Source organism: Acinetobacter legionensis (genome assembly GCF_048552295.1).
Taxonomy (GTDB): Bacteria; Pseudomonadota; Gammaproteobacteria; order Pseudomonadales; family Moraxellaceae; genus Acinetobacter.
The window spans coordinates 57,672-98,279 of sequence record NZ_JBIMCW010000016.1 but is presented as its reverse complement, the minus strand read 5'-3'; the positions used below and the strand labels follow the sequence as shown (position 1 = coordinate 98,279).

The following is a 40,608-nucleotide window of genomic DNA, read 5'->3' as shown; positions in this document are numbered from 1 at the left end:
TGCCATAAAATACTCCATATATTGATGTTTATAACATCATTTGGGGAGCAAAATATCACTTATAAGTGTTGTTCAAATTTCCTGATCCACCTCTGAATAAAGAGGCTCACTACAAATAGTGACAGTATACGTGTTGCATCAAAAAGATATTTTTAGAGTTTTTTCATTTAATTCAACTTTAAAAAACCTCATAAGCGGGTTTTTTAATTAATTTATTGATACTTTTAACACACCTAAAGGAATGTATCAGAATGAATAAATTACTATTAATTGGTACTTTGGGGTTATTGCCAGCATTAGGTAATGCAGAGTTGGCCACAAACTCTAAAGGTGAAAAAGTAGAACAAAAGGACAATCAAACTTCGGCTATAGTAAGGCTCACAGATGATGATTATGTTTTAGATGGAAAATATTATGATGTAACACTTAAAGATGGTATTAAAAAAGACGTTATAGTGAATGTATCAACATTTGTAGACCAAAAAGATGGGAAAAAATTAACTAGAGATCAAGCTTTGTTTGGGATCAAAATGACAGAGATTCCAATTCTAGATGGTCTTAAAAATCGACACTCTTATGTTCCAATAAATGTTTATATTTATCAGGTTGGTAATTCAGTAAACATTACTATCGAGTATTTTGCAAAAATTTATGGTGCAAAAAAAATAGGAGCAAATTCTAAAGAATTTACTATAGATCAAAATGGTGAAATTCATATTGTGCAGTAAAGAAATTAAATATCTGGATCAGTTGTTAAAACCTCCCTCGGGAGGTTTTTTTAATGATTTACCTCTATTATATTTGATAATGATTATAATTTTCAGGTAAGAATCATTATTATATACTCGTGTTGATAATGTGCAAGATTCAAGTAATGAATTGGTGTATTTTTTTATCAATTGTTTGAAAACTCAGTAGAATGACTTTGATAAGCACATTGAATAATTAACATAAGAGGGTCGGATTTTGAAAAAAAATATATTTTTAGTCTTAGGTGTTCTTGCTCTGTCAATTAGTGCCCATGCCAATAAAGGTGTAAATGATCTTAACGTATATCCTCCTGTTAAAAAGGATCAAAATAGGAATGTGATTGTCTTAGAGCCAAAAGAAAATGAAGATGATTATAGAGTTTTGATTACAGCTTCTATAGAGGGAATGCAAGATTGCAACACTAAAAGCCGATCAGCTAAGTATACGGAAAAAGTAGTTGAAGGAATGCAATATCCATATTATGAAGTTGGTAAAATTGGTGATGTTGTAACAACTCTGATGGGCTGTTCTGAAATGCCCCAAATGGGTGAAATTCCAATTAATCTGAGCGGTAACACAATTTTACGTTACAACAGTAAACTTCCAATTGTTGTGTATGCTTCGAATGGGATTAAAATAAACTCCAAGATTTTTAAACTCGAAGAGATCAAGAAATCCAAAGTATTAAATGATTAGATATTGAATTTATCATAACCTCCCATCGGAAGGTTTTTTTAATTTAATTCAACCAGTTCGAAAGTACATAGCTCACAATTTCGATTAAAACTAGGCCTATAAAGATCGAAACATATATAGGCATTATGAGATTTTCTGTAGCTTTCTCTGACCTTTCTTGAGTGTGCTCTTCGCTTTTATTAATTAGCATATAAACCTCTAAAAATTTATGAAGTTAGTACTTATATCATGTGCTTATATTTGCGCTACATTGTGAATATATGTAGTGCAATGGTTGTAGGATGAAAGTGTAGAGCGCTCAAATATGCCAGTTGCATTGAGAAGAATTAGGTAAATATTTTAGAGAGTTAATCATTTAATAAACAAAACCTCCCTTGGGATGTTTTTTAATTTAATTCATCCAGCTTGAAAGCATGTAAATCACGATTGCGAGTAAGAATAATCCTATTAAGATCAAAATATATATAGGTATTCTGCGATTTTCTGTAGCTTTCTCTGACCTTTCTTGAGCGCGCTCTTTGCTTTTATTAATTAGCATATTAACCTCTAAAAATTTATGAAGTTGCTACTTATATCGTGTGCTTATATTTGCGCTACATTGTGAATATATGTAGTGCAATGGTTAGTGGATGAAAGATTAGATGGCTCAAATATTGCTTCAATCCAGTCAAGGTTTGAGAGGTTAAGAAGAGTAATAATTTGCGCACTTAGAATATTTCTTTTAAAGTGCTTGTCCAATAGTTTTATGGTTAATTGAATATTTATGAAAATATTAAAAATTTCTGATTTTCCGGACTATTTAGAAATAGCTGCTATTTGGTTTTCACATAAGTGGGATATCCCAGTAGAGATTTATAAAGAAAGCATACAAATATCTATTGATAATAAAGAAACTATTCCTCAATGGTATATAACTTTAGATGACAATCAGAACATTATTGGTGGGTTCGGAGTCATTGATAACGATTTCCATGATAGAAAAGATTTGACGCCAAATTTATGTGCTTTATATGTTGAAGAAGAATATAGAAATCTTAATGTTGCAAGAAAACTATTAGATTTCGCTAAAAGAGATATAGGAGCAATGCATTTTAAGAAGTTATATCTTATTACAGATCATATGACGTTTTATGAAAAATGCGGGTGGGAATTTCTAACTATGGTTAAAGATGAAGACGGTGAATTAGTAAGAATGTATGTTACTGATCTTTTTAGTATGAATTAAAAATTAATATGATAATTTTTTTTCAACGCCAATATCCTAGTCAAAGCTATTTCAGAGTTCAGCGTACCTGAGTGGCTTTGCTGCATTTCATAGACAGTTATAATAAATTTCTTCGAAAGAAATTCAAAAATTACAATTCTGTAATCTTCATCCAAGATAAAGTAATAATTATGTGCTAAAAGTAAGATATTTTTAAAATTTGAGCTTGGACATGGAGCGAAATATTTGTAATTCAACAGCGCACTATGAATCGGATAGCGAAAAAAGCAAAAGCAACTTATTTCCAATATCTGTATTTATACTAGCAATGATTATGTATGCATTCATAGCAACAAAATTCTTGATTGTCGAAACTCCGCATGCTGATAAAGAGCCGACAGTATCTGGTAATACCATGAGTGTTACGTCAAAAAGATATTTCTAAATCCTTCTCATGTACTTCAACTTAAAACCCACTCACCTGAGTGGGTTTGAACATTCCAGATCATCAATAATTTCTAACCTTTAGATAGTTTTTCAACAATAAGTCAAATAAACTATATGAAAATAAGGGGAAATAAATGAAAAAATTATTATTGGGATTGGCAATTGGGTTGCTATCTTTTAGTTCATATTCCAGTGAGCTAAAGTGTTCAGAATCTTACGATATATTTCAGGGAATTATTAGGGGGGCTGTAGAGGTTAGAAGAAGTGGTGATTTAAAACAAATCAAAGCACATAATGAACGCTATGATTACCCAGCTTTATTTAATAAGAATCACCCAGGGCAATTTTATTTGTTTGGCTGGATGGATGAGAGTGAATACGATGAAACACTTAATTCTATCTCTTTTAAGATTAAGAGCGGTAAATCTAAAGGTCATAAAGCAAAACTTCTCAAGCCTAAGGCAGATTTCATTTCTAGTGTTGGTGAGGTATGTATCATTCCCATGTACTACTTCGTAAATATTGATGGGAAACAAGGTATAAGCCTAACTGATGTTTTTTTTGTAAGAGATATTCATAGTAATGAATGGAGGGCGCTAATCTACACTGGAGATGAGCCTGAAGAAGATATTAATGAATTTTTTCCTGATCTCCCTAAGAAAATAAAGGTAAAACTTTCAAAAGCGAAATTATATGATTAAATTTTGATTAGCTCACTTCGGTAGGTTTTTATTGAACCCAGTTTATGAGCAATAAAAAATTTACTTTCCAATGGGATCTATAGAAGGAAACTCAACGCTGACAGCATGTCAATGCCGCTCAAAGCAGCAAGCAGTCGCATGTCCAGTGCTTCCAAAGAAACCATATGATGGACACGCAGCTGATGCAGAAAGATTGATGGAGGGAGTGGCCCTATGAGTGAGGGCTCATTTACTTAATGACCATTATGTTAAATAGTCTTTAATTTAAGCGCGCCACCTCCATCCTCAGGGGACAGCACACCCTTCAAAAACGATCTTGCAGTCGTGACCACAGTCCTCAAGTGCCTGCTGCCGAGCGACCCGCTGGCTCTTCGTAGAAATATAATACCTGCGATTGTTTGGGCCGGCTGCAACTGCAGCGCAGGCATTGACGAACGTCTTCACCATTTGGCAATTTTGCGAACCGCGTGCGGTGCAGTCGGTCACCGCGAGTTGACCCGCTTCCTCTTCTGTTCTGCCTGAGAAAGTCCAGCCCAGTTTCCTATCATCTCCTCTCGCCCAAGCCCCCCACCGGTTGACTGAAGTTCGTGCTGTATCACCCACTCCATGCGCCGGCAGATAAACGCTGTTGTACTGTGGCGTGCCGGGCTGTTGCGCCAATGCAGGCACTGGTAACAACAGGGTAATGACGACCAAGGTTCGATATAGCGCAATCATGTATTACCTCCGTGATTATTGCTCTGTAACTACGGCTTATCCGAAGTTAGTGTTTATATCAATAAATCTTTAGAAGCCATTTCTTAATTTTTCTAAAATAACATAATACAGCTTATGTAAAAACTTAGATAAGTTCTCATATCAAAATGCTATCTTGCCCTAAACTCTTAAAACTTGAGTCAGGGCAGGGCAAAGAAATCACACTTTGGATCATTGATATTGTCACTAAATACAACGAGTGCATTGCTTTGAATGATGAAAAGAATAAGGCCCTTAAATAGGGATTTATCTTTAGGAATAAATTTGGAGTAAAAACCACCAACAAAAATAGACAGTATTAGTCAATACTTTAATGTAATAAAAAATAGTAGTTCACCACTACTTTTGTTTTAAAATAAAGTCGCTATTGATGTTTTGCTATCTATTACATTGAATAACGCTAAATAGCTTTCTTTAAATGATTTTTTCTAAATCAATTTATCTATATAATCAAAGCTGATTAAAGATGGGATAAAAACAAATGAAAAAAATAATCTGTATTCTGGTTCTCAGTTGTAGCGTACTTTCAAGTTTCAGCCATGCCTGTGAATCGACTTCATTAGACTGGGAGAAATTTTATAAAATCTATGATTCAAATAAAAATGGTACTTTTGAACTTAATGAATTTTTAAAGGTTAAAGATTTTGAACCATATTCATGGCCAGATGATAGACGGTTTCAAGGCAAAGATAAAAACATTAAATTATTTAAATATCTAGATGAAAATCAAGATGGAAAACTTGTAGAAGATGAATTTGTCAAAATTTACGGTTTATTCCCTGACCCTTGTGCTAATTGGCCTCATAAAGCTTGGTGGAAATTTTGGTAAGTGATTCAAAATATATATCTTAAGGTGAGTCAGAGTACGACGTTTTGTTTTTATAATGTTTTGCTTTAATAGTGAGGAAATGATGGTAAAATTAAGAAAGAGGATTGAGTTCAATTCGGAAATCGGAAACCTAACTCAGAATAAGTTTTAAACTGTCACAAAAAATCATTAACTATCAAAGTAGTGTGTTACACATAAGTTACACAATACATATCCTAGACAATAAATATTTAATATATATAATGAGTTAAGGCTTTAATTAAACTCCCGCCATCTCCACCAAATTCTTGTTATAAAAAAGCCACTTATATTAAGTGGATTTTTTATTTTCACATTTTTGCTATACATACCATTTTTTGCACCACATTTTTATAAATATGAAAAGGCACTTATTAAGTGAGTGTATTTAGTTTTGCCATCTCTTTCCTGTTTTTTTATCACCATGAATCCATTTTGCATATCGTTTGATTCGCATTTGTAAGCTGCTGTGCAAGGTATTGCAAATGGTTTGCAGTCAGTAGCAGAGTTTGTTATTTTTAATTTTATGCATGTCATTTTAACAGGAAAAGTTGGTCAAAATAGTTTTGTTAGTAGCTTGAGATAAAGCGTTGGTACTACCTTAAGTTATTATTTTGTCACTAATTGAACTAATATTTTATTGAATAATAAGCAATCAAAAATCTGCGTAAATACTGCAAAACTCAATTGGAAATCAGCTTTAGTAATTACTTTGCCTGGTATCTAAATTGCTATATTAATTTTATTTTCAATTGATTAGACTTAAGTAATCCTTAATTTAATATCAAGGTTTACTTTATAAATAGATATGAATATTTTGAATTAGGGAGGCTATTGGTTGTATGAAATATTTATTTTTCTTAGCAATAATAGCATCACTACTCATAATTCTATATAAACCTAGTATTCCTTCAGAAAATAAAAAGAGTAAAGAATTTCCTAGACTAGGGACAGTACTAACGGAATGTCAGGGCATAGACCCACCCAAAGAGCTGGATAAGAAAAAGTATTACGATTACTGTAGTTGCGTTAAGAACTCGGTTGATACACGAAATAAGGAAGAAAAAGAGAAAAGTTGTATTGAAGATTTAAGAAGCGCGAATTAATTGGGCTTATTTAATTGTTCAGCGTAAAGTTTGACAGCTTCAGTGATAATTTTTGCTTGAGACTCTCCAGTAGATCATGAAAGTACTTTGATTTGCTCAACCGTACTTTCATGAAGCTTATAACTTTTGCTCAGAATACCGCGACGCTCATTACTTCTTTGATTAATTTCTGATCTTGATTTGGTCATAAGTATGTCCTAATACGGCTTTGTTGCACAAAGGTGTTGGTAAGGTCTGATTCAGTAATATAATTTCCGAATGAATAAGTCTGCACCTAAAACCTATCGTACAACGAATTGGTCTTCTTACAACCAAGCTTTGGTGAATCGAGGGAATCTCTCGATCTGGTTTGATCCTACTACCCAATGGTATACGCCATTAAAAGGCACACAAGGACGAAATCAAACCTACTCCGATACAGCAATTCAATGCTGTTTGATGATCAAATCTCTATTTCGTTTAACTTTACGAATGACCTCGGGATTTATTTAAAGCCTCATTCAAATTTGTGGTTTAGATTGGGCAGCACCAGATTACTCAACTCTTTGCAGAAGACAAAAGCATATTGATATTGCGATTTGCTATCAAAAAAGCAGTAATGGATTACATCTACTTGTGGATTCTGCTGGTTTAAAGTTTTTAGATGAAGGTTGATGGAAAAGAAAGAAACACCAACCCGAGTATCGTCGCCAATGGCGTCAATTACACATAGAGATAGATGCCAAAACCCTGCAAATACATGCAGTTCAGCTCACAACAAACAATCTCAATGATTCACAGGTACTTGGTGATTTACTTCATCAAATTCCACAAGAAGAACAAATAGACTCAATCTATGCCGATGGTGCTTATGACACTGAGATTTGCTGTCAATTGATTGCATCTAGAAAAGCTCATGTCGTTATTCCACCAAGAAAGAATGCGAAGCTGTGGAAAGATATAAAAACTCATTCACTAGAAAGAAATGAACGATTAAGAACGATTAAGCATTTGGGCAGGACGATATGGAAAAATTGGATAGGCTATCATCGAAGAAGTTTAGTGGAAACTAAGATGCACTGTATCAAACTATTAGGAGATAAACTGACTGCTGGGAACTTCCAAAGCCAAGTGAATGAGATTCACGCACGCGTAGCAGTGCTCAATAAATTTACTAAATTAGGTCGTCCATATACTAGAGTTGTGACTTAAATTTATGTCACTTAGGAAAACTCTAACTTTCAAGACTTTGTGCAACAAGCCGATTAAAACTCAAAAACCCACTCACCCGAGTGGGTTTTCATTGCGACACACATTTAATTCAATAAAAGACATGATAAACCAAACCATCCTAAGGTGGTTTTTAGCTAAGAATTATTTTAAGATTTAGATCAAATAAATATTTCACCTATTAAATTACAAACACGGATGAAACAATTATGACTAAATACAATAGACCGCAGAGCATTCAATATTTTATATCATTAATTTGTGTGGCTCTATTTTCAATTATTATTTCTGGTGCTGCACATGCTGAGGGGAATTGTCCTCCGGGGTATTATCCTGTCGGTGGTCAAGGTGTACAAGGCTGTGCGCCTATTCCCGGTGGTGGTAATGGGGGGTATTCAGGTTCAAGCTCACGTACACCAAGTACAGAAGGCTACGTAGCTTCGAGTACAAATGGCGTTATTGGTTTTGCTACTGCGAAGATTTTCCGTGGAAAGTTGGAAGAAAAAGCATTGCAAGATTGTGAAAAAAAAGGTGGGACTGATTGTAGAATTTGGTTCACTTATGATGACAATCATTGTGCGACTGTAGGGCAAGCGGTTGGGACAAATAAATTATATAAAGCTAGAACAACAGCAGGAGAAGTAAGTGATGTTGTTCCTATGTTGGTTCCTGGTAGTAGAAAAGCTTTGGGGCGGAAAAAAGTTTTAGAGGCATGTAGTTATGATGGCTTTCCTGAGAGTCAATGCAAAATTATTTATGAAGATTGCCGTAGACTCAATCTTCCATAAGATTTTTTTTTGTGATTAAAATATGAAATGCAAAGCTTGGGAATAAGGATTCGGAATCGAGCTAATATGATTTTTTAGGATAACAAAAACTACTTTCGGGTAGTTTTTGTTTAATGGATGATTCTAGCTTGGTACTGAAAATACCTGCTATTTCGTATAGGAATCATTTTGTTAATGGAGGAAGTTTCGAGCTAGGGTGATCAAATTTTGTATTGTTTCTTTCTTATGCTTTAATATCAACGTAATGGGCAGAGGAGTAGTGCTACAAACATTAGAGCGGACTTTACCTGATTCTGTCTATGACCCATATAATTATGAATTAAGTAAAGATACAGATTTTAAAAAATTGAATCCTGAGCAACAGGCTAATATTGTAGCTGATTATTTTGGATTAATTGAAGGATATAATCAGATTAATTTCAGTTTAGCTTGGCGAAATCATAAAGCTGATAATTCACAATATATAAGACAGGTAATGCAACCGATTATAAGTAATCCTTCAGGATATACATTGGTTTCTAATTCTACTCCGACTCCACTAGTTCCTTTAATTTTTTTAATTTACTGAATTATCATCTCATGAAAAATATTAATATATTAAGTGTTTTTTTTATATCAATAATATTAATTGGTTGTAAAGAGAAACGTGTAGCTGATTTCCAATATGAAATATTAGAAGATAATAGCATTTGTTCATTAAAACCCCAAGAAGTTTATGATTCTAATGAATTTTCAATGTTTGACACATCATTTAAAAATGAAAGTGGAAGTTTCAATGATGAATTATCAAACAAAATATATGCACAAAGTTTAGAAAATTTATCTAATAAAGATAGTAAGTATATTTTTTGCTTTTCAAAAGATATGCTTATGTCAAATTATTTAGAGACTCAGATCCGTATTGAGTTAAAAAAAGGAAAATCCTTTAGACAATATGAATTTATAAATTACTTCTGTCTAAGTAAAAAAAATTCAATTATGAATTTCAATAGTCGGGATAAGAGTATACAAGAATGCCAATAATTCGGATTTCCGTAAAATTGCCATAATACAGGTGACTTGAAATCTTACTTTCAACATCTATATCTTAGCCAAAGCAGTTTTATAATTCACTATGCTGAAATAGTTTTACCGAATAAGTCGTAAGTTTTCAGAAATGGGCTTTGATTTGTTTATCTGCCGTTCTGCATCGTATTTTTTGCTGTTCTATAGGTAAACCAATGAGTTCATCATAAGCATTCATTACCTGTTCATCTGTAGGCTCAATCTGTTCACGGGAAACTTTACATTTCTTTTGATTTTTTAAAAACAAAGCACTTAAGCTTTTTCCGTAAGTTGAATTTTCATCTTTATCACAAAGACTACTAAGAGCAACTAAACGAGCAAATTTTAATTGTTGAGCTTGGATTTGACATAATGATTTGGATTTTGGCAACTCAGCCCAAGTTTCACCACTAATTAAGAGGAAGAGAAGTAGGAATTTTTTCATTTTTTGATCCTTTATTTTGTTTATTCAATGATAGATTTTTTATTGGAAAGAAAATTTCTAACTTTATCTTGTTTTTGAATTAACACATAAGGCGAGTTAATACCAAGATATAAAAGAGTCAAAATATAGTTTTAAAAAGTTTGAAGGCGAAAGTGGCTAAGGTTTAAGTGGATGTATTGCAATTGCTTTAAAAATAGCTGCCTTATTCAAATTGCATTATGCTGATGTCATCAACACATTTAATATCTTATGCCGATTTTTATAAGTTTTATCAACATATCTATATATACGTGTCGAATTTTTCATTAAATATCGACATGAGGCTTTACGGATTTTACCCTTTGACTTCGATATTGAAGTGGGATGTAAAAAGAGGGAAAGATTTATATGTATTAGCTCAAATTTGAGCTGGCAGTTCCCTTTTTAGGGAATATCTGTTTTATTTTGGGGGGAAGTATTCTGATCATAAGTGATGCTATGCTTGGTCTACGCTTTTTTCGCCCGAATTTTATCTGGTGATTGAATGCCGATTTTAGCAATATTGTGATTTATCTTAGAACAATAGCAAAAATCTCCGGTGACTCGGTCTCATTTTTCCTTTTAATCTTTCAATCCTTATGTAAATGGGGTGTTGTGATTTGTTTCGTATTATTTTTGAATTTGTAGGTTCTGTTATACTCAGCTCGCAAATCTTTCCTTAAAAGGGGAAGTAATGAAAGTGTATCACCAATTTGTTTACTAATTTTTTGGTCTGTGGCGATTAGCATAGTATGCATTTGACAGGTGTTGGTTGGAAGTTTCGACTCTAACGCGCTGTTCTGGTATATCGTTCTCTATCATTATTGTGCTGTATATGTTTGGCTCAGCCAATACACTTAAAGAGGACCAATTTAGTCCTATAGCAATGCAAGTGATAAAGACATTAACTCAGTCATCACATAACTGAAAAAATCTGAAACATTTTAATTGGGTAAATAACTTTTGTTTTTCATTTTCTATTCAAATATTTATTTTCATTGATTTAGCGATGGAAAGACGTAGATGAATAAGAGGTGGATCAGGAAATTTGAACAACACTTATAAGTGATATTTTGCTCCCCAAATGATGTTATAAACATCAATATATGGAGTATTTTATGGCACGTAGACCAAGAAGAAATCATTCAAATGATTTTAAAGCTAAGGTAGCACTTGCTGCGATTAAAGCAGAAAAAACACTTGCTGAATTGAGTGCTGAATTTGATGTTCATCAAAACCAAATTATCGACTGGAAAAATCAACTGATTTCAGCTTCCTCGCAAGCTTTCGATCAATCAAAAGCTCCAACAGAACCACCCTTAGTTGGTATTCATAAAATAAAAGAGCTGTTATTTATATAACAGCTTTTTTATTTAAATATTAAAAAATTAATAGAAGATAATTTATCAAATCCAGATATACATTATAGTGATTTGGGTAGTGCTGCTACAATTTATAAAAAAAGTATGATTTTTTAATAAGCACTAATATTAATGATTCAAAAATATCCCCAACTTCACAAAAGTCGAATACTAATGTAGTCATGATTAATCCTGATGCAGAAAAATCCACACAATTTCCTCTAGCCCCTAGATATGAGAGCAAGTAATTATGAATGATTTTAAATGTAAACTAGAGCAATATATTGATGATAATGTTTATCAAAGGAATGGTTTGTTTTTTTCAAATTCAGCAATAGTGAATATTGAGATTGATTATGAAAATATATTTAAGTATAAGGGGTTTGACGATGCATTAATTGTTTATAAAGAGTTATTTGAAAGTACAAAGAAAGATGGAAGATTTTTAATTTTTACTGCTTTAAATGGATATGCTGATGAAGGGTGCTGGGATGGTGTAGAAGTAAAACATCTAACGAATGATATTATCTGGGATTTAGAGATTGGAAGTATTAATTATAGATTTATTTTTAATAAGGAAAAATATTTTAATGGAATAAATGAAATTAGAAATGAGATTATGAATTTGGATTCTTCGATAGTTTTAGAGCCTAAAAATGTTATATATCCATTGGATTGGTCTGAAAGTTAATATTTTACTATATTAGAACTGTACTCAGATTATTCAAGAGCAGAAGGATTTACCGCAGAATGCTGAAATTATCGGAAAAATGACAGCCGCAGGTGTAACAAGCTTAGGTGTTGCGACGGCTTCTTTAGCAAGTGGGGATCAAAATATAGGGTAGGCATTTCAAACATTATGGAGGAGAGTTCAAAAAGCTAGGAGTTACGAATGAACAAAAGTATTTAAACTTAAGTAGAGAAATTATCAAAAGTGGTGAAAAAGTTGAGTACAATTATAATGGTCAAATTAGGACAGGATATGTAGCTTATATTGGTAATGATTCAAAAGGTAAAGCAAAATTTGCTTTGGTTGGTACAAATGCTCAAGGGCAGATAACAACTCTTCATACTCAAAGTGGTAAGGATTTTTGGAAAACAATTAATGGTAATGCTCAAGATAAAAGCATAAAGGTCGTAAATGAAATATCAGATAGAAATATTAAGTGTAGATGAATTTGTTGAAAATGTTTTGAAAATAAATTTGAGTGGAGTGGTACTCGAAGTATTAACACTGAATTTGCCATTTCCTTTAGATAAAACACATCATTATATGGTTGATTTAGAACCTAAAGTATTTGATGATTATCAAGTTATTGAAACCAATGAGGAAGTTGGATTTAAAAAAATTGGAAATACTTTAGGTTATAACATTGTAGGAGTATTAATTAATGGGGTTATACATGTTGATGATTTATTAATATTTGATGAAATTTTACTAAGTGATTATGGGTATTTAGAGAACAGAAAAGTGAAGTGGATGGTTGATAGAATAGATATTGATTTTGAATGAAATGAATTTTTATTCTCGAATTTTGGAAAAAAATATTATTGCTGAGATGGATTGTTTTTAATATATAAAAGCAAATGAGATTAGAGGATAAAACGGTGTTAAAGTAACTCTGAAAATTCTCATATATGAATTTTTGGAGTTGCTAATATTGATGTTGTGATTACCAATCAAAGTTACGTCGCAAAGCTCTATCTTACGAAGTGGCGGAGCAGTCTCCGCTCCGCTAAACACTTTTCTGATGGAACTTTAACAGATCATGGCAAACTGAATTATACAGGGACACTTGAGCTTAAAGATTTACAAGATCACAGTTCTGAAAGTAATCGAGGCTTCAATGTATCGACCAGTGTGGGTACATCGATCAAAGGAGAGAGTAAGGAGAGTTCTCTTCATCCAAGTGGTAGTACAACGGTTGGTTTACAAAGTACAGGGAATGAAAAAGAGCAGTTAACTAAAGCGACAATGGGTCAAGGCACAGTGAAAAATAGCACTGAGCTGACCAACCGTGATATTAACAATACTCAAGAAATCACCCGAGACCAAGTGACAGGTTTATTAAATGGTTCAGTGACTGTAGACAATCGTTTACTGACAGAGAATGGTCGTGCTCAGATTATTCAAGAGCAGAAGGATTTACCGCAGAACAGTAAAATTATTGCAGGTTCAACAGCGACAGGCGGGTTAATTTTAGGCTCTGGTATTGTTGGGTTGTTGGATGAAAAAGGTTCAGTACAAGATGCAACAACATTAACTAAAAATAATGCGAACGTAGCGTATGATGCTGAAATGGCTGCTAACTTACAGCTCATCCAAGATGGAAGATCCAATAATATTGTGGATAACCAAAAACTGATCAATGAATATAATGATCAGTTGACCAAAGGAACATCTATAAAAAATACAGATGTTAGTTTGGTCGAAAGTTTATTCAATGAAAATTATTTAAAAGCGGATGCAACGACCAATATCACCAATAAAACAGATATTTATCTTGATAAGGACGCTCAGAAAAATACTGTAAATCTGGTGACACATGAAGATGCGCATCAGGTTGGTTTTGGAGAGAAATCATCAGAAGCTTTAGGTTGGATGGGAGAAGCTGCATTTAATGTCAATAGTTGGGTAAATTCATCAAATATTGATACTGCTAAAACCCAAATTCAGAATATTCCAAAAGTTGAAGTTGCAGGTATTAATGATGCTCAAACACAACTGAATTTATTAAAAGCTAATACTGAAAAATACGAGTCGCAGATAGCAAATAATGATGAATTTGATGAGCATTTGACGAATAAAAGATTTGCAGATTTACAGAAGTATTTGGAAATTTGCAAATCATCGCCAAACGCAAATGGGTGTAGTCAAGCAGATAAAAATAAACTTGTTGCTAAGATAAAGCAAATACGTGCTGATAATTTATCAGTATATAAATCCTGCAAAGCATCTGGTCAATCTGCCTGTATGGAGAAAAATGTACAACAAATTTGGGCAGCTGAACAATTTGATGATAATAAGTTAAAACAATTATTAGGATCAACGAATGTTGGACTCGCCTCTAATTATGATGTTAAAGCAGCAGATCCTCAATTGTTTAAGCAATTAGAGTTTTTGCAGTATGCTCAAAAAAATTGCCAAGGTATGAGCTATGGTGACTGTGGTACAAAATATACAGTTAGTCATCGCAGTGCTGCGGAAAATATATTAATTCCTGCAAAATCTAAAGTATTGGATTATATCGTTGGAGAAAAACCAAGATCTGGAGCAAGTTACTATCTTGCAGGTATAGGCTATGTCGCTACAGAAATCCTATTTCCAGAAAGTGGGACAGATGTAGCACTAATGGCAATTGGAGGCGCTGCAGGTAAAGGTGGTAAATTAGCAGGTACTGAACTAAAGGCAGAAAGTGGTCTTGCAAATGCTGTAGAAGGTTCATATGTTAAATTAACAAATCAAGCACCTGAAGGCCTTGCAATTTGTTTAAATGGAGTTTGTTTCACAGCAGGAACATTGATTGAAACAGATCAAGGTTTTAAAGCAGTAGAAAACTTTGTTGGTGGTGAGCGAGTTTGGTCAAGAAATGATAGAACATTAGAGTATGGTTACCGTCCTGTTATTGCGACAAAAGAAACGACTGATCAAGTAATTTTCGAAGTTGTTATTCAGAATCAACAAGGTCAACAGGAAAAGCTTGAAACCACTGCTGAACATCCGTTTTGGATTAAGAACTATGGCTGGTTGAAAGCATCTTTGCTTCAGTCAGGTATGAAGTTGGTTGATCGCAATGATGAAGAGTTAACGATAGTTAGCCAAGTACTTGTTCCGAATAAGCTTGAAACTGTTTATAATATTGAAGTTGATGGATTCCATACATATCATGTAGGTGAACTAGGTACATGGGTTCATAATGCGAATTGTTGCGAAATCAAAGCACCTAATAGTCCAATTAAACCTCCTACACAAACACCATCTACGATTACAAAGATAGATGGCAAATATTTTGATTTGAAAGCTGGGCAAAAAGGTGCATGGAATAAACTTGCAAATAAACCTGAAGCGAATTCAATCTATAAGTTTGATAATGGTTATACTTATAAAACCGATGCAAATGGTCGTGTAAGTAATGTTGAAGCAAATTTGAAGTTAGAAACGAACGATCGAAATAAATATCAGCAGACAAATTCAGGTAAAAATAATGGGAGGCTTCCAGATGATCATGGTGGTCACTTAATTGCTTCTATGTTTAAAGGACCTGGTGAAGGAATAAATATCGTTCCGATGGACAAAAAGTTTAATGGTGGTGGTGGAGACTGGGGTAAGCTTGAAAAAACTTGGCAAGATGCATTAAAGGCCAATAAAGAGGTGAAAGTTTCGATTCAGCCAGTCTTCTCAGGAACTAGTAAACGACCCGATAGTTTCATTGTGATTCAAAAAATAGGTTCAGCTAAGGCTACTCAAGTAACATTAAAAAATACTGCTAGTGGAAAATAATTTATGAATGAGCAAGAAATACATCAAAAAATTGGTGAGCTTTTATGGTCAATAATGGCAAAAGAAGCAAAAACTATTTTTTGTGAAGGATATATTTATCCTGACACGAATTCATGTAGTTTTGAATGGTTAACTAAGAATGGTAAAAAAGATTCATTTAACTTTGATAAAGTTCCAGTTGAAATTGGTAATAAAATCATATTGTTAATGGAAGACCTAAGATCAATGGAAATGTTTACAGAAAAATGGACTCATTTTAAAATTTCTTTGACGGAAGAGGGAAAAATTGATTTTGCATTTGCATATATTCCAAAAGTTGACTATTGGCCTGGATTGTTTATGAAAGGCGTAAGTGAGTTAAACGAAGATGAGTTGGATACATATAACATTCCATTAGAAGACTGGGAAGAGTGTGTGAAGTTAAAAGAACAGAATAAGTAGGAAAATGTTTTTTATAAAAGCCTTGAGTTTTGTCTCAAGGCTTTTTTATTTACGCTGTCCCGTTCTGAAATTGTGGATAATCAAAAACTGATCAATGAATATAATGATCAGTTGACCAAAGGAACATCTATAAAAAATACAGATGTTAGTTTGGTAGAAGGTTTATTCAATGAAAATTATTTAAAAGCGGATGCAACGACCAATATCACCAATAAAACAGATATTTATCTTGATAAGGACGCTCAGAAAAATACTGTAAATCTGGTGACACATGAAGATGCGCATCAGGTTGGTTTTGGAGAGAAATCATCAGAAGCTTTAGGTTGGATGGGAGAAGCTGCATTTAATGTCAATAGTTGGGTAAACTCATCAAATATTGATACTGCTAAAACCCAGATTCAGAATATTCCAAAAGTTGAAGTTAAGGGTGTTAATGATGCTCAGGCACAACTGGATTTATTAAAAGCTAATACTGAAAAATACGAGTCACAGATAGCAAATAATGATGAATTTGATGAGCATTTGACGAATAAAAGATTTGCAGATTTGCAGAAGTATTTGGAATTTTGCAAATCATCGCCAAACGCAAATGGGTGTAGTCAAGTAGATAAAAATAAACTTGTTGCTAAGATAAAGCAAATAAGTGCTGATAATTTGTCAGTATATAAATCCTGCAAAGCATCTGGTGAATCTGCTTGTATGGAGAAAAATGTACAACAAATTTGGGCAGCTGAACAATTTGATGATAATAAGTTAAAACAATTATTAGGATCAACGAATGTTGGACTCGCCTCTAATTATGATGTTAAAGCAGCAGATCCTCAATTGTTTAAGCAATTAGAGTTTTTGCAGTATGCTCAAAAAAATTGCCAAGGTATGAGCTATGGTGACTGTGGTACAAAATATACAGTTAGTCATCGCAGTGCTGCGGAAAATATATTAATTCCTGCAAAATCTAAAGTATTGGATTATATCGTTGGAGAAAAACCAAAATCTGGAGCAAGTTACTATCTTGCAGGTATAGGCTATGTCGCTACAGAAATTCTATTTCCAGAAAGTGGGACAGATGTAGCACTAATGGCAATTGGAGGCGCTGCAGGTAAAGGTGGTAAATTAGCAGGTACTGAACTAAAGGCAGAAAGTGGTCTTGCAAATGCTGTAGAAGGTTCATATGTTAAATTAACAAATCAAGCACCTGAAGGCCTTGCAATTTGTTTAAATGGAGTTTGTTTCACAGCAGGAACATTGATTGAAACAGATCAAGGTTTTAAAGCAGTAGAAAACTTTGTTGGTGGTGAACGAGTTTGGTCAAGAAATGATAGAACATTAGAGTATGGTTACCGTCCTGTTATTGCGACAAAAGAAACGACTGATCAAGTAATTTTCGAAGTTGTTATTCAGAATCAACAAGGTCAACAGGAAAAGCTTGAAACCACTGCTGAACATCCGTTTTGGGTTAAGAATTTTGGTTGGTTAAAGTCTTCATTACTTCAATCGGGGATGACTTTACTAGATCGGAATAATGAAGAGTTAACAGTTGTTAACCAGGTACTGATCCCAAATAAAGTTGAAACTGTTTACAATATTGAAGTTGATGGATTCCATACCTATCATGTAGGTGAACTAGGTACATGGGTTCATAATGCGAATTGTTGTGATATTAAGTCAACTAATGCCTTTGTACCAGTAAAACCAAAGTTAAATTATGCTGTTGATATAGAAAATAAAGGTCATGGACTCCAAAACATTGATATTTCTACAAAACAACGTTTTGATGAAAAAGGTATTCCAGCAGATACCAGAACAACTAAGTCATTTTTGTATTCATCATTTGATTCAAAATCGGGGGAATTCTATATTCAAAAAATGGAAGCGTATCAGAAAGGTAATAATACTGGGAAGGAAATGCTTTCTCAAGCAATTGAAAAAATAGGATATTCTAAAATTAACTCTGCAAAAGCTGAATTAGCAGATACAAATAAATTAGCTTTTGAAAATGCTTATACGAAATCTGGAAATACAATTGAAGCAGTTAATAATACACCTCTAGGTAAAGCTATGAACGATCTTGGATTTAAAGTGGATTCAATTGATAGAAATTTAGGTGGTATGCCAAAAGTTAAATTTATTAGGAAATAATTTATGTTAAAAGAATTTGTAAATAAAATGATTGAATTAAAGCGATATGATGATCTTTTGGAACTAATGAGTGGAGATTCAAATTACTGCCTTGATAATCCAGTAAATCTACCCATTACAAAATCAGATATTGAGCTTCATTTGATGTCAATCCATCATGTTCGTTTTTTAAAAAAGTTTGGTCATACTGATCAAGTAGTATTTGATGAAGATGGGAAAGTATATCAATGGTATATCGATTATTTTGATAAATGGCTTGATAGTGGAGTTAAAGGACTTGAGGTAGTTGAAGTAGAAAATTATTTGAAAGACCATCCATTTCCGAGAGCTTGAAGGGCTTTGTTGCACAAACCTGTTCTTAAAGGCTTCTTTAGCAATATAATTTTCGAATGAAGAAGCCTATCCCGAAAATCTATCGTACTATCAATTGGTCCTCGTACAACCAAGCCATAATTAATCGTGGTGATCTCACCATTTGGTTTGATCCAAATACCCAGTGGTATGCTAAGGAAAATGGCAAACAAGGGCGTACTCCAACCTATTCAGATGCAGCGATACAATGTTGCTTAATGATTAAATCTCTGTTCAGACTCACGTTACGCATGGTCAAGGGTTTTATTTGAAGTTTAATTAAATTATCAGGATTAAACTGGACAGTGCCCGATTATTCTACGCTGTGCTGTCGCCAAAAACATGTTGATATCGCAATTCACTATCAGAAAAGTAATGATGGACTTCATCTATTAGTCGACTCCACTGGGCTAAAGTTTTTGGGTGAAGGTGAGTGGAAACGTAAGAAACATCAGCCTGGATATCATCGACAATGGCGTAAATTACATATTGGTATCGATGCTGAAACCCTGCAAATACGTGCAGTTCAGCTCACTACAAACAACGTCAGTGATTCTCAGGTACTCGGTGATTTACTTAATCAGATTCCACCAGATGAACCAATCGATTCCGTTTATACTGATGGAGCTTATGATACGAAACAATGTCGAGAAGTGATTTCCGATAGGCAAGCTCATGCAGTAATCCTACCCAGAAAAAATGCTAAACCTTGGAAAGATAAAAAAGTTCATTCGCAAGAGCGAAATGAATTACTTCAAACAGTTAAACTTTTAGGTAGGACACTATGGAAAAAATGGTCAGGCTATCATCAGCGGAGTTTGGTCGAAACCAAGATGCATTGCATCAAATGATTAGGCGATCGACTACATTCAAGAAACTTTCAAAGCCAAGTCAATGAGAATCATGCACGTGTGGCCGTACTTAATAGATTTACAGAGTTAGGTCGTCCTCATACCCGAGTTGTAACTTAAATTTGAGTGAGTTGGGGGATGCTTCAAATTATAAATCTTTGTGCAACAAAGCCAATCATAATTACAAAGATAAAGCTAATTTTGATTCTATTGCTATTAATTGCAAGAACAATGAATAGCAATTTAGACTGTTTACATCAATAAACTCTTCACACAATTTAACTCGATTTGCTCAAATTGACCAATGTTTCATGTAGATAAACCCAGTAACATTGACCTGATTCAACTTTGATACAAGCCGTCGATATGCGTAATGTATCAGGTTCATGGCTTTGTTGATGTTCTTGGTATTGAATCCAGCAGTGGTTGTCTGCTTCAAATAACGCGCGAGTATTTAAAATTTTAATTTTTAATGCAGGTTTATTCCCTATATTTTGACTAAACAAGGCATTTATTTCGGGTAAACCAATGACATTGCCTTGCGGCGTAATCATTTTAAAATTTGGGTCAAAACTGGCTAAGAGTTGATTTAGGCTTTCTTTTGCATTTTGACCTGTAAATACGTTTTCAATCAAAATATGTAAATCGATGACATGTTGTAATGCATTGTCCATAGGATTAGACATGGGTTTTCTCCTTAAAAATGGAAATTAATGATAAAAGGCACAGCACAGCTGCAATCAAAAAAGTATGCTGATAACGTATTAAGTCATTTGCAGCAGGCAACAGACTAAAGATTGAAATAAGGGCAACTGTACCTAAACTAAAAGCGACTTGTCGATTAATGTTCCACAGCACACTGCCTTGTAATAAGTCTTGGCCGTTAAAATCGATGAGGGCACTGATTTGGGCAGTATTGGCACTTAGACCACCACCCATTCCCATCAGTAGATAAGCAACAATTAAGGTACTTAAATCATTGGCATTTGAAACCCAGAACAGCAGTGAAATTCCTAAACTATGTAGTGTAATACCGATTATAAAAAGCTGCTTTTTACCGAGATGACGATAGAGAAGCCCACCACTGGTCATCGATACCAATGCACCCACTGCATAGAGCAGCATAAATAAGCCAGTCTGTTTTGCATTAAACTCAAGGTTACGTTGTAAATTAAAGATATTCAGTAAATTCACACCAGTAAAAATACCGGGTACTGCGTAATAAACGATAAATGCATTGCGTAAATTATAATTTTTTAACAATTGCAAATTAAGAATCGGATGAGCAGATCCTTTCGCGTATTTGAGATAAATCAGAAGCATTGTGACGGAAAGTAGAAAGCTACTGATCGCGAGTACAACACTATGGTAATCGTTAAATAATGAGAAAGAGAGTAACAAACACAACAGGCTGACATTGACCATAAATAGTCCTAAAAAGTCAGGTTTCCCAGACGTTTTAGCTTTATTTTCTTTGATCCATCGCCACGCTAAAAAAGCAGTGATCATGGTAAAGGGAATATTGGCAAAAAACACCCAACGCCAAGATAAAGCATCAATAATTATGCCGCCAATCGTTGGTGAAAAGGCTGGTGCAATTAATGCAATTGCCATGATCATTGTGGAGATACGTTGCCGTTCATGGTTTGGAAACAGTGCAAATACCAATGCTTGACCGACAGGGATTAATAATCCGCCAGCCACACCCTGAACAAATCTCCAAAAAATTAAACTATGGATTGATTCACTCATGCCAATCAACCAAACGCTGACGGAAAAGAGCAGCATTGAATAACACAGCAATTTCCGATCACCCAATACGCTTGCTAACCATAAGCTCATGGGCATGATTAAAACCAAACCTAAAATATAAGCATTGCTTACCCATGCAACCATCGATGGGCTGACTGAGAAAGCTGTTGCTATATCGGGTAAGGCAATTGCAGACATGAAAATATTGATGCAATCAATAAAGAACCCAAGTAAAAACACTGTTGCTATTTTATAGCGATATGACATAGCGACCTCCAAGATGCAGGAGGGTACGATTCAGTCCTTTTATTGTCGATGCATGCGAAGTAAAATCATTGTTTAATAATTTCAAACAATCAGTGTGATTATGCAAAAAAACCTAAAACAGATTATAAGTTTTCTGCAAGTGGTTGATTCAGGATCATTTACCAAGGCAGCAGAGATTTTGGGTTTAAGTCGATCGATGGTGAGTATTGATATCAAGCATTTAGAGCAGCATTTAAATGTGAGTTTGCTAATACGTAATACGCGTAATATCGCACTGACTGAAATAGGCAAAAGCTTTTATGAGGATTTCAAACACATTCAATTGCAAATCGAAGAAGCTTTTGAGCGCAGTCAAAACTTAGCCACAAGTATCACAGGGATATTACGTTTTTCATCGACCAATGAATTTGGGCGGAAATTCATCTTGCCTTTGCTGGGGGAGTTTTGCCACCAATATCCTCAATTACAACTACAATATTCTTTTAATTCCTCTTTAGATGATTTGGTCACTGAAAAATTAGATTTGGTCATTCGGTTAGGAAACTTAAAAGACTCATCCATGCGGACACGAAAAATTGCTGAATATCCGATTTATTTAGTTGCCAGCCCTGAATTTTTAAAACGTTATCCGATCAATAGTATTGCTAATTTAGCACATGTTCCTTGGATTGGTCATCGTTTATTGAATTGGCAGGATGCGCAATATGTTTTACAAAATGATCAAGGTGAAAAACATACATTGCCTTTTGTTAGAAGTCAGTATGAATCTAATTCGGCAGAAGCGATACATCAGATGACACTTGCTTCATTGGGTGTTGCGATATCTCCAGCTTGGTTGGTCGATGAAGATATTCAGCAAAATCGTTTAACTCGGGTGTTAGCTGATTTTGATTTACCTGTACAAAACGTCCAATTGTTTTATCCGAATACGGGAACCTTGCCTGCAAAAACCCGTGTCTTTATCGATTTTTTGGTGCAACGACTGTGTATTTAATCATGTCAAAATATATGTTGATATTGAGAATAGATAAAATGCATGGTCAATTGTTAGACTAGATTTCGCCAGATCAATTGTTTATATAAAACCAACAGGATATCATCAAAAAATATCACAACTCATCTGTATACATCTCAGTAAAATATAGCAAGATGAGCTTCGGTCTAAAAAGAATCTATAAAATGGTGTTGATGTTCTATGCGTGAGCCGTCCTCCTATCCGCCAGTTTCTGTGCCCATGAATCAGCAAGCATTGATTCAAAAAGGTGATATTGCACCGCAAACGCTGGTTGCCTGTGAGGAATGTGACACGCTCTATCATCGAATTCAGCTGACCCAAGGTGAACGTGCTTATTGTCTCTGTTGTGGTGCTGAGCTTTATCGGCAAAGCAAGCCATTTAGTGTTTTATTGGCAATGGTCACAACAGCGCTGATCGTATTTGTGATTGCCAATAGTTTTCCGATTGTTAAGGTGGAATTGCAGGGTAATGATTCCCAGACAACCCTACTGGGTGCTGCATGGGCGATGTTTCATGCTGGGCAAGGGCCGGTAGGTGTGCTGATTCTTATCACGACTTTCGTGGTGCCTCTATTGGATTTGTTACTGCTGTTCTATGTCCTTTCATCAGTTCATTTCTGTAAAGTTCGGCCTCGTTATTTAGTTGCAGCATTTCGTACCTTGTTTTTATTTAGAACATGGGGAATGGTTGAGGTATTTTTGATTGGGGTATTGGTTACCTTGGTTAAACTGGTCGGAATGGTTGTGGTGATTCCAGGCGTTGCATTATGGGGATTCTCCATACTGAGTGTATTACTGGTTTATATTGCCTCAGTAAAAGTCAAAGATCTTTGGGATGAGATCGACAGGAGACTTACATGAAAACTGAACCGTCTCAGGCTAATTTTTCAAAATACTCAGCGAATATAGACAGTAACAATTCGCTGCAATATCCAAGAGCCAAAGATTTGTCTTTAGTGCTTTGTCATTGCTGTGGAACGCTCAATAAAGAGGTTCCAGAGGCTGAAGCAAAACACGCTTCACATTGCTTGAAATGTCATAGTGTGCTGCATCAACGTAAACCAAAGAGCTTAGACAGAACCCTTGCTTTGGTGATTGCTGCGAGTATTTTGTATATTCCAGCCAATGTACTTCCGATGACCGTCACAGATTCTTTGTTAGGTAGTCAGCAAGATACGATCATGAGTGGTGTGATCTATTTTTGGCAGAATGGGGATTATTTGGTTTCTGCTGTTATTTTTATGGCCAGTATCTTTATTCCCATGTTAAAACTTTTGATTCTGTGTTTTCTGTTGATTGCAGTAAAAATGCAGTCTTCTAAACGTTTGCATTTTTCACCTGAGCATTGCTCAATGCTTTATCGGATCGTTGAGTTTATCGGTCGATGGTCGATGATTGATGTTTTTGTGGTGGCTTTATTGACCGCCCTGATTCAGATTCAATCACTGGCAACTATTCTTGCTGGACCAGGCGCGGTTGCTTTTGGTGCAGTCGTGGTTTTAACCATGTTTGCTTCACTGAGTTTTGACCCGCGTATTATTTGGGATAATTATTCTGCTGCCCAGAATACGCGTAACAAGAACGGGCTTTCCCTGCAAGGCTCAGATGTGATTCACGTGGATCATCCTCCCTTGAATCATGATTTATCTAATTCCAGTCAATAAAACAATGATGGGTGTGTATGTCTGAAAATAAAACCAATAACGAAAGCTCAGATCATCAGGATCCTCATGCTGTAGATGAAACGCAGCAGATTTTACCTGAACCTGAGAAAAATAAAGGACGCTGGCGACCATCGTTGATCTGGCTGATTCCGTTTATTGCATTGCTGATCGGTCTGTCGTTGGCAGTCAAAGCGGTATTAGATACTGGTCCGACCATTAATGTTGCTTTTAGAACCGCTGAAGGGTTGGTTGCAGGTAAGACAACCGTTCGCTTTAAACAAGTGGATATCGGTCTTGTTCGCCAAATTGATCTTGCTGATGATCATTCACATGTTATTGCCAAAATTGAACTACGTAAGGATGCCAGTAATTTTGCTGCAAAAGATTCACGATTCTGGGTGGTTCGTCCTCGCATTGGTGCCAGTGGTGTTTCAGGAATTGATACCTTATTGTCGGGTGCTTATATTGAGGTTGATGGCGGTAAGGCTGAACAAAAACAGGATGAATTCACTGGCTTAGAAGTTCCTCCAGTCATTTCATCAGATGTACCGGGGAAAATCTTTTTCCTCAAAGCCAATAATTTAGGTTCACTGGATATTGGCTCTCCTATTTATTATCGTCAGATCAATGTGGGTCAAATTACTGCTTATCAATTGGCCAAAGATGGAAAGAGTGTTGAGCTACAGACCTTTATTCAAGCACCTTATGATAAGTTCGTGACAACCGATGCACGTTTCTGGCAGGCCAGTGGTGTCGATGTCAGCTTAAGTGCATCAGGATTTAAGCTAGATACCCAGTCTTTAGTGAGTATTATCGCAGGCGGTATTGCATTCGGTTATCCTGAGAATTCACATGCTGCTGTTGCTTCGGATCAAAGCCGTTTTAATTTATGGGATTCTCGTACTGAAGCATTGAAAGAGCCTGATGGAAATCCTCATCGCATTATTATGTATTTTGATCAGTCTCTACGTGGTTTGTCAGCAGGTGCACCGATTGACTTTATGGGAATTGAAATTGGCAATATACAGTCAATTAATGCTGAATTTGATGCAAATTACACTCAGATTCGTATGCGGGCTGAGGGGGTGATTTATCCATCTCGTTTAGCCAACGGTAAAGAGCTAGACCCTGATGGTGAAATTTTTAAACGCTTCATCGAAAGAGGCTGGCGTGCTCAAATGCGTACAGGAAATTTACTCACAGGGCAGAACTATATTGCCTTTGATCTATTCCCTAAAGCAAAACCAGCAAACTTAATCATCCGATCAAATGGTGTGATTGAGGTTCCAACCACACCAACCGAGTTGAAGGGATTACAAGCACAAGTATCGCAAATTGCAGATAAATTGAATAAATTCCCATTGGTAGAAATTGGGCAGGATGTACGTAAAACCCTCAATAATATGAACTCAGCGATTAGCTCAACAGATAAATTAGTGAAGCAGTTAGATGGTAAAGTTGCACCAGGACTACAAGCGACTTTGGATGATGTACGTAAAACCATGCGCTCTACTGAAACTATTTTGTCGAGTGACGCGCCAATGCAACAGGATGTTCGCCGTGCTTTACAGCAAATGACACGTGCTGCCGCATCTTTACAGTTAATGGCAGACTATATTGAACAACACCCTGAATCACTCATTCGTGGGAAAACGCCTGAGGTTAAAAATGGTAAATAAAAAAAATAGTCCACATTTTAAGTCCTATTTACCGCAGTCTAGTCGAGCAGGTTGTGGCCTGCTACTGGCCATTGTAGGTTTAATTGGCTGTTCCAGTTCGCCTACTCCAAATTACTATACCTTGACCCCAACAGTTAAACCCTTGGTGAGTTCAAATGTACGGGTAATTGAAGTACTGCCAGTGGGATTGCCAGACCGTTTAAACAGGGCACCCTTAGTCTTACAGGACAGCAGTGGTAAATCTAATGTATTGGATAATGAACGCTGGACGTCCACTTTGGCCGCTGAATTACGTGATGGGTTGTCTGCAGGCTTGCAACAGAAATTAGGTGCTGTAGATCGTTATAGTAGTGGTATGACTGGTGGTAAAGTGTCATACCGTGTTGCAACCGACTTTTCTCGGTTTGATATTATCGAACACTCAAACACACGTTCGTTAATGGGAGCGATGAATCGGGATATTGAGGTGGCGGTTGCTTGGATTATTAAACGTGATGATCCAGCCAGCCCCTTAAATCAGCCAACAGCAATACAGAATGCTGTGTTGCCCAACCGACAACTCAGTTGTCGAATGGCATTTACCGACGCAGTTGGTGCAGATGGCAACAAAATTGTTGATATAGTCAGTGTTTCACGGCAGTCATTGAGTAAGGTGGTTGAAGCGATTGCCGCTTCTGTAGTTGCAACAGAAGCCAATAAAGCTGTGGTGATGGAAGGGGTGACCTGTTCCTAAGCAAGCACTAAAAAAAGCACCCCAGTTTTAAATAAAATCTGAGGTGCTGTTAAATTTGATTCAGTGTTAATAATCTAAAAAATTGAATATTTACAACTGCTTAAATATTAAACCATCGCTGGATCACTGACAGAATCTGCTCCTGTTTCAACGCGTCCTGCAAAGCGTCGATAAAACTTAGTATCCTGAGTACAAGTTACTGCAAAATCATACCATTGCCATGTATCTTTCAGTTCCCAATGTCGTGTTGATGTTTGACCTGCTTTTACAGTGATTTTTAACGCTGCGTCACTACGATAGACGACTGGATTAATGACCAGTTCAACATCTTTTGTGCCCGTATTGGTCAGGTCTAAATAAACATTACCATTGGCAATATCATAACACACACGAATTTCAGGATTGATTTGCAGGGTTTGATTACGATTTAAATCACCTTTGAAATGGCGATGAAAACCATTCGGTCCCATTACCCAAAGATCATACAAACCTTGATTATCCTTTTTCACATTCCAAACATCATCCAGTGTTTTACCCGCTTCTACAATGTAACGACGTGGGACACGGCTGAGATTTAACTTGTCATAGACATGAAAAACTGCGCCTTGAGTCCCTGTATTTGAGAACATGAGTTTAACTGTTCCATCATTTTGACAACGTGCACTGGTGTGTAATTCATAAGGCAATGCTTTAGACGGGCGAATACCACTGGCTTGAATTGGAAGTTGTAAATTGGTTGGAATCGGAACATTGGGCAGCTTTTGTTGAGCTGAACGAAGTTGATCTGCTTGCTCACGGGTTTGTTTACCTGTTAATTCTGGCAGAACATCTTCATTTGGGGTTTTAAAATTAAATGCTGAGGTTAAATCACCACAAATGGCACGACGATAAGGGCTGATATTCGTTTCTTTTACCCCAAAGCGTTGTTCTAAAAACATTAATACGGACGTATGATCAAACACTTGAGAGTTAACCACACCACCACGACTCCACGGTGAAATTACAAAGAGTGGTACTCGTGGGCCCGGTCCATAAACACCATTGTCTTTTTTAGGCTGGCTGTTGCTTCCTAGTGGCGCATCATGTAGATAATATTCATACTGCATATCAGCTTGGCTAAGTGTGGATTTACCTGCATACGTATTGTCTGCTTGTAAGGTCGGTGCTGATGGAGACGGAACATGGTCAAAATAACCATCATTTTCATCAAAATTGATCAAGAAAACGGTTTTACTCCAAACCTCTGGCACTGCTGTTAAAGCATCTAAGATTTCTTGAATAAACCAAGAACCTTGTACTGGGCTTGATGGACCTGGATGTTCACAATAGATGGATGGTGCATTGATCCAAGACACTTGGGGAAGTTTGCCTGTTTTGATATCATTTTTAAAAGCATCTAAAAACTCTTCGGGTTTATTGCCGGGCAGAGTGTTTGCGATACCTTTATACAGTGGATTTTTAGCATTATCGGTTGTGGCATCATAAGCTTTATAAGGTAACGGTTGCGCTGCTTTATTGTATGGACTATTCGGCGCACCACCACTTGAAACTGGGTAACCTGAGGCAATATTGGCTTTTTTAAAGGTACGGAATGCACCGAGCATGTTATCACCCCATTCATCCGGCATATTTTGATAGCAAATCCAGTTAACACCTGCCTCTTCTAAACGTTCAGCATAGGTTTTCCAAGTGTAGCCGACATCAACGTTTTTGGGATCACCATCAATCCAATCCCATTCATTATTCACAAACGCAGTACTGGTCGGTACTGCACCATTGGTGCCCGTTAAATGAAATGAACGATTGGCATCTGTACCCGTGTGCATTGAACAGTGATACGCATCGCAAATGGTAAAAGCATTGGCTAAAGCAAACTGATAAGGGATTTCCTGCTCTTTAAAATAACCCATTGCATAATCAGTTTTATGGGTGGGCCAGTTTGACATACGGCCGTTGTCCCATGCTTTTTGGCTATCCACCCAAGTATGATTTGTACCGGGTGCACGTTGTGCATTATTACTCGATCCATCTAAATGAAAAGGTGTTAATAAAGCACCATTACTTCGTTGTTGTTGCCATACAGTACGATCATTTTGCAAAGGAATGGTTAAGCGGTCGGCAAAACCACGAACGCCTTTTAGTGTACCAAAATAATGGTCAAATGAACGGTTTTCCTGCATCAGGATAACCACATGTTCGACATCCTGAATGGTTCCTGTTTTATTATTTGCAGGAATAGCCAATGCTTTTTGAATGCTGGCTGGAAATGTAGATAAGGCAGCAGCACCAAAACTTGTTTTAAGTGTATTTGCTAAAAATTGACGACGATTAATCACAATATTTCCCTTTGGTATTTTTATGTTTATGGTGCGCAACGCATTAATGGTTTTTTAGATCCATCAGGCTGTGTGGTGGTCTTATCATCATTTGAATCATTACAAGCTGTGAGTGCTAGTAAAATGGGGAAAATATAAATGTACGATAGCCATTGTTTTGATTTTCTTAACATGTGTTTCATCCATTATAAAGATGCCCACACATTAGACAGCGCTTGTGACAGCAAGGTGTCACCTTTATGACAAATCATTGACATGGTAATAGCGTTAGAAATCGAGACAGAAATCCAGATAGAAATAGAAAATAAAATTGGAAAAGCTTAATCGGTTTTGATGGAGAGGTTAGAGGGGAATGTTTAATTTTAATTTGAACTGTTGTTGAAATCTAGATATCAATTCAGTATTTTTATTTTAAGTGGTTAATTTTATTGTTTATATTTTATGGGGTGCGTAATCATGCATCTGGTCAAAAAGTGATGGGTGAAAACAGTTTTTAAGTTTTTTTACTTAGATCGATTGTCTTTATAGGAACAGGTCTGTCATTTAAGGACAACCTGAAGCTTTAACGTATTCACATCATTGACAAGATCAACATGGATCATTACTTTAACTCATCAAGTTCTTTTTTAGAACTTGTTATTTTAAGATAAATTCTTGAGGTGAACCATGTCTATATCAGCGGTGAAAGAAAAATCAAAGCAAAAAACACCTGCATCATTTCCAGTACGTCGTATGGATTATGAATTTCAGGATATGCCCAAGTATTGGTGTAATGACGAACCAACCTTTACCCATTACTTCACAGGTTTATCGACGCTTTTTCCTGAAGGTGAGTCGTACTTTGTCCGTTCAGTGCGCGCTTTGCGTGAAAAAATTAAAAACAATCCACAATTAGATCGTGATATTGGTGCCTTTATTGGACAAGAAGCCATGCACTCTAAAGAACATCATGCTTTTCATGTTAGTGCACAACAATATGGTTTAGATCCTGAATCTTTAGAAAAAGTCACAGGAATCATATTAAAAGCGATTGAACGCACTTTCCCTAAGAAATGGAATCTCTTGGTGACTGTGGGTCTAGAACATTACACCGCAGTTTTGGTGGTAGAAATGATGAAAAATGTCAATGAGTTAATGACCGATACTACCATTCGTAATTTATGGTTATGGCACAGTGTAGAAGAAACTGAACATAAGGCCGTGGCTTATGACATGTATGAATATTTATATGGCAAGGGCTTAGATGCCTACATTCCTCGCGTAGCGATTTTTACATTTAGTCTTGTGCTGATCACGCTATTTTCTAATGTATATCAAGTGGTGTTGATGTCGAGAGATAAACAATTATTAAACCTTAAGTCTTGGACTAAGTTTGCTGGGTTTACAGTGCAAGCCTATCGTAAGCTGGTACCGCAATTTTTCTCTTATTATCAGTTTGATTTTCATCCGAATGATACCGATGAATCTGAAATTGTTGCACAAACTAAAGTAAAAATTGGTTTATCCCCTGAACAATCAACATTTATTCAATAAATATTTATCAAAATAGGAAATAGTGATGAACCCACTCAATATGACGGGTCTGGAAATTATGCAAGCATTCCAAAAAGGACTGGTGCCAGCGCCTGGTATTGCAAAAACTATGGGAATGGAGGAAGCAGGAGACGTTGAATACGGTCGCATTGTATTTATCGCAATTGCGGATGAACGTCATAGCAATCCATTGGGTGGGGTACATGGTGGTTTTGCCGCAACTGTACTTGATTCGGCTACAGGTTGTGCCACCCATACAGTATTAGCTGCGGGTGAAGGTTATGGAACCACAGATCTGGCGATAAAAATGTGCCGGCCGATGCCGTTTAATAAAAAGCTGATTGCAGAAGGAAAAGTGATTAACGTGGGGAAAAATTTAGTTATATCTGAAGGTTATCTTCGAGATGAAGATGGAAAATTGTATGCACATGCCACAGCAACCAATATGATCATCCGTCGTTGAAAGACTCTGTTTCTGCATCATGGATTTGAACCAGAATTTTTGGATCATGGCTTTTAATTCAGGTTTTTTGATTTATCGCCTTTGAATCAGGTCTGTGATGTATTAAGCGTTGATCCTGTGATGTCGCTCTTCAAATGTCAATCGACCCAAAGTTAAGCTGAGAATATAAAATGAATCCAGTTGTATTACATCAATGGGAAATTTCACCGTTTTGCCAAAAAGTTGCCAGAATGTTGCAATTTAAAGGGATTGCTTATCGGACTGTGGATTATAACGGTGTACTGGGTGCAAAGGTGCCAATGCTCAGTAAAGCAGGCAAGGTTCCGGTACTAGATATTGATGGTCAACGTATTCAGGACAGTACACGTATTGCGCGTTATCTAGATGAGGCTTACCCAGCTTTACCACGGTTATATCCTATTGATCCCTTACAAAAGGCTTATGTTGAACTTTGGGAAGATTGGTCAGACGAGTTGTTATATTTCTATGAAATGCACTTTCGTGTGAATGATGCTGATGCCTTAGATTATGCGGTTGAAATGAGTGCAAAAGGTCGCCCCAAACATGAAATATATTTGTTGAAACCTTTGCTCAAAGCAACATTAAACCTGCAACTTAAAATGCAGGGTACAGGTCGCATGACCAAGCAGGATATTGAGGCAGAATTTCTTCGTCATTTAGAACGTATCGAATTGGTATTGGCTCAAACAGGATGGTTGGTTGGCGAGGTTAAAACACTGGCTGATATTGCGGTTGGTTCGCAGCTTTTAGAGATTGTCCGCACAAGTAAGATTTGGGGCGCTAAAATTAAAGCTTATCCTTCTATTGCTCAATGGATTGACTTGCTATGAACAAGCAGAATGCAACATCTCAAAATATAGCAACACTACCATGTGTGGTTGTTATGGGCGTAGGGGCTGAACAAGGAATTGGGGCAGCAGTTTGTCACCGTTTTGCTCAAGAAAAATTAAAAGTACATGTTGTGGGGCGTACTTTAGTGAAAGTGCAAGCCGTAGCTGATTCAATCAATGCGCAGGGTGGGCATGCCGTAGCACATGCTTTGGATGCTGAAAATGAACAACAAGTACAGGCTTTTTTTGCAAAGAGGAATGCGCAAAAGGAGCATCTCGTCGCTGTTATTCATAATGTAGGAGGCAATATTCCCTCAATTTTTTTAAAGACTTCTCTTCAGTTTTTTACTCAAATGTGGCGTTCTACTTTTTTATCGGCTTTTTTAGTGTCACAACAGTCCTTAAAAATCTTTGAACAACAGCAATATGGCACGTTGATTTTTACTGGAGCAAGTGCATCTCTTCGTGGTAAACCTTTTTTTGCGGCATTTACTATGGGCAAATCCGCATTACGCACCTATGCACTGCATCTCGCCCAGATATATAAGCCTCAAAATATCCATGTTGCACATATTATTGTTGATGGCATGGTCAATGGTGATCGGGTCAATAAGGCTGTATTAGGTTTAGGACGCTTACTGAGACTAACACGAGGCACAGGTGGATTAAATATCGAAGCGATTGCTGAGAATTATTGGATGCTTTATCAACAAAATCGTGATTTATGGACCCATGAACTGGATTTACGTCCTTATCAGGAGAAATTCTAATATGTACAATTTAATTCCTCCATTGCTGAGAAAAAAATCCAAACTACAGGGCTGTATTGTTGTTATTGGCAATGAAACCCACTCGCTCAGCCAGCTTTTTGTGGATCAAGCACATAACAGGGCAATGCCTGTATATCAAGTTCAGCATGATCCTATGCAAACCAATCTAAAGATTGAGCAACAAGATTCAGGTCTAAAGCGGGTTCGTTTGAATCTGATCAATCCGACTGCTTTAAAAAACTTAGTGGGCTATATTCAACGCACAGGGCATTCAGTTGAACTGTGTATTTTCCAAGCTGATTTTTCAAAATCATTGTCGAATTCCGATGCTTCAGCCCAACAGATCGAACAACTTTGGCAAAACACTGGTTTGGCTGCGGTAAATATTTCCCAAGCGATCATTCGACAAATGCTGATTAAGTCACAAGGAACTTTGATCTTTCTAGGAACACAGCCCAACCTGATCGCTGAAAATAATGGCTTAACTCAGAGTATGTTTGCCAGTATTAGGGCATTGGCACAATCTTTGGCAAGAGAGTTTCATCCTAAAGGTATCCATATCACTTATTGTATGTTGGAAAGTTGGGATAGTCAGAATGTTGCCTTGATGGATTCGGTTAAAAATATGTGTTGGCATCTTTATCACCAACCTGATTCAACTTGGAGTCAGGAATTGAGTGTTGGTGTATAAATGCTATGGGGATTAATGCGAGAGCGCGCTAGTTAATCATATCCATCCCAAGCAGCGTGATTCAAACTTCAAAGCAATCGATTATCCTGAAACAATCGTACAATCCATTCGATAAAAACTTTTTGTCGTGGTGAAACCAGTGTTTTTGATGGATAAAGTAAAGAAATAGGCAGGGATGGAACAGGATATTCAGTTAAAATTTGACAAAGTGTGCCTTGTTCTAGCTCAGATAAATAACCATAACGTGGTGCTTGGATGATCCCAAAATGCTGTTTGGCTGCTGCTGCATAGGTATTTGCACCATTGACTTGAATCTTCAACGGCAACTCAAAAACCTGTGTTTTCTTGCCTGTCAGAAACTCAAGCGGCAGTGGCTTTTGTCGAGCAGATGAATAAAATCCGACCATAAAATGTGCTTGCAGATCTTCTAAGCGTTGTGGTGTGCCATATTTTTCTAAGTATTTTGGACTGGCTAAAGTCACTTGTTGAATATCGCCCAGATGCCTGACAATTAACTCACTGTTATTGAGCTGACCTATACGAATCACACAATCAATGCCTTCTTTAATCAGATCTACATAACGGTCGCTTTCGGTGAGTTGCAACTGTATCTGTGGAAACTCTGTTAAAAAATCATCTAATTTTGGCAGAATAAAATACGCAGCAAAAATACCATGAACTGCGATTTTTAAAGGCCCTTGAGGTTTTGCATCAAGAAAATCATGATCAGACTCATTGATATAACCTAAGATATATTTGCAACGCTCATAATAAATATGGCCTTCATCTGTTGCTTTTACCTGACGAGTGGTACGCAACAATAAGCGCGTATTGAGTTGGAATTCTAATTGTTTAATTGCATCAGTCAGCGTTGAGCGTGGCAGGTTTAAGATCTGTGCAGCTTTGGTAAAACTTTGTTGTTCTACCACATTGACGAAAGCAGACATTGCATTGAGTTTATCCATACGCCATTCCAATTGTTCGATTTATTCGGATAAAGATGTCAGATTTAACTAGATTATCTGGTTTTATCTGAACAGTATCATAGACGCGATTAGAGGTATATTTTATTCCATGAGGTCATCACCATGCATACAACAGATCAAACACAGCAAGAAAAAGTGATTTTAATTACAGGCGCTTCTCGCGGGATTGGTGCATTTACTGCCAGCTTATTGGCTCAGCAAGGCCATAAAATCATTATTAATTATGCCAGTAATGATAAAGAGGCGGAGCATGTTTTGAGCAGTATTCAAGCGTTAGGCGGAACAGCGAGTTTATTTAAAGCCAACATTAGCCATTCTAATGAAGTGACTGCATTATTTGATTATGCAATTCAAACCTATGGTCGATTGGACGTGCTGATTAACAATGCAGGGATTTTGAAATTAAGTAAGATTGAACAATTAGACGATGAAAGTATTGATCAAGTTTTAGCAATTAATATTAAAGGCCCTTTATATACCATGCGTGAAGCTGCTAAGCGACTGCAAAAGGGCGGTAAAATTATTAATTTATCTAGCAGTGTAGTGGGGATGAAGCTCGAAACTTATGGTGTTTATACTGCATCAAAAGCTGCCATAGAATCCTTAACGGCTATTTTAGCCAAAGAGTTAAGAGGAAAAAATATTACGGTAAATGCAATTGCACCTGGGCCTACGGCAACTGAACTTTTCCTTGAAGGCAAAAGTGATGCATTGATTGCTCAGTTAAGTAAAGCTGCACCTTTAGAGCGTTTAGGCACTGTAGAAGATATTGCCGCAGTGCTGGATTTCGCCGTAAATGAGGCGAGTAATTGGGTCAATGCCCAAGTCCTTCGAGTCAATGGTGGGATCGTTTAATTCCATAGGGAAAATCCGGACTCAAGTCTTTAATGGGGGGCGATAGAGGAGAATCACTTTATTTATCTGCTACCGCCCCAGATTCTGATGAGATCAAGGTCTGTGAGAATCAAGGCTATACAAATTATTTTTTATAGGCTTTCGCTTGGGTTAAATATTTTTCCATTTCTTCATCTGGAACCATTCCTCCTCCAGTCCCCCAGACAATATGATTAGCATTTTCCAATTGCTGTTGGCTAAAGTGATGTAGCGCGGCATAGTCTTGATGTTGATTGGTCAAAATTGGTCCAAGCATACCCGCCAACGCAGAAGGTTCTAATTTAAGCTGTTCTGCATCATTGAGCATGCCCAAGAGTACATACATAGTTTCATCCGTTAATGTATAAAAACCGTCTAATAACCTTTGCATGGCTCGACCCACAAAGCCAGATGCTCGCCCAACAGCGAGGCCATCAGCAGCAGTGATATTGTCTATACCCAGATCTTGAACTGAAATTTCATCATGTAAACCTGTTGCAACACCGAGTAACATACATGGTGAATGGGTCGGCTCGGCAAAAATACAATGTACATGATCACCAAAAGCCATTTTTAAGCCAAATGCAACGCCACCGGGGCCTCCGCCAACACCACAAGGTAAATAAACAAATAAAGGATGTTGTTGATCAACCAAAATATTTTTTTGTTCTAATTGCTGTTTTAAACGTTGCCCAGCAACTGCATAACCTAAGAATAAGGTTTGTGAGTTTTCATCATCGATAAAAAAACAGTTTGGATTTTCTAATGCTGCTTTTCGGCCCTGTTCCACGGCAACACCATAATCTTCAGCATATTCAACTACTGTGACATTGTGCGAACGTAACTTATCTTTTTTCCATTGACGTGCATCTGCTGACATATGCACAGTCACATCAAAGCCTAATTTTGCACTCATGATGCCAATAGAAAGGCCTAGATTTCCAGTAGAACCAACCGCAATACTGTATTGACTAAAAAACTGTTTAAACTCTGGACTATTCAGTTTTGCATAATCATCTTCAATGTTTAGGCGTTGTGCTTGAATCGCAAGCTTTTCAGCATGACAAAGCACCTCATAGATGCCACCACGGGCTTTGATTGAACCCGATATTGGAAGATGACTGTCTTTTTTAAGCCATAATTGACCATGGATCGCTTGCCCAAAATGCTGTTCCAACTGTTGCTGCATTTGAGGAATAGCTGCCAGTTCGGATTCTATAATACCTTGGGATACTACTGTTTCTGGAAAAGCTTTCATCAAATAGGGTGCAAAGCGTGTCAAACGTGCACTGGCATCATCAATATCTTTTTGCTTTAACCCTACATAGGGCAGCCCTTCTACCAGTGAGGTAAAATTGGGATTAAACCATGCCACTTCTTTGAGTGCGATAAGGTCTTTAACAATCGGGTATTGGGCAATCAGCTGATGAATCTGTTGAGCGTTCATAAAATACTCCTAAAGGCTTAAATAAAATGAGAAAGCAGGAAGGTGCAGCCCAATGCGGTGAGCGAGGCAAGAAAAGTTGCAGAGGTATAGTATTTAAAGGTTTCGTTTAATGTAGCACCACAGTATTGTTTGACTAACCAAAATAAAGAGTCTGTCACAATGGTAAAACCGATGGCACCTGAACCAATCGCAATCGCCATGATCTCGGGACTAATATTAGGGTAGAGCGTTAACATCGGTGCAACGATAGCGGTTGCACCCATCATTGCAACAGTTGCAGAGCCTACAGCTGCATGTAAAATCAGAGCAACCAACCACGCAAGTAAAATTGGATGCATATGCAAGTGGGAAAGCGTGACTGCCATTGAGTCAGCTAAACCACTGGCTTTTAAAATACTGTTAAATGCACCGCCAGCCCCAATGATGAATAGGATGTTGGCAATTGAAGAAAAAGAGTCTTCGGTGGCTTTTAATAAACTTCCCATCTGCATATTACGGCGTAGACCGAGGGTGTAGTAAGCAACAAATACCGCAATAAACATCGCGGTGATCGGATTGCCGATAAAGCCTAAAATGTGTGAATGCTGAGAAGATGTATCGCTATTTAATTCAGCCACAGTTTTGATTAACATTAACCCGATTGGAAGAAATACCGTAAATAAGGTGATTTTTAAAGAAGGTAAGTTGTGTTCTTCTTTTAAGGTAAGCTTTGAAAATTCGACAGGTACGGCTTTAAACGGTAAACGTTGACCAACTAATTTTAAAAACAATGGGCCACCGACCAGTGCGGCGGCTAAACCCACCATTAAGCCAAAAATAATTACAGTACCGACATCAGCCCCTAGTTTATTGGTGACATAAAGTGCTGCAGGGTGAGGCGGTACTACACAGTGTACAGCCATTAATGCGGTGCATAATGGAATCGCCAATTTAAACAAAGAGGTTTTGGTATGCTGCGCTATAGAAAAAGCCAAAGGAATTAATAAAACTACACCAACTTCTACAAATAAAGTGATACCACAAAATAGCCCAATCAGCACCATGACCACATCACTGGATATCCAATGACATCGTTGCAAAGACAGGGCGATACGTTCAGCAGCACCAGAGATTTCCATCATTTTGCCGAGAATAGTACCCAGTGCAATGACTGTGGCAAGGAAACCCAAGGTGCTTCCGATCCCATTTTCAATTGCATTGACCATATCCAGTAATGGCATTTTCATTGCTACACCGACAAAGAAACTTGCCAGAAGTAAAGCTAAAAAGGGATGCAGTTTAAATTTTAAAATAGTGAAAATAATTAACCCGATACTGGTTAATAATATACCGACATCCACGAAATTGGTTTCCATACCATATATCTCTGTGACAAAAGTTGTTCTTGGTCTATTGAAGTTAAACCAGAGAAATCCGTCAAACGATGATATTTGATCTACGGGTTAAAATAATTCACTTGAAAAATAAATCCTAAATAAATTTTGATTTTTAAATGATTTATACGTTATTTATATGGGCATAGGACAGCAAGAAGCATGTGATCAATCATTTTGTTTCAGCAAAAAGGAAAAGGCATGACCAACGCACATAAAAATCTAACCGGTTTTCAGCTCTCAAAACTGTATACATTTGAAGTTGCGGCAAGACATGAGTCTTTTGCACTCGCCGCTGAAGAACTGTCTTTAACCCCAAGTGCGGTAAGTCACCAAATTAATTTGTTAGAAAAAGAACTTAATATCAAACTGTTTTTACGTTTGCATCGTAAAGTAAAGTTAACCACTGAGGGACAGCGGATTTTAGCTGCTTTACAATTTTCATTAGACTCGTTAAACGTTGAAATTAAGGCACTGCAAAATCAGCAACTTGTCGGCTCACTCACGATTTATGCAAGACCATCGATTGCTCAGTGTTGGTTAGTGCCTCAATTGCCTGATTTCATTCAACGTTATCCATTGATCCAACTCTCAGTTTTAACGGGTAATGAGGATGTAAATTTTCAACGTAGCGGAATTGATATTGCGCTTTATTTTGACAATCAACCGTCTTTTCAGTTGAATTATCAGCATTTAATGGACGAATATATTATCCCCGTATGTAGTCCTGCATATGCTGAAAAATTTAACCTCCACGATCATCTAGACAACTTAAAAAACTGCACATTGCTGCATGACTGCCAAGCATGGAGTAACGGCACAGGCGCAGATGAATGGAACAGTTGGACGCAGCATTTTAATGTAAATATGGATCATTCTTCAGAGATGAGTTTTGACCGATCTGATCTGGCTTTAATTGCTGCTAAAAATCACTTGGGTATTACCATGGGACGTAAAAAACTCGTAGAAAAAGACTTAGAAAGTGGTGAACTGGTAATGCCATTTAAAAACATGTATTTAAAATGCGATCAGCATTACTATATTACATCATTGAAAAATAATGAATTACCTAAAGTTAAAGCATTTAGTGACTGGATAAAAGCACGAGCAAACTCAGAGATTGGGTATTAATGAAAAAGCCTTGAATAAAAAATCACGAAATCAATTTTATACTAAAACCTAAAAATTAATATTTTTTGCTGTTAGAATTTTTATAATACTTGATTATTATGGTTAATATTTGAGTGTTTATATTTTAATAACGCCAATCAGAATAAAAAATAGACAAACCTAAATATAACGAGAAATTAAAGAGAAATAAAAAGGAAAGATGTAATAAGTTTTTATATTAACAATAGGATGATTGGGTGGAAAAGCTAAACTGAAAACGACATTGTAAAACTATAAACAACAACAAAATATACGAATTCTAAGGTAATAAGATCATCCAAAAATACAGATTCTCCCCTAAAATCATGTACAAATTTTGATAAAAGAGTTAATTTTTAATTATAAATATTTATTATTTTTCATTATCTTAATTATTTTTTTGATGCTTTAAAATACATCTGGCAGCACCGTTATTGTAAATGATATTGTTATTGATTATTATTCTCATTTGATAGATTGTATGTGTATATTTGTAATCCATGTTTTGACTCCCGATTTGAACATATTGGATGAGTCTAAATATACACATTTAATGATGATTAATATCATTTAATAAGGTTTCTCCCTCATGAATTTAAACCCTGTTGCGCTATATAATATAGCCAAGTCTGATACTGTGGTTTTAAAACCACGTTATTTGTCATTATGTTTGCTTGCGTTAATGACAGCAAGCATCACTACGGTAGGCTATGCAGAAGAGAATAATTCCGAAAAGCGTAAATTGGAAAAGAATGAGAATGCTTTGACGACGATTACGGTCTATGCCGAATATAAAAATGATGCGCCTGTTTCTCGAACTTCAATCAACCGAGAAAACATGGATAAGACGGGTGTAACCGATATGGCAGGTATTGTGAAATATTTGCCTTTGGTCAATGCGCCGTTTTCCGTTGGAGGGAGTGGAACATTTTTTGATGGTACTGGCACCAGTAGTTATAACATCCGTGGTATAGATGCAAATCGAATTGGCTTAGATGTAGATGGGGTAGATTTAGCCGAGGCAACAGTAAGTACTTATGTACCACCTAAAAGCATGAGCAAGCGCGGTGCTGGTCGGGATTATATTGAACCAGAGATGTTTACCAGTGTCGATATTGTTTCAGGAACAACTGATGTATCAACAGATGGTATTGGTGGTCGGGTTTCTTTTAAAAACAAATCACCAGAAGATTATTTAGTTGATGGCAAAACAGTCGCTGGAACATTAAAAGCAGGTTATAGCTCTGCGGACAGCGCATGGTTAAGTTCTGTGACAGGCGCTGTCGGTAATGATGATCTCAAAGCACTTGTGGCTTATGCGCATCGTGAGGGAAGTGAAACCAAACCAAATTCAAAAACGGCAGCTTTTCC

Annotated in this window: 35 protein-coding genes and 5 pseudogenes (1 of these 40 cut by a window edge); 32 read left to right on the top strand and 8 right to left on the bottom strand. The window is 36.5% G+C overall.

Going from position 1 to position 40,608, the window contains the following annotated elements; translation table 11 throughout:
• Nucleotides 1-251: 251 nt before the first annotated feature.
• From ACG916_RS13805 to ACG916_RS13790, 4 genes are all read left to right on the top strand, one after another.
• On the top strand, nt 252-728 hold the full coding sequence (locus ACG916_RS13805; RefSeq protein WP_419330481.1) for a hypothetical protein: 477 nt from the start codon (nt 252-254) through the stop codon (nt 726-728).
• A 238-nt stretch (nt 729-966) separates the two neighbouring features.
• Entirely contained in the window at nt 967-1,446 is a 480-nt protein-coding gene (locus ACG916_RS13800) for an ecotin family protein (protein WP_419329157.1), read from the top strand.
• Between the two features lie 763 nt (nt 1,447-2,209).
• The gene (locus ACG916_RS13795; protein WP_419329155.1) at nt 2,210-2,671 is read left to right on the top strand and encodes a GNAT family N-acetyltransferase; all 462 of its coding nucleotides are present in this window, start codon (nt 2,210-2,212) and stop codon (nt 2,669-2,671) included.
• Nucleotides 2,672-3,231: 560 nt separating this feature from the next.
• Nucleotides 3,232-3,798 carry a hypothetical protein gene (locus tag ACG916_RS13790; protein ID WP_419329154.1) on the top strand — a complete coding sequence of 189 codons (567 nt, stop codon included), beginning with the start codon at nt 3,232-3,234 and terminating at the stop codon, nt 3,796-3,798.
• 285 nt (nt 3,799-4,083) lie between these two features.
• Here ACG916_RS13790 and ACG916_RS13785 read toward each other — a convergent pair whose 3' ends face one another.
• Nucleotides 4,084-4,515, bottom strand: a complete 432-nt coding sequence (locus tag ACG916_RS13785) for a DUF4189 domain-containing protein (protein ID WP_419329153.1) — start codon at nt 4,513-4,515, stop codon at nt 4,084-4,086.
• A gap of 520 nt (nt 4,516-5,035) precedes the next feature.
• On the opposite strand from ACG916_RS13785, the gene ACG916_RS13780 reads away from it, so the two are divergent.
• The 5 genes and pseudogenes from ACG916_RS13780 (at nt 5,036) to ACG916_RS13760 (ending at nt 9,527) form a co-directional block, all read left to right on the top strand.
• On the top strand, nt 5,036-5,383 hold the full coding sequence (locus ACG916_RS13780; protein WP_419329152.1) for an EF-hand domain-containing protein: 348 nt from the start codon (nt 5,036-5,038) through the stop codon (nt 5,381-5,383).
• A gap of 1,382 nt (nt 5,384-6,765) precedes the next feature.
• A pseudogene (locus ACG916_RS13775) lies at nt 6,766-7,698 on the top strand (IS5 family transposase).
• Between the two features lie 227 nt (nt 7,699-7,925).
• Nucleotides 7,926-8,504, top strand: a complete 579-nt coding sequence (locus tag ACG916_RS13770) for a DUF4189 domain-containing protein (RefSeq protein ID WP_336952009.1) — start codon at nt 7,926-7,928, stop codon at nt 8,502-8,504.
• Nucleotides 8,505-8,748: 244 nt separating this feature from the next.
• Entirely contained in the window at nt 8,749-9,072 is a 324-nt protein-coding gene (locus ACG916_RS13765) for a hypothetical protein (RefSeq protein ID WP_419330480.1), read from the top strand.
• 11 nt (nt 9,073-9,083) lie between these two features.
• Complete coding sequence (locus ACG916_RS13760; RefSeq protein WP_419329148.1) at nt 9,084-9,527, top strand: hypothetical protein; 444 nt, start codon at nt 9,084-9,086, stop codon at nt 9,525-9,527.
• Between the two features lie 127 nt (nt 9,528-9,654).
• On the opposite strand, the gene ACG916_RS13755 is transcribed toward ACG916_RS13760, so the two are convergent.
• Nucleotides 9,655-9,993: a hypothetical protein gene (locus tag ACG916_RS13755; protein ID WP_336952006.1), complete on the bottom strand. Its 339-nt coding sequence runs from the start codon at nt 9,991-9,993 to the stop codon at nt 9,655-9,657.
• A gap of 630 nt (nt 9,994-10,623) precedes the next feature.
• Here ACG916_RS13755 and ACG916_RS13750 point away from each other — a divergent pair.
• The 10 genes and pseudogenes from ACG916_RS13750 to ACG916_RS13705 all read left to right on the top strand — a co-directional run.
• Nucleotides 10,624-10,939 (top strand): annotated as a pseudogene (locus tag ACG916_RS13750) (BCCT family transporter); the annotation flags it as partial.
• A 178-nt stretch (nt 10,940-11,117) separates the two neighbouring features.
• A pseudogene (locus ACG916_RS13745) lies at nt 11,118-11,300 on the top strand (transposase); the annotation flags it as partial.
• A 322-nt stretch (nt 11,301-11,622) separates the two neighbouring features.
• Entirely contained in the window at nt 11,623-12,063 is a 441-nt protein-coding gene (locus tag ACG916_RS13740; protein ID WP_419329018.1) for a hypothetical protein, read from the top strand.
• Nucleotides 12,064-12,513: 450 nt separating this feature from the next.
• Nucleotides 12,514-12,885 (top strand): UCP019853 family protein, encoded by a 372-nt coding sequence (locus ACG916_RS13735; protein ID WP_419329017.1) that lies wholly within the window; start codon nt 12,514-12,516, stop codon nt 12,883-12,885.
• Between the two features lie 231 nt (nt 12,886-13,116).
• A pseudogene (locus tag ACG916_RS13730) lies at nt 13,117-13,530 on the top strand (hypothetical protein); the annotation flags it as partial.
• 141 nt (nt 13,531-13,671) lie between these two features.
• Complete coding sequence (locus tag ACG916_RS13725) at nt 13,672-15,873, top strand: DNA/RNA non-specific endonuclease (RefSeq protein WP_419329023.1); 2,202 nt, start codon at nt 13,672-13,674, stop codon at nt 15,871-15,873.
• Between the two features lie 3 nt (nt 15,874-15,876).
• Complete coding sequence (locus ACG916_RS13720; RefSeq protein WP_419329016.1) at nt 15,877-16,314, top strand: hypothetical protein; 438 nt, start codon at nt 15,877-15,879, stop codon at nt 16,312-16,314.
• 72 nt (nt 16,315-16,386) lie between these two features.
• On the top strand, nt 16,387-18,453 hold the full coding sequence (locus tag ACG916_RS13715; RefSeq protein ID WP_419329015.1) for a polymorphic toxin-type HINT domain-containing protein: 2,067 nt from the start codon (nt 16,387-16,389) through the stop codon (nt 18,451-18,453).
• Nucleotides 18,454-18,456: 3 nt separating this feature from the next.
• Nucleotides 18,457-18,786 (top strand): hypothetical protein, encoded by a 330-nt coding sequence (locus ACG916_RS13710; RefSeq protein WP_419329014.1) that lies wholly within the window; start codon nt 18,457-18,459, stop codon nt 18,784-18,786.
• A 56-nt stretch (nt 18,787-18,842) separates the two neighbouring features.
• Nucleotides 18,843-19,775 (top strand): annotated as a pseudogene (locus tag ACG916_RS13705) (IS5 family transposase).
• Between the two features lie 158 nt (nt 19,776-19,933).
• Here ACG916_RS13705 and ACG916_RS13700 read toward each other — a convergent pair.
• Both ACG916_RS13700 and ACG916_RS13695 read right to left on the bottom strand, forming a co-directional pair.
• Nucleotides 19,934-20,341: a hypothetical protein gene (locus tag ACG916_RS13700; RefSeq protein ID WP_419329013.1), complete on the bottom strand. Its 408-nt coding sequence runs from the start codon at nt 20,339-20,341 to the stop codon at nt 19,934-19,936.
• Complete coding sequence (locus tag ACG916_RS13695) at nt 20,334-21,674, bottom strand: MFS transporter (protein WP_419329012.1); 1,341 nt, start codon at nt 21,672-21,674, stop codon at nt 20,334-20,336. The genes ACG916_RS13700 and ACG916_RS13695 overlap by 8 nt, the downstream gene beginning before the upstream one ends.
• A 100-nt stretch (nt 21,675-21,774) precedes the next feature.
• On the opposite strand from ACG916_RS13695, the gene ACG916_RS13690 reads away from it, so the two are divergent.
• The 5 genes from ACG916_RS13690 to ACG916_RS13670 all read left to right on the top strand — a co-directional run bounded on the left by ACG916_RS13690 (nt 21,775) and on the right by ACG916_RS13670 (nt 26,765).
• A complete protein-coding gene (locus ACG916_RS13690; RefSeq protein ID WP_419329011.1) occupies nt 21,775-22,668 on the top strand; it encodes a LysR family transcriptional regulator in 894 nt (297 codons plus the stop codon).
• A gap of 240 nt (nt 22,669-22,908) precedes the next feature.
• Nucleotides 22,909-23,550, top strand: a complete 642-nt coding sequence (locus ACG916_RS13685) for a paraquat-inducible protein A (RefSeq protein WP_419329022.1) — start codon at nt 22,909-22,911, stop codon at nt 23,548-23,550.
• Nucleotides 23,547-24,353, top strand: coding sequence for a paraquat-inducible protein A (locus ACG916_RS13680; RefSeq protein WP_336951995.1), 807 nt, complete (start codon nt 23,547-23,549; stop codon nt 24,351-24,353). The genes ACG916_RS13685 and ACG916_RS13680 overlap by 4 nt, the downstream gene beginning before the upstream one ends.
• 11 nt (nt 24,354-24,364) lie before the next feature.
• A complete protein-coding gene (locus ACG916_RS13675; protein WP_336951994.1) occupies nt 24,365-26,032 on the top strand; it encodes a PqiB family protein in 1,668 nt (555 codons plus the stop codon).
• Nucleotides 26,022-26,765 carry a PqiC family protein gene (locus ACG916_RS13670; RefSeq protein WP_419329010.1) on the top strand — a complete coding sequence of 248 codons (744 nt, stop codon included), beginning with the start codon at nt 26,022-26,024 and terminating at the stop codon, nt 26,763-26,765. Before ACG916_RS13675 ends, ACG916_RS13670 begins: the two co-directional genes overlap by 11 nt.
• A gap of 107 nt (nt 26,766-26,872) precedes the next feature.
• On the opposite strand, the gene ACG916_RS13665 is transcribed toward ACG916_RS13670, so the two are convergent.
• Nucleotides 26,873-29,101, bottom strand: coding sequence for a phosphocholine-specific phospholipase C (locus tag ACG916_RS13665; RefSeq protein ID WP_419329008.1), 2,229 nt, complete (start codon nt 29,099-29,101; stop codon nt 26,873-26,875).
• Between the two features lie 666 nt (nt 29,102-29,767).
• Here ACG916_RS13665 and ACG916_RS13660 point away from each other — a divergent pair.
• From ACG916_RS13660 to ACG916_RS13640, 5 genes are all read left to right on the top strand, one after another.
• Nucleotides 29,768-30,634: a metal-dependent hydrolase gene (locus ACG916_RS13660; protein WP_419329006.1), complete on the top strand. Its 867-nt coding sequence runs from the start codon at nt 29,768-29,770 to the stop codon at nt 30,632-30,634.
• A gap of 25 nt (nt 30,635-30,659) precedes the next feature.
• Nucleotides 30,660-31,097, top strand: a complete 438-nt coding sequence (locus ACG916_RS13655) for a PaaI family thioesterase (RefSeq protein WP_419329005.1) — start codon at nt 30,660-30,662, stop codon at nt 31,095-31,097.
• 170 nt (nt 31,098-31,267) lie between these two features.
• Nucleotides 31,268-31,948, top strand: coding sequence for a glutathione S-transferase family protein (locus ACG916_RS13650; protein WP_419329003.1), 681 nt, complete (start codon nt 31,268-31,270; stop codon nt 31,946-31,948).
• A complete protein-coding gene (locus tag ACG916_RS13645) occupies nt 31,945-32,718 on the top strand; it encodes an SDR family NAD(P)-dependent oxidoreductase (RefSeq protein WP_419329001.1) in 774 nt (257 codons plus the stop codon). Before ACG916_RS13650 ends, ACG916_RS13645 begins: the two co-directional genes overlap by 4 nt.
• A gap of 1 nt (nt 32,719) precedes the next feature.
• Nucleotides 32,720-33,409 (top strand): SDR family NAD(P)-dependent oxidoreductase, encoded by a 690-nt coding sequence (locus tag ACG916_RS13640; RefSeq protein ID WP_419328999.1) that lies wholly within the window; start codon nt 32,720-32,722, stop codon nt 33,407-33,409.
• Nucleotides 33,410-33,477: 68 nt separating this feature from the next.
• On the opposite strand, the gene ACG916_RS13635 is transcribed toward ACG916_RS13640, so the two are convergent.
• Nucleotides 33,478-34,374: a LysR family transcriptional regulator gene (locus tag ACG916_RS13635; protein ID WP_419328997.1), complete on the bottom strand. Its 897-nt coding sequence runs from the start codon at nt 34,372-34,374 to the stop codon at nt 33,478-33,480.
• A gap of 123 nt (nt 34,375-34,497) precedes the next feature.
• On the opposite strand from ACG916_RS13635, the gene ACG916_RS13630 reads away from it, so the two are divergent.
• Nucleotides 34,498-35,250, top strand: coding sequence for an SDR family oxidoreductase (locus tag ACG916_RS13630; protein WP_419328995.1), 753 nt, complete (start codon nt 34,498-34,500; stop codon nt 35,248-35,250).
• Nucleotides 35,251-35,374: 124 nt separating this feature from the next.
• Here the strand turns inward: ACG916_RS13630 and dsdA are convergent, their stop codons facing one another.
• Both dsdA and dsdX read right to left on the bottom strand, forming a co-directional pair.
• Nucleotides 35,375-36,715 (bottom strand): D-serine ammonia-lyase, encoded by a 1,341-nt coding sequence (dsdA, locus tag ACG916_RS13625; RefSeq protein ID WP_419328993.1) that lies wholly within the window; start codon nt 36,713-36,715, stop codon nt 35,375-35,377.
• 17 nt (nt 36,716-36,732) lie between these two features.
• Nucleotides 36,733-38,070, bottom strand: coding sequence for a D-serine transporter DsdX (gene dsdX, locus ACG916_RS13620; protein ID WP_419330109.1), 1,338 nt, complete (start codon nt 38,068-38,070; stop codon nt 36,733-36,735).
• 219 nt (nt 38,071-38,289) lie between these two features.
• Here dsdX and dsdC point away from each other — a divergent pair, with 219 nt between their 5' ends.
• Nucleotides 38,290-39,219, top strand: coding sequence for a DNA-binding transcriptional regulator DsdC (gene dsdC, locus ACG916_RS13615; RefSeq protein ID WP_336951977.1), 930 nt, complete (start codon nt 38,290-38,292; stop codon nt 39,217-39,219).
• Between the two features lie 607 nt (nt 39,220-39,826).
• Nucleotides 39,827-40,608, top strand: the 5' end (the start) of a protein-coding gene (locus ACG916_RS13610; protein WP_419328989.1) for a TonB-dependent hemoglobin/transferrin/lactoferrin family receptor. The gene runs 1,489 nt beyond the window's last position; 782 of the gene's 2,271 nt are visible here — the first part of the coding sequence; it begins with the start codon at nt 39,827-39,829; its stop codon lies beyond the right edge, outside the window.

What these genes read in the sequence shown, in the direction of transcription:
- ACG916_RS13805 (WP_419330481.1), top strand. Translation starts at nt 252, where the DNA reads ATGAATAAATTACTATTAATTGGTACTTTGGGGTTATTGCCAGCATTA.
- ACG916_RS13795 (WP_419329155.1), top strand. Translation starts at nt 2,210, where the DNA reads ATGAAAATATTAAAAATTTCTGATTTTCCGGACTATTTAGAAATAGCT.
- ACG916_RS13790 (WP_419329154.1), top strand. Translation starts at nt 3,232, where the DNA reads ATGAAAAAATTATTATTGGGATTGGCAATTGGGTTGCTATCTTTTAGT.
- ACG916_RS13785 (WP_419329153.1), bottom strand. Translation starts at nt 4,515, where the DNA reads ATGATTGCGCTATATCGAACCTTGGTCGTCATTACCCTGTTGTTACCA.
- ACG916_RS13780 (WP_419329152.1), top strand. Translation starts at nt 5,036, where the DNA reads ATGAAAAAAATAATCTGTATTCTGGTTCTCAGTTGTAGCGTACTTTCA.
- ACG916_RS13770 (WP_336952009.1), top strand. Translation starts at nt 7,926, where the DNA reads ATGACTAAATACAATAGACCGCAGAGCATTCAATATTTTATATCATTA.
- ACG916_RS13765 (WP_419330480.1), top strand. Translation starts at nt 8,749, where the DNA reads ATGGGCAGAGGAGTAGTGCTACAAACATTAGAGCGGACTTTACCTGAT.
- ACG916_RS13760 (WP_419329148.1), top strand. Translation starts at nt 9,084, where the DNA reads ATGAAAAATATTAATATATTAAGTGTTTTTTTTATATCAATAATATTA.
- ACG916_RS13755 (WP_336952006.1), bottom strand. Translation starts at nt 9,993, where the DNA reads ATGAAAAAATTCCTACTTCTCTTCCTCTTAATTAGTGGTGAAACTTGG.
- ACG916_RS13740 (WP_419329018.1), top strand. Translation starts at nt 11,623, where the DNA reads ATGAATGATTTTAAATGTAAACTAGAGCAATATATTGATGATAATGTT.
- ACG916_RS13735 (WP_419329017.1), top strand. Translation starts at nt 12,514, where the DNA reads ATGAAATATCAGATAGAAATATTAAGTGTAGATGAATTTGTTGAAAAT.
- ACG916_RS13725 (WP_419329023.1), top strand. Translation starts at nt 13,672, where the DNA reads ATGGCTGCTAACTTACAGCTCATCCAAGATGGAAGATCCAATAATATT.
- ACG916_RS13720 (WP_419329016.1), top strand. Translation starts at nt 15,877, where the DNA reads ATGAATGAGCAAGAAATACATCAAAAAATTGGTGAGCTTTTATGGTCA.
- ACG916_RS13710 (WP_419329014.1), top strand. Translation starts at nt 18,457, where the DNA reads ATGTTAAAAGAATTTGTAAATAAAATGATTGAATTAAAGCGATATGAT.
- ACG916_RS13700 (WP_419329013.1), bottom strand. Translation starts at nt 20,341, where the DNA reads ATGTCTAATCCTATGGACAATGCATTACAACATGTCATCGATTTACAT.
- ACG916_RS13695 (WP_419329012.1), bottom strand. Translation starts at nt 21,674, where the DNA reads ATGTCATATCGCTATAAAATAGCAACAGTGTTTTTACTTGGGTTCTTT.
- ACG916_RS13690 (WP_419329011.1), top strand. Translation starts at nt 21,775, where the DNA reads ATGCAAAAAAACCTAAAACAGATTATAAGTTTTCTGCAAGTGGTTGAT.
- ACG916_RS13685 (WP_419329022.1), top strand. Translation starts at nt 22,909, where the DNA reads ATGAATCAGCAAGCATTGATTCAAAAAGGTGATATTGCACCGCAAACG.
- ACG916_RS13680 (WP_336951995.1), top strand. Translation starts at nt 23,547, where the DNA reads ATGAAAACTGAACCGTCTCAGGCTAATTTTTCAAAATACTCAGCGAAT.
- ACG916_RS13670 (WP_419329010.1), top strand. Translation starts at nt 26,022, where the DNA reads ATGGTAAATAAAAAAAATAGTCCACATTTTAAGTCCTATTTACCGCAG.
- ACG916_RS13660 (WP_419329006.1), top strand. Translation starts at nt 29,768, where the DNA reads ATGTCTATATCAGCGGTGAAAGAAAAATCAAAGCAAAAAACACCTGCA.
- ACG916_RS13655 (WP_419329005.1), top strand. Translation starts at nt 30,660, where the DNA reads ATGAACCCACTCAATATGACGGGTCTGGAAATTATGCAAGCATTCCAA.
- ACG916_RS13650 (WP_419329003.1), top strand. Translation starts at nt 31,268, where the DNA reads ATGAATCCAGTTGTATTACATCAATGGGAAATTTCACCGTTTTGCCAA.
- ACG916_RS13645 (WP_419329001.1), top strand. Translation starts at nt 31,945, where the DNA reads ATGAACAAGCAGAATGCAACATCTCAAAATATAGCAACACTACCATGT.
- ACG916_RS13640 (WP_419328999.1), top strand. Translation starts at nt 32,720, where the DNA reads ATGTACAATTTAATTCCTCCATTGCTGAGAAAAAAATCCAAACTACAG.
- ACG916_RS13635 (WP_419328997.1), bottom strand. Translation starts at nt 34,374, where the DNA reads ATGGATAAACTCAATGCAATGTCTGCTTTCGTCAATGTGGTAGAACAA.
- ACG916_RS13630 (WP_419328995.1), top strand. Translation starts at nt 34,498, where the DNA reads ATGCATACAACAGATCAAACACAGCAAGAAAAAGTGATTTTAATTACA.
- dsdA (WP_419328993.1), bottom strand. Translation starts at nt 36,715, where the DNA reads ATGAACGCTCAACAGATTCATCAGCTGATTGCCCAATACCCGATTGTT.
- dsdX (WP_419330109.1), bottom strand. Translation starts at nt 38,070, where the DNA reads ATGGAAACCAATTTCGTGGATGTCGGTATATTATTAACCAGTATCGGG.
- dsdC (WP_336951977.1), top strand. Translation starts at nt 38,290, where the DNA reads ATGACCAACGCACATAAAAATCTAACCGGTTTTCAGCTCTCAAAACTG.